The organism is Actinacidiphila oryziradicis, assembly GCF_005047355.1.
GTDB lineage: Bacteria > Actinomycetota > Actinomycetes > Streptomycetales > Streptomycetaceae > Actinacidiphila > Actinacidiphila oryziradicis.
In genome coordinates, this window is record NZ_SUMC01000008.1 from 110,678 (window position 1) to 168,348 (window position 57,671).

Annotated in this window: 54 protein-coding genes (2 of these 54 running past the window's edge); 25 read left to right on the forward strand and 29 right to left on the reverse strand. The window is 67.9% G+C overall.

Features of this window, described 5'->3' with window-relative positions; genetic code table 11:
* From cydB to hisC, 3 genes are all read right to left on the reverse strand, one after another.
* Positions 1-601, reverse strand: the 5' portion of a protein-coding gene (gene cydB, locus FCI23_RS11455) for a cytochrome d ubiquinol oxidase subunit II (protein WP_136723389.1). 404 nt of this gene lie to the left of the window's left edge; 601 of the gene's 1,005 nt are visible here — the first part of the coding sequence; the start codon lies at positions 599-601; its stop codon lies beyond the left edge, outside the window.
* Positions 602-621: 20 nt separating this feature from the next.
* On the reverse strand, positions 622-2,142 hold the full coding sequence (locus FCI23_RS11460; protein ID WP_136723390.1) for a cytochrome ubiquinol oxidase subunit I: 1,521 nt from the start codon (positions 2,140-2,142) through the stop codon (positions 622-624).
* Positions 2,143-2,306: 164 nt separating this feature from the next.
* On the reverse strand, positions 2,307-3,407 hold the full coding sequence (gene hisC / locus FCI23_RS11465) for a histidinol-phosphate transaminase (protein WP_136723391.1): 1,101 nt from the start codon (positions 3,405-3,407) through the stop codon (positions 2,307-2,309).
* Between the two features lie 292 nt (positions 3,408-3,699).
* On the opposite strand from hisC, the gene FCI23_RS11470 reads away from it, so the two are divergent.
* The 5 genes from FCI23_RS11470 (at position 3,700) to FCI23_RS11490 (ending at position 8,739) form a co-directional block, all read left to right on the forward strand.
* On the forward strand, positions 3,700-4,803 hold the full coding sequence (locus FCI23_RS11470) for a LacI family DNA-binding transcriptional regulator (protein ID WP_136723392.1): 1,104 nt from the start codon (positions 3,700-3,702) through the stop codon (positions 4,801-4,803).
* Positions 4,804-5,041: 238 nt separating this feature from the next.
* The gene (locus FCI23_RS11475) at positions 5,042-6,040 is read left to right on the forward strand and encodes a metallophosphoesterase (protein ID WP_211265286.1); all 999 of its coding nucleotides are present in this window, start codon (positions 5,042-5,044) and stop codon (positions 6,038-6,040) included.
* A gap of 95 nt (positions 6,041-6,135) precedes the next feature.
* Positions 6,136-7,032: a hypothetical protein gene (locus FCI23_RS11480; RefSeq protein ID WP_322973819.1), complete on the forward strand. Its 897-nt coding sequence runs from the start codon at positions 6,136-6,138 to the stop codon at positions 7,030-7,032.
* Between the two features lie 36 nt (positions 7,033-7,068).
* Positions 7,069-7,512: an RrF2 family transcriptional regulator gene (locus FCI23_RS11485; RefSeq protein WP_136723395.1), complete on the forward strand. Its 444-nt coding sequence runs from the start codon at positions 7,069-7,071 to the stop codon at positions 7,510-7,512.
* Positions 7,513-7,584: 72 nt separating this feature from the next.
* On the forward strand, positions 7,585-8,739 hold the full coding sequence (locus FCI23_RS11490) for a globin domain-containing protein (RefSeq protein WP_136723396.1): 1,155 nt from the start codon (positions 7,585-7,587) through the stop codon (positions 8,737-8,739).
* A 245-nt stretch (positions 8,740-8,984) separates the two neighbouring features.
* Here the strand turns inward: FCI23_RS11490 and thiC are convergent, their stop codons facing one another.
* Positions 8,985-10,748 (reverse strand): phosphomethylpyrimidine synthase ThiC, encoded by a 1,764-nt coding sequence (gene thiC, locus FCI23_RS11495; protein ID WP_136723397.1) that lies wholly within the window; start codon positions 10,746-10,748, stop codon positions 8,985-8,987.
* 173 nt (positions 10,749-10,921) lie between these two features.
* On the opposite strand from thiC, the gene FCI23_RS11500 reads away from it, so the two are divergent.
* Entirely contained in the window at positions 10,922-12,244 is a 1,323-nt protein-coding gene (locus FCI23_RS11500; RefSeq protein WP_246143642.1) for a YibE/F family protein, read from the forward strand.
* A gap of 31 nt (positions 12,245-12,275) precedes the next feature.
* Here FCI23_RS11500 and FCI23_RS11505 read toward each other — a convergent pair whose 3' ends face one another.
* Both FCI23_RS11505 and FCI23_RS11510 read right to left on the reverse strand, forming a co-directional pair.
* Complete coding sequence (locus tag FCI23_RS11505; protein ID WP_136723399.1) at positions 12,276-12,482, reverse strand: DUF5326 family protein; 207 nt, start codon at positions 12,480-12,482, stop codon at positions 12,276-12,278.
* 119 nt (positions 12,483-12,601) lie between these two features.
* Positions 12,602-12,919, reverse strand: coding sequence for a cupin domain-containing protein (locus tag FCI23_RS11510; RefSeq protein ID WP_136723400.1), 318 nt, complete (start codon positions 12,917-12,919; stop codon positions 12,602-12,604).
* A gap of 48 nt (positions 12,920-12,967) precedes the next feature.
* Between FCI23_RS11510 and FCI23_RS11515 the strand changes: the two genes are divergently transcribed.
* The 4 genes from FCI23_RS11515 (at position 12,968) to FCI23_RS11530 (ending at position 16,372) form a co-directional block, all read left to right on the forward strand.
* Entirely contained in the window at positions 12,968-13,345 is a 378-nt protein-coding gene (locus FCI23_RS11515; RefSeq protein ID WP_136723401.1) for a phage holin family protein, read from the forward strand.
* Between the two features lie 60 nt (positions 13,346-13,405).
* Entirely contained in the window at positions 13,406-14,557 is a 1,152-nt protein-coding gene (locus tag FCI23_RS11520; protein ID WP_136723402.1) for a cystathionine gamma-lyase, read from the forward strand.
* Between the two features lie 321 nt (positions 14,558-14,878).
* Positions 14,879-15,778 (forward strand): LysR family transcriptional regulator, encoded by a 900-nt coding sequence (locus FCI23_RS11525; RefSeq protein ID WP_136723403.1) that lies wholly within the window; start codon positions 14,879-14,881, stop codon positions 15,776-15,778.
* An 81-nt stretch (positions 15,779-15,859) separates the two neighbouring features.
* On the forward strand, positions 15,860-16,372 hold the full coding sequence (locus tag FCI23_RS11530; RefSeq protein WP_136723404.1) for an NUDIX hydrolase: 513 nt from the start codon (positions 15,860-15,862) through the stop codon (positions 16,370-16,372).
* Between the two features lie 30 nt (positions 16,373-16,402).
* On the opposite strand, the gene FCI23_RS11535 is transcribed toward FCI23_RS11530, so the two are convergent.
* The 5 genes from FCI23_RS11535 to dnaB form a co-directional block, all read right to left on the reverse strand.
* The gene (locus FCI23_RS11535) at positions 16,403-17,887 is read right to left on the reverse strand and encodes a globin domain-containing protein (protein WP_136723405.1); all 1,485 of its coding nucleotides are present in this window, start codon (positions 17,885-17,887) and stop codon (positions 16,403-16,405) included.
* Positions 17,888-18,154: 267 nt separating this feature from the next.
* A complete protein-coding gene (locus tag FCI23_RS11540; protein ID WP_136723406.1) occupies positions 18,155-18,790 on the reverse strand; it encodes an HAD family hydrolase in 636 nt (211 codons plus the stop codon).
* Between the two features lie 173 nt (positions 18,791-18,963).
* Entirely contained in the window at positions 18,964-19,125 is a 162-nt protein-coding gene (locus FCI23_RS56320; RefSeq protein ID WP_169316767.1) for a hypothetical protein, read from the reverse strand.
* A 304-nt stretch (positions 19,126-19,429) separates the two neighbouring features.
* Positions 19,430-20,479: a WD40 repeat domain-containing protein gene (locus FCI23_RS11545; RefSeq protein WP_265737737.1), complete on the reverse strand. Its 1,050-nt coding sequence runs from the start codon at positions 20,477-20,479 to the stop codon at positions 19,430-19,432.
* A 25-nt stretch (positions 20,480-20,504) separates the two neighbouring features.
* Positions 20,505-23,270 (reverse strand): replicative DNA helicase, encoded by a 2,766-nt coding sequence (gene dnaB, locus FCI23_RS11550; protein WP_136723408.1) that lies wholly within the window; start codon positions 23,268-23,270, stop codon positions 20,505-20,507.
* 433 nt (positions 23,271-23,703) lie between these two features.
* Here dnaB and FCI23_RS11555 point away from each other — a divergent pair, with 433 nt between their 5' ends.
* The gene (locus tag FCI23_RS11555; protein ID WP_246143643.1) at positions 23,704-25,035 is read left to right on the forward strand and encodes an MATE family efflux transporter; all 1,332 of its coding nucleotides are present in this window, start codon (positions 23,704-23,706) and stop codon (positions 25,033-25,035) included.
* A 47-nt stretch (positions 25,036-25,082) separates the two neighbouring features.
* Here the strand turns inward: FCI23_RS11555 and rplI are convergent, their stop codons facing one another.
* From rplI to rpsF, 4 genes are all read right to left on the reverse strand, one after another.
* On the reverse strand, positions 25,083-25,532 hold the full coding sequence (rplI, locus tag FCI23_RS11560) for a 50S ribosomal protein L9 (protein ID WP_136723410.1): 450 nt from the start codon (positions 25,530-25,532) through the stop codon (positions 25,083-25,085).
* 17 nt (positions 25,533-25,549) lie between these two features.
* Complete coding sequence (rpsR, locus tag FCI23_RS11565) at positions 25,550-25,786, reverse strand: 30S ribosomal protein S18 (RefSeq protein WP_136723411.1); 237 nt, start codon at positions 25,784-25,786, stop codon at positions 25,550-25,552.
* Positions 25,787-25,854: 68 nt separating this feature from the next.
* A complete protein-coding gene (locus FCI23_RS11570; RefSeq protein WP_136723412.1) occupies positions 25,855-26,475 on the reverse strand; it encodes a single-stranded DNA-binding protein in 621 nt (206 codons plus the stop codon).
* Positions 26,476-26,524: 49 nt separating this feature from the next.
* Positions 26,525-26,815 (reverse strand): 30S ribosomal protein S6, encoded by a 291-nt coding sequence (gene rpsF, locus FCI23_RS11575; protein WP_136723413.1) that lies wholly within the window; start codon positions 26,813-26,815, stop codon positions 26,525-26,527.
* 254 nt (positions 26,816-27,069) lie between these two features.
* Between rpsF and FCI23_RS11580 the strand changes: the two genes are divergently transcribed.
* From FCI23_RS11580 to FCI23_RS11590, 3 genes are all read left to right on the forward strand, one after another.
* A complete protein-coding gene (locus FCI23_RS11580; protein WP_136723414.1) occupies positions 27,070-27,390 on the forward strand; it encodes a hypothetical protein in 321 nt (106 codons plus the stop codon).
* 135 nt (positions 27,391-27,525) lie between these two features.
* Positions 27,526-28,665, forward strand: a complete 1,140-nt coding sequence (locus tag FCI23_RS11585) for a lipid II:glycine glycyltransferase FemX (protein ID WP_136723415.1) — start codon at positions 27,526-27,528, stop codon at positions 28,663-28,665.
* Positions 28,666-28,725: 60 nt separating this feature from the next.
* A complete protein-coding gene (locus FCI23_RS11590) occupies positions 28,726-29,757 on the forward strand; it encodes an alanine racemase (protein WP_136723416.1) in 1,032 nt (343 codons plus the stop codon).
* Between the two features lie 53 nt (positions 29,758-29,810).
* Here FCI23_RS11590 and FCI23_RS11595 read toward each other — a convergent pair whose 3' ends face one another.
* The 4 genes from FCI23_RS11595 to FCI23_RS11610 form a co-directional block, all read right to left on the reverse strand.
* Positions 29,811-30,146: a GPO family capsid scaffolding protein gene (locus FCI23_RS11595; RefSeq protein ID WP_136723417.1), complete on the reverse strand. Its 336-nt coding sequence runs from the start codon at positions 30,144-30,146 to the stop codon at positions 29,811-29,813.
* Positions 30,147-30,149: 3 nt separating this feature from the next.
* Positions 30,150-31,130, reverse strand: a complete 981-nt coding sequence (locus FCI23_RS11600; protein WP_136723418.1) for a BRO-N domain-containing protein — start codon at positions 31,128-31,130, stop codon at positions 30,150-30,152.
* Positions 31,131-31,281: 151 nt separating this feature from the next.
* Positions 31,282-32,808 carry a glycosyltransferase family 87 protein gene (locus tag FCI23_RS11605; protein ID WP_136723419.1) on the reverse strand — a complete coding sequence of 509 codons (1,527 nt, stop codon included), beginning with the start codon at positions 32,806-32,808 and terminating at the stop codon, positions 31,282-31,284.
* A 190-nt stretch (positions 32,809-32,998) separates the two neighbouring features.
* On the reverse strand, positions 32,999-35,656 hold the full coding sequence (locus FCI23_RS11610; protein WP_136723420.1) for a transglycosylase domain-containing protein: 2,658 nt from the start codon (positions 35,654-35,656) through the stop codon (positions 32,999-33,001).
* Positions 35,657-36,016: 360 nt separating this feature from the next.
* Here FCI23_RS11610 and FCI23_RS11615 point away from each other — a divergent pair, with 360 nt between their 5' ends.
* The 3 genes from FCI23_RS11615 (at position 36,017) to FCI23_RS11625 (ending at position 39,177) form a co-directional block, all read left to right on the forward strand.
* Positions 36,017-36,679, forward strand: a complete 663-nt coding sequence (locus tag FCI23_RS11615; RefSeq protein ID WP_136723421.1) for a PadR family transcriptional regulator — start codon at positions 36,017-36,019, stop codon at positions 36,677-36,679.
* 32 nt (positions 36,680-36,711) lie between these two features.
* Entirely contained in the window at positions 36,712-37,794 is a 1,083-nt protein-coding gene (locus FCI23_RS11620; protein WP_136723422.1) for an inositol-3-phosphate synthase, read from the forward strand.
* Between the two features lie 96 nt (positions 37,795-37,890).
* Positions 37,891-39,177: an MFS transporter gene (locus FCI23_RS11625; protein WP_136723423.1), complete on the forward strand. Its 1,287-nt coding sequence runs from the start codon at positions 37,891-37,893 to the stop codon at positions 39,175-39,177.
* A 126-nt stretch (positions 39,178-39,303) separates the two neighbouring features.
* Here FCI23_RS11625 and FCI23_RS11630 read toward each other — a convergent pair whose 3' ends face one another.
* The gene (locus FCI23_RS11630; protein WP_136723424.1) at positions 39,304-40,719 is read right to left on the reverse strand and encodes a CCA tRNA nucleotidyltransferase; all 1,416 of its coding nucleotides are present in this window, start codon (positions 40,717-40,719) and stop codon (positions 39,304-39,306) included.
* Positions 40,720-40,914: 195 nt separating this feature from the next.
* On the opposite strand from FCI23_RS11630, the gene FCI23_RS11635 reads away from it, so the two are divergent.
* The 7 genes from FCI23_RS11635 (at position 40,915) to trxA (ending at position 50,362) form a co-directional block, all read left to right on the forward strand.
* Positions 40,915-43,269 carry a DUF6049 family protein gene (locus FCI23_RS11635; protein WP_407645947.1) on the forward strand — a complete coding sequence of 785 codons (2,355 nt, stop codon included), beginning with the start codon at positions 40,915-40,917 and terminating at the stop codon, positions 43,267-43,269.
* A 36-nt stretch (positions 43,270-43,305) separates the two neighbouring features.
* Positions 43,306-45,396, forward strand: coding sequence for a murein biosynthesis integral membrane protein MurJ (gene murJ, locus FCI23_RS11640; protein WP_136723425.1), 2,091 nt, complete (start codon positions 43,306-43,308; stop codon positions 45,394-45,396).
* A 117-nt stretch (positions 45,397-45,513) separates the two neighbouring features.
* A complete protein-coding gene (locus FCI23_RS11645; RefSeq protein ID WP_136723426.1) occupies positions 45,514-47,256 on the forward strand; it encodes a protein kinase family protein in 1,743 nt (580 codons plus the stop codon).
* Between the two features lie 20 nt (positions 47,257-47,276).
* Positions 47,277-47,969 carry an RNA polymerase sigma factor SigM gene (sigM, locus tag FCI23_RS11650; protein WP_136723427.1) on the forward strand — a complete coding sequence of 231 codons (693 nt, stop codon included), beginning with the start codon at positions 47,277-47,279 and terminating at the stop codon, positions 47,967-47,969.
* On the forward strand, positions 47,966-48,847 hold the full coding sequence (locus FCI23_RS11655) for an anti-sigma factor (RefSeq protein WP_136723428.1): 882 nt from the start codon (positions 47,966-47,968) through the stop codon (positions 48,845-48,847). The genes sigM and FCI23_RS11655 overlap by 4 nt, the downstream gene beginning before the upstream one ends.
* A 129-nt stretch (positions 48,848-48,976) precedes the next feature.
* Positions 48,977-49,957, forward strand: coding sequence for a thioredoxin-disulfide reductase (gene trxB, locus FCI23_RS11660; protein WP_136723429.1), 981 nt, complete (start codon positions 48,977-48,979; stop codon positions 49,955-49,957).
* A gap of 75 nt (positions 49,958-50,032) precedes the next feature.
* Positions 50,033-50,362, forward strand: a complete 330-nt coding sequence (gene trxA / locus FCI23_RS11665; RefSeq protein ID WP_136723430.1) for a thioredoxin — start codon at positions 50,033-50,035, stop codon at positions 50,360-50,362.
* Positions 50,363-50,452: 90 nt separating this feature from the next.
* Here trxA and FCI23_RS11670 read toward each other — a convergent pair whose 3' ends face one another.
* From FCI23_RS11670 to rpmH, 9 genes are all read right to left on the reverse strand, one after another.
* Positions 50,453-51,070, reverse strand: a complete 618-nt coding sequence (locus FCI23_RS11670) for a GNAT family N-acetyltransferase (RefSeq protein WP_136723431.1) — start codon at positions 51,068-51,070, stop codon at positions 50,453-50,455.
* 272 nt (positions 51,071-51,342) lie between these two features.
* On the reverse strand, positions 51,343-52,476 hold the full coding sequence (locus FCI23_RS11675) for a ParB/RepB/Spo0J family partition protein (RefSeq protein WP_136723432.1): 1,134 nt from the start codon (positions 52,474-52,476) through the stop codon (positions 51,343-51,345).
* Positions 52,473-53,531 carry an AAA family ATPase gene (locus FCI23_RS11680; RefSeq protein WP_136723433.1) on the reverse strand — a complete coding sequence of 353 codons (1,059 nt, stop codon included), beginning with the start codon at positions 53,529-53,531 and terminating at the stop codon, positions 52,473-52,475. Before FCI23_RS11680 ends, FCI23_RS11675 begins: the two co-directional genes overlap by 4 nt.
* A gap of 259 nt (positions 53,532-53,790) precedes the next feature.
* The gene (rsmG, locus tag FCI23_RS11685; protein WP_136723434.1) at positions 53,791-54,507 is read right to left on the reverse strand and encodes a 16S rRNA (guanine(527)-N(7))-methyltransferase RsmG; all 717 of its coding nucleotides are present in this window, start codon (positions 54,505-54,507) and stop codon (positions 53,791-53,793) included.
* 134 nt (positions 54,508-54,641) lie between these two features.
* On the reverse strand, positions 54,642-55,136 hold the full coding sequence (locus FCI23_RS11690; RefSeq protein ID WP_136723435.1) for a Jag family protein: 495 nt from the start codon (positions 55,134-55,136) through the stop codon (positions 54,642-54,644).
* Positions 55,137-55,148: 12 nt separating this feature from the next.
* Positions 55,149-56,213 carry a membrane protein insertase YidC gene (yidC, locus tag FCI23_RS11695; protein ID WP_136723436.1) on the reverse strand — a complete coding sequence of 355 codons (1,065 nt, stop codon included), beginning with the start codon at positions 56,211-56,213 and terminating at the stop codon, positions 55,149-55,151.
* 2 nt (positions 56,214-56,215) lie between these two features.
* Positions 56,216-56,533 carry a membrane protein insertion efficiency factor YidD gene (gene yidD / locus FCI23_RS11700; RefSeq protein WP_136723437.1) on the reverse strand — a complete coding sequence of 106 codons (318 nt, stop codon included), beginning with the start codon at positions 56,531-56,533 and terminating at the stop codon, positions 56,216-56,218.
* Complete coding sequence (gene rnpA / locus FCI23_RS11705; RefSeq protein WP_136723438.1) at positions 56,530-56,973, reverse strand: ribonuclease P protein component; 444 nt, start codon at positions 56,971-56,973, stop codon at positions 56,530-56,532. The genes yidD and rnpA overlap by 4 nt, the downstream gene beginning before the upstream one ends.
* A 19-nt stretch (positions 56,974-56,992) precedes the next feature.
* A complete protein-coding gene (gene rpmH, locus FCI23_RS11710) occupies positions 56,993-57,130 on the reverse strand; it encodes a 50S ribosomal protein L34 (RefSeq protein WP_136723439.1) in 138 nt (45 codons plus the stop codon).
* Positions 57,131-57,534: 404 nt separating this feature from the next.
* Here rpmH and dnaA point away from each other — a divergent pair, with 404 nt between their 5' ends.
* Positions 57,535-57,671, forward strand: the 5' portion of a protein-coding gene (gene dnaA, locus FCI23_RS11715; RefSeq protein ID WP_407645948.1) for a chromosomal replication initiator protein DnaA. The gene runs 1,537 nt beyond the window's last position; only the first 137 of its 1,674 coding nucleotides appear in the window; the start codon lies at positions 57,535-57,537; the stop codon falls past the right edge of the window.

Consider the following 57,671-nt stretch of genomic DNA (forward strand, 5'->3'; position numbering starts at 1 on the left):
CGCCCAGCCGCAGGGTGAGCTTCCGGGCCCGCATCCGGATGTCGCCGACCGTCTTGAGCGCGGTGAAGACGGTGCCGTGCAGGGTGAAGAGGGCGAGGGTCGTGAGCCCGCCGAGGATGGCGTACGGGTTGATCAGGTCGCCCGTGCCACCGACGTAATCCAGATGCCGGTCGATCCTGACTCCGCGCACGATGTTGGCGAAGACGGCCCCCCACAGGAAGGCCAGCACGACCGAGGACCAGAACAGCACATTCTCCCAGACGTTCTGCCAGCGCTCCTCATCCCTCTTGTGCCGGTACTCGAAGCTGAGTACGCGGACGATCAGGCTGAGCAGGATGACGAGAAGCGGCAGGTAGAAGCCGGAGAAGAGGGTGGCGTACCAGTCGGGGAACGCGGCGAAGGTCGCGCCTGCGGCAGCGATCACCCACACCTCGTTGCCGTCCCAGACGGGTCCGATGGTGTTGATGAGGACCCGGCGTTCCTGACGGTCGCGGGCCAGCAGCTTGGTGAGGACGCCAACACCGAAGTCGAATCCCTCAAGGAAGAAGTAGCCGGTCCACAGGACGGCGATGACGACGAACCAGAGGTCGTAGAGGTGCATGAGCCGGGATCCCCGTCCTCTCAGTAGGCGAAGGCCAGCGGCTTGTCGGAATCGTCATCGGATCCGGAGCCGAGCTTGGTGGGCGGGTTGAGGTCGCTGTCCGTCAACTCGGCGGGGCCTGCCTTGGCGTACTTGACCATCAGCTTCACCTCGACGACGGCGAGGACGGCGTAGAGCGAGGTGAAGACGACGAGCGAGGTGATGACCTCGGCGAGCGAGACTCCGGGGGAGACCGCGGCGGAGGTCTTCAGTACTCCGTAGACGACCCATGGCTGGCGGCCGGTCTCGGTGAAGATCCATCCCCAGGAGGTGGCTATCAACGGGAAGCCCATGGTGAGCAGCCCGATCCGCCAGAACCACTTCGAGGGGGCCGGGGCGAGCTCCCGTTCCTTCGTCAGCATCAGTTTCAGCGGCTCGTCGTCGGTGGTGCGGTGCTGCTCGGCGAGCCAGAACTTCTTCCGGACCAGCCAGCGTCCGACGAAGCCGAAGGCTATCGAGACGCCGCCGAAACCGATCATCCACCGGTAGGACCAGTACGCGGTGGGGATGTTGGGCTCGTAGTCTCCGGGGCCGTATTTCTGCTGCTCGGCCTTGTTGACGTCCTTGATCCCGGGGATCTTGGCGCTGAAGTCGTTCTTGGCGAGGAAGGAGAGCAGCCCGGGAACTTCGATGGCGACCGTGTTGTGGCCCTTGGCGACGTTGCCGTAGGCGAAGATCGAGAAGGGCGCGGGGGCCTGGCTGTCCCAGAGCGCCTCGGCGGCCGACATCTTCATCGGCTGCTGCTCGTACATCACCTTGCCGAGGGAGTCGGCGCTGATGACGGTGAGCAGCCCGGCGACGACGGCGGTGGTCAGGCCCAGCCGGAGCGAGGTGCGCATGACCTTCAGATGGCGCTTGCGTATGAGGTGGTAGCAGGCGATGCCGACCATGAAGGCGGCTCCGACGAGGAACGCGGAGCTGATGACGTGGAAGAAGTTCACCACGGCCGTCTCCTGGAAGAGCACGGCGGCGATGTCGGTGAGCTGGGCGCGCTTGCTGCCGTCCGCCTTCTCCACGATCTTGTAGCCGACCGGCTGCTGCATCCAGGCGTTGGCGGCGAGGATGAAGTACGCGGACAGCACGGTGCCGAAGGCAACGATCCAGATGGTGGCGGCGTGCAGCTTCTTCGGGAGCCTGTCCTTGCCGAAGATCCACAGGCCGATGAAGGTCGACTCGAAGAAGAAGGCTATGAGCGCCTCGAAGGCGAGCGGGGCGCCGAAGACATCACCGACGAAGCGTGAGTAGGCCGACCAGTTCATGCCGAACTGGAATTCCTGGACCAGACCGGTGGCCACACCCATGGCGATGTTGATCAGGAAGAGCTTGCCCCAGAAGTTGGCGGCCTTGAGGTAGTGCTCCTTGCCGCTGCGTACCCAGGCTGTCTGCAGACCGGCGGTGAGGAAGGCTAGGGAGATCGTCAGGGGGACGAAGAGGAAGTGGTAGACGGTGGTGATGCCGAACTGCCATCGCGCGACGCTGACCGTGTCGAGGGCGAGCTGCACGTCACGTCTCCTTCCTGGCGGTGGTGGTGACACTTGGTGAGCTTGTGAAAGTGAACGCATTCACAAACCAAGTATCGCGCGCCTGCTTTCACCCCTTGACACCGGGGTCAAAAGCAGGCGCTTCCGGCTACCCGCCAGGATTTGAGCCCGCATCGGAGCCAGCGCTAGAGCTCCTTGCGGAACGCCTCCGCCATGCGAAGCAGCAGGTCATTGGCCTGGGTCTCACCGATCGTGATCCGTACCCCTTCGCCTGCGAACGGCCGGACCGTCACCCCTGCGGCCTCCGCCGCCGCCGCGAAATCCGCCGTCCGCTCCCCCAGCCGCAGCCATACGAAGTTCGCCTGGGTCGCCGGCACCGTCCAGCCCTGGGCGGTAAGCCCCTCGTAAACCCGGGCACGCTCCGCTACCAGCGCCTCCACCCGCTCCATCAGCGCGCCTTCGGCACGCAGCGACGCCACCGCCGCGTCCTGCGCGAGCTGGCTCACCCCGAACGGAACCGCCGTCTTGCGCAGCGCTTCCGCGACCGGCTCGTGGGCGACAGCGAAACCGATCCGCAGGCCCGCCAGGCCGTAGGCCTTGGAGAAAGTGCGCAGCACCGCGACATTGGGGCGGTCGCGGTAGATCTCGATACCGTCCGGGATCTCCTCCCCTTCACCTTCGGCGGCACGGATGAACTCCTTGTACGCCTCGTCCAGCACGACGAGCACGTCCTGCGGCACCCGGTCCAGGAACCGCTCCAGCGCGGCTCGGCTGACCGCCGTGCCGGTGGGGTTGTTGGGGTTGCAGACGAAGATGAGGCGGGTGCGGTCGGTGATCGCGTCCGCCATGGCGTCCAGATCGTGTGTCTCGTCCGCGGCCAGCGGCACCTGCACGGCGGTCGCGCCGCTGATCCGGGTGATGATCGGGTACGCCTCGAAGGACCGCCAGGCGTACATCACCTCGTCGCCGGGCCCCGAGGTGATCTGAACCAGCTGCTGTGCGACCCCGACCGATCCGGTGCCGGCCGCGATGTGCGATTCCGGCACCCCGAGGTGCTCGGCCAGCTCTACGGTCAACGCGGCGCAGGCCAGGTCCGGGTAGCGGTTGAAGCTGCGCGCGGTGGCGATGGCCACTTCCAGCACTCCGGGCAGCGGCGGGTACGGGTTCTCGTTGGAGGACAGCTTGTACGCGGGCGCTCCGTCATCCTCCACTGCCGGGGGCCGGCCCGGCTTGTAGGTGGGAATGCCTTCCAGTACTTCGCGCAGTTTGGGGCTCTTCGGGGTCATGACCACACCCTACGAGGGGGCGCGACGGCACAGGGAAGGGCCGTACAACGCCCTGCACGCCTGTGGCGTACGCCGTGGCGCGCATCCCTCTTACAGGTGAGTTGACGTATCTCCGTTATCCGTTCCAAGGGACAGAAGATCGCCTCCGAAGGCACCTACCCATCGGTGATTCCGGTGTGCCACCTGCGCTTTCAAGGTCGAGCTGGGCATTCTCTCTTGGAGAAACGTTTCTGTGGATGGGCTTCCCGGATGCCCCGCGAACGGACCATATGAGCCCTACTATCGGCTCGCCATGACAGCAGCAGGGAACCACCAGGCGAGCCGGTCGATCGGACGCCGGCTGGAGCGGGCGGGCATCCGGGATGTCGCCGCCGCGGCCGGGGTCTCGATCACCACTGTCTCCGACGCACTCAACGGCAAGGGCCGACTGCCCGATACCACCCGCCGCCATGTGCGCGAGGTCGCCGACCGGCTGGGCTACCGCCCTTCCGCCGCGGCCCGCACACTGCGCACGGGAAGATCGGGCCTGATCGGCCTGACCGTGACCACCTATGGCGAGGCACCTTTTACCTTCACCGAATTCGCGTACTTCGCGGAGATGGCCCGTGCCGCCACCTCGGCCGCACTGGCCCGGGGGTACGCCCTCGTCATCCTGCCCGCCTCCTCGCGGCACGACGTCTGGGGCAATGTCGCGCTCGACGGCACCGTCGTCATTGACCCCTCCGACCACGACCCCATGGTCACCGAGCTGGTGCGCCAGGGCATTCCCGTCGTCAGCGACGGCCGGCCCGCGGGCAGCCTGCCCGTACACGCCTGGGTGGACAACGACCACGAGGCCGCCGTCCTCGACATCCTCGACCACCTCGCCGCCGCCGGCGCCCGCCGCATCGGCCTCCTCACCGGCACCAGCACCGACACCTACACCCGGCTCTCCACCACCGCTTACCTGCAATGGTGCGAGCGGGTCGGCCAGGAGCCGGTCTTCGAGGCCTACCCCGCCCACGACCCGCGTGCCGGCGCCGTCGCCGCCGACCGACTCCTCGCCCGCCCCGACCGCCCGGACGCGGTCTACGGCCTCTTCGACCCCAACGGCACGGACCTGCTGGCCGCGGCCCGCCGCTACGGGCTGCGGGTCCCCGAGGACCTACTGCTCGTCTGCTGCAGTGAAAGCAGCGTCTACGCCGCCACCGAGCCGCCGATCACCACCCTGTCCCTCAAACCGGGCCGCATCGGCACCGCCGTCGTACAACTCCTCATCGACGCCATCGAAGGCGTCGGCGCCGGCCGCCCCGTCCACCAGGTCATGCCCACCGAGCTGATCATCCGCACCTCCTCCCAACGCCGCCCGCCCCGCACCACGGTCAGCCCCCCGCGCGGTCCCGCCGGACCCTCTTGAAACGTGATCCTGCCCACCCCGCCCCCGTACCCGCCCGGCTTGCCCCGGGCTTCCCGGTCAGCGGCCCGCCCGCCCGGAACGGGGTGGGCGGGCCGGAAAAGCCCCCCGAAAAACCCGCCGCATGGCGAATTCGGGGGTGTTTGTCGCATCCTGACGAAAATCCGGTACCCAGGTGTGTCACACGCCGACAGCGTCATTCCTATGATGGGCGGATGGCGGTGCGATCGTGGAGGGGTCGATGACTCAGGGGGCCGGTCAAGGACCCGTGCGTGAGATGACGGCAGGCTGGAGTCCAGCGGTGGCACCTGGCTACGACCCGACCATCCGCGACGCGCGGGTGGTGTCGCAGGAGTACCCGGAGGAATACGAGGAGTACACGCCGACGGAAGTCGATCTGCCGGTGATCGGCTCACCGGGACCGCTGTTTGTCGTGGGCGATGTCCACGGCTATCTGCAAGAACTGCTCGATGCGCTGCACGCGCAGGGCCTCATCGACGCCGAGGGGCACTGGGCAGCGGGTCCGGCGCGGCTGTGGTTCCTCGGTGACTTCACCGACCGGGGCCCGGACGGCATCGGGGTGATCGAGCTGGTGATGCAGCTGTCGGCGGAGGCCGCGGCGGCCGGCGGCTACGCGAAGGCGCTGATGGGCAACCACGAGCTGCTGCTGCTCGGCGCGCACCGGTTCGGGGACACTCCTGTGCACTCCCAGGCCGGTACGGCGTCGTTCCTGGCGGCGTGGCGGCTCAACGGCGGCCAGCCGACGGATATGGAGCGGCTCCAGGACCACCACATCGCCTGGATGTCCCGGCTGGACGCGGCAACCGTCGCGGACGGGCACCTGCTGCTGCACTCGGACACCACGGCGTATCTGGAGTACGGCACGACGATCGACGCGATGAACGACACGGTCACCGGGGTGCTCCAGCGCGGCAACGCGGAAGAGTGCTGGGAGCTGTTCCGGAAGTTCACCAAGCGGTTCGCCTTCCGCGGGGAGTCGGGCCCGCAGGCCGTACGAGAGCTGCTCGACACATATGGGGGCCGCCGCGTGGTGCACGGGCACAGCCCGATCCCGTATCTGCTGGACGAGGCGGGCGGCGAACAGAACGCGGACGGCGAGGAACGGCCTCCGGTTGTGGAGGGTCCGCATGTGTATGCGGACGATCTGGCGGTGGCAATGGACGGCGGGGTGACGATGGATGGACGATTGCTGGTCGCACAGTTGCCGCTTCTGCCCTAAGCTGCCGTATTCCGGAAACACTCTGTCACCCCCTCACCACTGCGCTCTACCATCGGTATATCCGTAGGCCCACTACGGGGCATCGGGGGATGCACATGAACAGTGCTCCACATCTGTTGAGCGGGGACCGCCCGGACTTCGAGCGGGTCCTCGACAAAGCCCTGCACTCCGAGGCAACTCGCAGTGCCCTCTCAGGCGGCGGCAATCCGCTCAACACAGAACAGCTGCGCACCATGGCACTCAGCGCGGCAGAGCTGATATCGGCGTGCGCCGCGCCGGAGTACCTGCAGTACCTGAACGTACGTGAGCAGATCCGCCGGGCCGCCGAGGACCGGTTGCGCGTCCGCCATGGCGGCATCGAGTATGTGGCCGCCGTGGGCCCGGTGGCGGACCCCCCGGGTTCGGGCCCCGGGTTATTCGCGATCATCGCCGTACTGACGCCGATACTGGCCGCCGCCGCCGCTGTGATCTTCCTGCTGCTCGGGTACGCGCTGAGCGTCGGGGGCTCACCGCCCGCCATCGCCAAGCCGCTGCAGACCGCGGGCTGGCTCTTCGCGGCGGTCGCGGCGGCCGGCGCTGTGTTCGGCATGGCCGGCCTGCTGCTCACCGCACTGCGCAATGGCGCCACAGCTCTGCACGACCGGCCGGAGGAGTCGCCACCGGAGGTGGCGACAGCCCGCGCGGCCTGGAAACAGGCGCTATTGGAGCGCGGGCTGCAACCGTTCATACAGGAGGCGCTCGCCAAGGCCGCCACCAATGCCACCACACCGCCCGGCCCGGCGCCGGCCCAGGCCGCCGGCTACAACGGGAACGCCGGCGGCCCCAGGATGCCCAGACTCGGCTACTCCAGCCCGGACTTCAGCAGCCCGGGCCCCGAGGAGTCCCCCGAGCCGGGCCACCGCTTCTCCAGCCCGGACTACAGCAGTCCCGACTTCTCCAGTCCGGACTACAGCAGCCCGGACTTCGGCGGCCCCGACAACAAGCCCGACTAATTGGATTCTTGAAGTCCAATTATGTATCGTCCTACCGTGCGCCTGACCAAGAGCACCGACATAGCGCTCCGCATCGCCATGCGACTGGCCGTGGTGGGCGCCGACGACGCGCCGACCACCAGGGAGGTGGCGGCGGCCGTCACCGTGCCCTACACCCACGCCGCCAAGGTCGTCAGCCGGCTCCAGCACCTCGGCGTCGTCGAGGCCCGCCGCGGCCGGGGCGGCGGCCTCACCCTCACCCAGGCGGGCCGCACCGGCTCCGTGGGGCGGCTGGTCCGCGAACTTGAGGGGACCGGCGACGTGGTCGGCTGCGAGGACGACCCGCCGTGCCCGCTCCGGGCGGCCTGCCGCCTGCGCGGCGCCCTGTGGAGGGCACAGGAGGCCTTCTACGCGTCCCTGGACCCCCTGACGGTCGAGGATCTGACGGCCACGCCGACCGGCCCCGTACTCCTGGGCCTCAGCGCCCGCCCCGCAGACTGAAACCCCGCCGCCCGCACGGCGGTTCCCGTCCGGTTATAAATACGATTCTAGGATGCCACTTAGGAGCCGGTGATGCTGTCCGAGAAGTCCGCCCGCACTGTCCGCGCGACCCTGCCCGCCGTCGGCGGCGCCATCGGCGAGATCACACCGCGCTTCTACGACAGGCTCTTCGCCGCCCACCCCGCGCTTCTGCGGGACCTGTTCAACCGCGGCAACCAGGCCAACGGCGCCCAGCGCCAGGCCCTGGGCGCCGCCATAGTCGCTTTCGCGACGGCTACGGTTTCAGACCCGGATGTACGCCCTGACGCCATGCTCACCCGCATCGCGCACAAGCACGCCTCACTCGGCATCACCCCCGGCCAGTACCGGATCGTGCACCAGCACCTCTTCGAGGCCATCGCCGAAGTCCTCGGTGACTCGCTCACCGCCGAGGCCGCCGCCGCCTGGGACGAGGTGTACTGGCTGCTGGCGAACGCCCTCATCGCCATCGAGAACCGGCTCTACGACAGCACCGGCGTCCTGCTCGGCGACACCTGGCGCGACTACCGCGTCACCGGACGGCACGCCGAGACGGCCGACGTCGCCACCTTCACCGTCGAGCCCGCCAACGGCGCTCCACTGCCGCCGGCCAGACCCGGCCAGTTCGTCTCCGTACAGGTACAACTCACCGACGGGGCCCGCCAGATCCGCCAGTACAGCCTCTGTGGCAGGGGTCAGTTCGCCGTGAAGCGGGCCGGCGAAGTCTCCGGCCATCTGCACGACCGCGTCCGCCCCGGCGACACCCTCCGCGTCAGCGCCCCGTTCGGCGATGTCACCCTCGACGACGGCTGCGGCCCGCTCCTGCTGGCCTCCGCCGGTATCGGCTGCACCCCCATGACCGGCATGCTCGCCCACCTCGCCGCCGTCAGCTCGCCGCGCCGCATCATCGCCGTCCACGCCGACCGCAGCCAGGCCACCCATGCCTTCCGCGCCAACCTGGAGCAGCTCACCCGCAAGCTTGACGATGCGTGCGCCCATGTCTTCTACGAGTGCCCGGACGGCGACTGGCCCCCCGACCGCATCGGCCTCGCCGACCTCAGCGGCATCGCCATTGCGGCGGACACGACCGCGTACCTCTGCGGCCCGCTGCCCTTCATGCGGGCGGTCCGCACCCAGCTCCTGGAGCGCGGTGTCGGGGCCGCCGACATCCACTACGAAGTCTTCGGCCCCGACCTCTGGCTGGCGTGACGCCCTTCCGCAGCCGCGGTGGCCCCCGCGGTCGATACGCGACCGGCGCCGCGCGACCGCCCGGCCGAAGCCGGTTCGCAGCCACCGGGCAGCGCCGTTACCGCTGCTCGCCGTCGTTGCGGCGAAATCTGTTTCCGCCGCAACGACGAGAGGCCGGGGGGCGCAGCCCGGCGGCGCTGAAACCGGCCGCGGCCCAGCGCGCGCCACACACCCGGCGCGGGCCGTGACCGCAGCCGCCCGCAGGGCTACTCCGCGATCGGCAGATAGACGCGGTTGCCGGCCGCCGCGAACTCCTCGGACTTCTCACGCATCCCGGCCTCGATCTCGTCCATCGTGCCGCCGTGCTGCTCCCGGATGCTGTGGCTGATCTTCATGCTGCAGAACTTCGGCCCGCACATGGAACAGAAGTGCGCCGTCTTCGCGGGCTCCGCCGGAAGCGTCTCGTCGTGGAAGGCACGGGCCGAGTCCGGGTCCAACGCCAGGTTGAACTGGTCCTCCCAGCGGAATTCGAAGCGGGCGTCGGAGAGCGCGTCGTCCCATTCCTGGGCGCCTGGATGCCCCTTGGCCAGATCCGCCGCGTGAGCGGCGATCTTGTAGGTGATGACGCCGGTCTTGACGTCGTCGCGGTCCGGCAGCCCCAGGTGCTCCTTCGGCGTCACGTAGCAGAGCATCGCCGTGCCCCACCAGGCGATCATCGCGGCGCCGATACCGGAGGTGATGTGGTCGTAGGCGGGCGCGATGTCCGTCGTGAGCGGGCCGAGCGTGTAGAAGGGCGCCTCTTCGCAGATCTCCTGCTGCAGGTCGATGTTCTCCTTGATCTTGTGCATCGGGACATGGCCCGGCCCCTCGATCATGGTCTGTACGTTGTGCCGCTTGGCGACGGTGTTGAGCTCGCCCAGGGTCCGCAGTTCGGCGAACTGCGCCTCGTCGTTGGCGTCCGCGATCGATCCGGGGCGCAGGCCGTCACCGAGCGAGTAGGTGACGTCATATGCGGCGAAAATCTCGCAGAGCTCCTCGAAGTTCTCGTAGAGGAACGACTCCTTGTGGTGGGCGAGGCACCAGGCGGCCATGATCGAGCCACCGCGCGAGACGATGCCGGTCTTGCGGCGGGCCGTCAGCGGGACATAGCGCAGCAGCACCCCGGCGTGCACCGTCATGTAGTCGACGCCCTGCTCGGCCTGCTCGATGACGGTGTCCTTGTAGACCTCCCAGGTCAGCTCCTCGGCCCTGCCGTCGACCTTCTCCAGTGCCTGATAGAGGGGGACGGTGCCGATCGGGACAGGGGAGTTGCGCACCACCCACTCGCGGGTGGTGTGGATGTTACGGCCGGTGGAGAGGTCCATCACGGTGTCGGCGCCCCAACGGGTCGCCCAGGTCATCTTGTCGACCTCCTCCTCAATGGAGGAGGTCACGGCGGAGTTCCCGATGTTGGCGTTGACTTTCACCAGGAACCGCTTGCCGATGATCATCGGCTCGCTCTCCGGATGGTTGACGTTCGCGGGGAGAACGGCCCGGCCGGCCGCGATCTCCTCGCGTACGGTCTCGGGGGAGACGTTCTCGCGGATCGCGACGTACTCCATCTCCGGGGTGATCTCACCTCGCCGGGCGTACCCGAGCTGCGTGACCGGCTGCCCGTCCCTGGAGCGGCGGGGCAGCCTCGGGCGGCCGGGGAAGACCGCGTCCAGATTGCGGAGCCCGCCACGCGGAGCGGTGTGCTTGAGGCCGTCATCCTCGGGGCGGACGGGGCGGCCCGGGTACTCCCCGGTGTCGCCGCGGCCGGTGATCCAGTTCTGGCGGAGCGGCAGGAGGCCGCGGCGGACGTCGGTGGTGATGTTCGGATCGGTGTACGGGCCGGACGTGTCGTACAGCGTCACGTCGCGGCCGTTGGTGAGGTGCACTCGCCGGACGGGGACACTGATGTCCGGCCGCGATCCGGTGATATAGCCCTTGTGCCACCCAACTTGGGTGTTTTCCGGCATTTCAGGCATGCGTGCATCCTGCATAGTCATGAGACCCACTCCCTACGCCGGCATTACCCGGTAACAGGTTCAGCGGTCGGCGCAGCGATTCGTCAGCGCCCTCTCAGCCCGGTGCTCCGAGCTCCCGCGGTTTGCAAAAGGTGTCCACAACGCTAGCGGGTCTTTGCCCCCACGCACCAGACGGCCTTTGCGATGATCGGGCCGTGGACACCCCTCACTCGGCACACTCGCACTCGCACTCGCACAGTCACGGCCCGGTTCCGCCGGTCTCCAAGCACCTGCGCAAAGTCATCGCCGCGGTGCTCGTGCCGTTCGCGACTGCCGTCCTGGCCGGGATAATCGTGCTGTGGCCGGGCGGCGTGCCACCGCACGCGCACACCGGGGTCGGCTTCGACCAGCAGACCCGGTCCGGCAAGGTCACCAAACTCGTCGATGTGAAGTGCTCGGACGTGAACGCCGGATCAGGCAGTAGCGGTACGGCATCCCCGTCACCCTCGGCGTCCCCCTCCGCAGCCTCACAAGCCTGCCAGAAGGCGACCATCGAGGTCACCTCCGGTCCGGACAAGGGCCGCACCTTCACCGAGATCGTCCAGCCGGACCAGACCCGCCGCTACACCCAGGGGCAGGGCGTGGTGCTGGCGTACGCGCCCCAAGCCCCCAAGAGCCTGCAGTATTCGGTGAGCGACGTGCAACGCGGCTTCCCGATGGCGCTGCTCGCCGGGCTCTTCGCGGTCGCGGTGATCGTCATCGGCCGGATGCGCGGCCTCATGGCGCTGGTCGCGCTCGTCATCAGCTTCGCCGTGCTGACGCTCTTCATCCTCCCGGCCATCCTGCGCGGCGACAATCCGCTGTTGGTGGCGGTGATCGGCGGCAGCGCCATCATGCTGATCGCGCTGTATCTCTCCCACGGCCTCAACGCCCGCACCTCGGTGGCGGTCATCGGCACCCTGTGCTCACTGTTCCTGATCGGTGTCCTGGGCTCGGGCTTCATCTCCTGGGCCCACCTGACCGGCAACACCGACGACCAGACCGGTCTCATCCACGCTCTCTACCCCGGCATCGATGTCCGCGGCCTGCTGCTGGCCGGGGTCATCATCGGCTCCCTGGGCGTCCTGGACGATGTGACGGTCACCCAGACCTCCGCCGTGTGGGAACTGCGGGACGCCGACCCGACGGCGAACTGGCGCAAGCTCTACCTGGCCGGCATGCGGATCGGCCGCGACCACATCGCCTCCGTCGTCAACACCCTCGTCATGGCCTACGCGGGTGCCGCGCTGCCGCTGCTGCTGCTCTTCTCCGTCGCACGCAGCGGCGTACTGCAGGTGGCGGGCAGCGAGCTGGTGGCGGAGGAGATCGTACGGACCCTGGTGGGCAGCATCGGCCTGGTCGCCTCCGTACCGCTGACCACGGCGCTGGCAGCGCTCGTTGTCACTGCCGACCGGCGCAATGGGGACACCGGGAGCGGTACGGGGAACATCCCAGGGAAAGCGGCGGGAAGTGGCGGCCGCCGGCGCAGGGCGAAATAAGGAACGCCAGCCCCCTGTTCTCCCGTGGCGGCTACCAGCTGTCGCGGGAGGACGATGTGAACTTCTTCACCACGAACACCAGGCCGCCGACCAGCGCCGCGAACAGCAGCACCTTGAACAGCAGCCCGAACAAGAAGCCGATCACACTGACGACCAGGCCGCCGAACACAACGATCGCGATGACCGGCACCGCGACCCATTTGACCCACCAGGGCAGGCCCTTGAAGAGTTCGTTCACCGTCTGTTCCTCCGTTTCGAGTATCCGCCACCAGGCTAGGGCCCCGCGGGCCTCAGGAGGAGAGGTCACAACCCCCGTCCGCCCCTGACCGTTCCCCTACGGGCCCGGAGAGCCGGGCATCATCCCTCGGGCGGCGAGAAGACCACCAGGACCCGGATGTCCTCCGTGATGTGGTGAAACCGGTGCGGCACCCCGGCCGGCACATATACGACGCTGCCGCGCCCGACATACGTCGTCTCTTCCCCGACCGTGATCGCCGCCCGGCCGCTCACCACCAGATAGATCTCGTCCTGGGTGTGCGGCTTCTGCGGGTCGAGTTCGCCCGCGGCCAGCGCGTAGAGCCCGGCCGACATATTGCGTTCACGTAGAAAGCGCAGGTACGCCCCGTCGTTGGCGGCCCGCTCGGCCTCCAGGTCGTCCAATCGGAACACCTTCATTACACACGCTCCCTTGCCTCTTCAACCGCTTCTGCAACGATCACAACCATGAAGAACTTTGTCATCAAGACACTCGCCAACGCCGTTGCCCTCGGCATCGCCATCTGGCTCGTACAGAACATCACGCTCACCGGCAACAACACCGCTCACAAGGCGCTGACTCTGATCCTGGTCGCCCTCGTCTTCGGCGTCGTCAACTGGGTCGTGAAGCCGATCGCGAAGCTCCTTTCCTTCCCTGTGCTCATCCTGACCCTCGGCCTTTTCTCCCTGGTCGTGAACGCCCTGATGCTGCTTCTCACCTCCTGGCTGGCCGGCAAGCTCAGTCTCGACTTCCACGTCGAAGGCTTCTGGGCCGCCCTCCTCGGCGGCCTCATCATCAGCATCGTCTCCCTGGCCCTCCACATGGTCCTCCCCGACGAGGACTGACAACCCCCATCGGGTTGGATGGGTACGCGCACAACCGACACGCACCCAGGAGGCCGCAGGATGACACCGCCCCGCGCACACGAAGACTGCGCGCCCGGCGAGGGCGAGAGCACCCGTAGCGTGCACGCGGGCCGTCCCCCTGCGGAGCCGTACGAGCCCTCGCTGCCGGGCCCGGTGTTCGCGGCGCACTACCACCTCCCCGGCGAGGCGACGGGCCCGTACACCTACGGGCGGGACGAGAACCCGACCTGGACGCGGCTGGAGCGGGCGATCTCGGAGCTGGAAGTCCCGGAGGGCCCCGCGGAGACGATCGTCTTCTCCTCCGGCATGGGCGCGATCGCGTCCGTCCTGCTGTCGCAGGTCCGCTCCGGAGACACCGTCGTACTGCCCTCCGACAGCTACCAGGCGACGCGCAGCCTCCAGCAGCGCCTTGAGTCCTACGGCGTCGCCGTACGCCTCGCTCCCACCGCTGGCGACGCGCAGTTGGAGGCGCTGCTGGGCGCGAAGCTCCTGTGGATCGAGACCCCGTCCAATCCGGCACTGGATGTGTGCGACATCCGGCGGCTGGCGGAAGCCGCGCACCGGGCGGGCGTGCTGGTGGCGGTCGACAACACCCTGGCGACGCCGCTGGGTCAGCGTCCGCTAGGCCTGGGGGCGGACTTCTCCGTGGCGAGCGGCACAAAGGCGCTGAGCGGCCACGGCGACCTGCTGCTGGGCTATGTCACCACCCGCGCTCCGGAACTCGCCGCACAGGTGCGGCGGTGGCGCAAGACGGTCGGAGCGATCCCCGGCCCGATGGAGACGTGGCTGGCACACCGCTCCCTGTCGACCCTCGCCCTGCGGGTGGACCGCCAGGCGGCGAACGCGCTGGCCCTCGCGGAGGCGCTCCGCGACCGGCCCGAGGTGACGGGGCTGCGCCACCCGGGCCTGCCGGGGGACCCGGCGTACCAGGTGGCGGCGGGGCAGATGCGCCGGTTCGGCAGTGTGGTGTCCTTCACCCTGCCGGACCGCGATTACGCGGAGCGGTTCCTGGCGGGATTGCGGATGACCACGGAGGCGACAAGCTTCGGAAGTGTGACCAGCACAGCGGAGCGCCGGGCGCGGTGGGGCGGCGACGCGGTGCCGGAAGGTTTTATCCGTTTCTCGGTCGGGGTGGAGGACGCGGCGGACATCGTGGGGGATGTGCTGCGCGCGCTGGATGGCGTCAAATAGCACCAAACAGTCAAAAGGTGCCAAAAAAGGGCCAACCGACGGGGGTATGCACGGATTTGCCCATGCGGAATGGGTGGCCCGAGCCTCCCCCCTCGTGGCTCGGACCACCCTGGCTTGACGTGCGGAGATCCGCTCGAACAAGGCTAGTTGACTCTGCGTCAGTGTCCAATCACAGTAACGACGCAGACCTATCGATATATTTATAGTTGCGGCCCCTGCCCAGTCATGACAGTCACCAGGACAGCCCGCTACAGCCACAACTACAACCACACGAACCACACCAGCCACGCAAGACACAGAAGCCCCTCAAGGAGCGGCCCCATGGATCTGGCTCTGCTGCGCACGTTCATCACGGTGCACCGGGCCGGCTCCTTCACCCGGGCCGCCCAGCTGCTCGGGCTCTCCCAACCCGCCGTCACCGGACAGATACGCAGCCTGGAACGCCAGGTCGGCCGCCCCCTCTTCCTCCGGCTCCCGCGCGGCGTCGCCCCCACCAGCGTCGGTGACGAACTCGCCCACAAGGTCGCTCCGCACCTCGACGCACTCCTCGAAATCGCCGAGAACGACCTCGCCGACGAGTCCGGCAGCCGCACCCTTCACCTCATCGGCCCGCCGAGCTTCACCGCCTTGCGCGCCCTCCCCGCGCTCGCCGCGCTGGCCGCCGAAGGGCTCTCCCTACGCGTCGCGCTCAGCCGCGCGGACGAGGACGGGCTGGCCGGCCTCGCCGCCGGCCACCACGACCTGTGCATCGGCACCCTGCGCTCCCGCGACCGGCTGCTGGCCGCGACCCCACTGTGGGACGAGGAGCAGGTACTCATCGCCTCCCCCGGCTGGCAGGAGCGGACCGGCGGCCCGCAGGCGGTGCGCGCCGGCGGCCCCGATGTCCTGCGCAACGTACCCGTCATCAGCTTCGACGAGGAGCTGCCCCTCCTCAGCCACTACTGGTTGGCCGTGTTCGACACCAGGTCCACCCACGTGCCCGCGATTGTCGTGCCCGACCTGCGGGCAGTCCTGCTGGCCGTGATCGCCGGCGCCGGCATGGCCGTACTGCCGCGCTATATGTGCTGCGACGCGCTCAGCTCGGGCGCGGCGGTAGCGCTCATCGACCCGCCGGTGCCCCCGCTGCGTACGTACTTCCTGTCCGTACGAGCCGGAACCCTCGCCCTGCCGCACATTGCGAGGGCGCACGACCGGCTACTGCGCGCCGCATCCGCCTGGTAGCACGCCCCGCCGGGAACCGGGCGCTCCGATTCACCGCGCCCGGGGTGTTTGCCGCCTCCCCTGTCGCGGCAGATCTCCTGCATGTCCCCGGACTCCGAAGCCCGACCCACCCGCCCGGTGGTCAAACGCACCGCCCGCGCCATCCTGCTCGACGGCGGCCCCGACAGCTGGTCGCTGCTCCTGATCAAGCGCACCAAGCCCGGCCTCAGCCCCTACTGGGTCACCCCCGGCGGCGGCGTCGAGCCCTCCGACGCCTCGGTCGTCGACGCCCTCCACCGCGAGGTCGACGAAGAGCTCGGCGCCAAGGTCACCGATGTGGTGCCCGCCTTCGTCGACACCATCGAGCACATCGCGGACGACGGCTCGCACGGCGTAAAGGTGCAGTACTTCTTCGTCTGCCGGCTCGCGTCCATGGACCCCCGCCTACGGCACGGCCCCGAAATCGATGAGCCGAGCGGTGAGTACGAGATCGTCCGGGTGCCCTTCAGCCGGGTCGGCCTGGCCTCCGTGGAGATCGTGCCGCTCACCCTGCGCCACTATCTGGACGCGAACATCGAAGGCGTGCTGGGCCTGCTCTCGCCGGACCTCGGCTAGCCGGTGCCCGGCCCGGCGGCCGGCGCCGGTTCAGTCACCCGAGGCGACAAGCTCCTCGACCAGGTCGTGGCGGATCCGCTGCGACGGCACCCCGATGCCGACCAGTGACTCCACACCGCTGCGGATCATCCCCGGCGGCCCGCTGACATACGCGTCGTACTCGGGCCACGGGCCGCACTTCCGGACGAGGTCCGTCAGCGGCTCGTCCACCACAGCGCGGACCGAAAGCCAGGAGTGCTCCTTCTGAAGCCGCAGCATCGTGTCCAGGTCGTACAGGTCGCGGTCACTGCGCGCGCCGTAGAAAACCTCGACCGCCCGCTTGCGGCCGTGCTGAGCGACATCCTCGACCAGTGCCTTGATCGGCGCTATGCCGGTGCCACCGCCCAGGCACAGCAGCCCGTTGTCAGTGCTGTGGTCCACAGTCATGGAACCGGCCGGAGGACCGAGCCGGATCACATCGCCCGGCCGCGCCCGGCGCACCAGCGCGGTGCTGACCCAGCCGGCCGGTACCGCCTTGACGTGGAAGGAGAGCAGCCCGTCGGAACGGGGGGAGGAAGCGAACGAGTAGTGCCGCCACACCCGGGGCCACCAGGGGGTCTCCATCGCCGTGTACTGGCCCGCGAGAAAGGGGTACGGCTGGTCGGGACGGACCGTGACCACCGCTATGTCCGGGGTCCGCAGCTCGTGCGAGACGACCTCAGCCCGCCACCACGGCGGCGCGTGCCTCTCGTCCGCCGCCGCCGCGTCGATCATGATCTGCGAGATCGCCGTGTACGCGCGCACCCACGCCGCCTCGGTCTCCGCGTCCCAGACCGCCGCCGCGTACCTCGTCAGCGCGCCGATAAGGCATTCCCCGACCGCCGGATAGTGCTCGGGCCGTGTGCCGTACTTGCGGTGTCCCCGGCCCAGATTGGCCAGGTACTCCGAGAGCACCTTGGGATTGTCGATGTGCTCGGCCGCGGTCAGCAGCGCCTTCACCAGGCGGTCCCGCTGGGCGTCCATCGCCGCCGGGAACAGCTCACGCAGCTCCGGGTGCTGGATGAACAGCAACGCGTAGAAGTACGACGTCGTCTTGTCCGCGACCGGCGCCACCTCGGCCATCGTCCGCCGGATCAGTATCGCGTCCGGCGAGGGCCCGGCCCCGGCCTCCGGCGGCCGCGGCTGCGGCACTTCGGGCGGCAGCGCAGCAGCCGGGCGGCCGGCGGCCGGCGGAGCCGGCTGAGCAGCCGGGGCCGACGGAGGCGCCGGCTGGGCCGTAGGAGGCCCCGGACGAGCCGACGGAGGCACCGGACGGGCGGAACCCCTGCCGACGGGGCGTATGGGGCTCACGGGGCGGCTAGGCACTCCTCCCGCGGCGCCCCCCTCCCGCTCCGAGGGAGGGGACTGGCGCGGCCGGGGTGTGAACCAGCCGCCGCCACCCGCCGGTTCAGAGGCGTTCGCGGAGACATTCATCGGGGCGTTCGCGGACTCGTTGTGCGATTCGGAATCGGCCGGATTGGTGGTCAGAGCGTCCATGGTCAGCTTCGCCTCGAGCTTCTCCCGGTCGGATTCCGTACGTCGGCCACAGGTCCTGCGGGGAAACCGTGCCACACGAGAGCCGCGCAACGGACAAATAGCCGGAATCGCGGGAAACGGGGCCACCGATCACGTTATGCTCCGTCTGCTCACGGTGTGTATGCCGATCTCTCCGCAGTCGAACGCAGTCGACCCTACCTGGAGCGCGGCATTCCACAACCCCTCACAATTTGCGTGATTTCCACCACAAGTGATGTTGCGTAATATCTACCTACTTGACACCAATTCGTACGCCTCCCGGAGATCCCGCCCGGTGTACGCGTGCGTGGCCAGCCCGCTCACATGGTGATCGCCATTGACCGCCACCGACACCGGCACTGTCCCGAACAGCACCGTGTCCGACATCGAGTCGCCGTACGCCACGCAGTCGGCCCAGCCCACCCCGTACCGCGCGCAAAGCTCACCCGCGATCGTCACCTTCGACTCCGGCAGCAGAATCTTCGCCGGGTCCAGCACCGCCTCCGCCGGGAACGGCACTTCCGGGAACACCGAGGCCCGCGCCTCGTGCACGCCCCACTCCAACAGCCGCCGCACAAAGAAATCCGGGGACAGCGAGATCACCGCGCAGTATTCACCGCGCGCCGTGATCTCCGCCCACACCTCCCGGATGCCCCGAAGCCATGGCGCGCCATCGAACGCCGCCGCCAACCGATCCTGCGTGAGCGAGGACCACATTCCGTACGCCCGCTCCGCATACCGCACCGGGTTGATCTCCCCCGCCCCGAACGCCATGTCCAACGCCCGGAACTCCTCGACCAGCCCCAGTCCCTTCGCCAGCTCCACATTCGCCGACGAGCCGTACATCAACGTCCCGTCCATATCAAAGATATGCAACCGCCCCACGCCGTCTCCCCTGCCGCCACCAGACCATGACCCCCGCACCAGCACCCTGCCACATACCCCGTCCACCCGCCCCCCACCACCCCCGGTCACCGCGTGGGCACGCCCTGACCGGTCCCGGCGTGCGGACCGGGACCGGTCAGGGCGTCAGCAGGGCCAGGGAGGCGCGTGGACGGTCAGGAGAGGTACGACTCGATCACCGAGACGGCCCGCAGCGTCCCGCCGGCCGCGCGCAGTTCCTCCCGCAACTCCCGCGACCGGCGGGCCACTCCCGGGTCGCCGATGAGGCTCAGCACGGCTTCGCGCAGGACAGCCGCGGTCGCCTCCTGCTTGGCCACATGCCGGCCCCACTACAGCGAAGCTGATGACCAGAGTCCTACTTCAGCAGCTTTGCTCGCCTACTGCTCATCTACATGGCCGTTCGCTGAACCAAATCGGATCCCTACACCTGGTGTAGGGATCCGGAAAGGTCGAGCAGCACGACCTGCGGTGTCGCGGTACTTCGGCATTCGCGGTAGGGCTGCGGCTCTCGTACTTGAGCACTGCGCGAGACCGCAGCGCCGGTGGTCGATGCGGCTTCCGCCATCGCCGTCGACGCCTGTCGGTTCTAGCCTTGCCCCGTCCCACGAGGCCCGGCGCCACTCAGCGGGGTGGATCGGCGAGGCGACGGACAGCCACCGCTTCGCCTGCCTGGGTCGCGAGCCACACCGATCCGTCGAAACAGCTCAGGGCGGCGGGGCCGGTTCCCGGCAGGGGAGCACCCAGTATTTTGCCGCTGACGGCGTCCCATACGCGGACTGGGCCATCGTACGGAGCAATGAACAGCACGCCGCCGCCTGCTGCGGTGGCGCAGGCCAGGAAGGTCTCCGGGCCCGGTCGCAAGAGCGGGCCGATCGGTTCGCCCGTGACCGCGTCCCAGCGAGACAGGGTGCCGTGCATGTCGAGGGAGGCGAGCATGACGCGCCCATCGCTCAGGGCGAGGGAGACCAACTGCATGTTGTACTGACCGGGCCCGTGGATGGGGTTTCCGTACGGTTGGCCGGATGCGGCGTTCCAGCGGAGGATGCGGCCTGCCTCGTCCTCCGAGGCGATCAGCGGAGTGCCGTCGGGCAGCGTGATGGCTGTGATGGCCTTGACGCAGATGGTGTGGCCGGCCAGCGGCGGTCCCAAGGGCTCACCCGTCGCGGCGTCCCAGCGGTACACCGAGAAGCCGCAGTGGCCAGCCCCGGCGATGAACGCGCGGCCGTCCGGTAGGAGCCCCGTGGCCACGTCCCAGATGGTGTCATTGGCCGCCATCGCGTACCCATCCAGCTCCGCGCCGGTCAGCGCGTCGAGCCGCAGTACACCGTCTTCCGTGGCCACCGCCACCACCGGGTTGCGGCCCGGCGGTGAGGCGACCGCTAGCGCGTTGGGGAACCACACATCGTCCGAACGCCACAGCATCCTGCCGGTGGCTATGTCCCAGCGGCGGATCTCCTGGCCTTCGCAGGAGGAGAGCAGGACCACGTGCCCTGACCGGGCACGTGCCAACTTCGGCCAGAGGATGTGTCCTGGCTCGGAAGCGAAAGTCGTCACTCGTGCCGTGCGTGTCCCCTGCGGCATCACACCTCCGCGCGTCGCTGGTCCGGCTGACCAATGCTGAACTACTGGATGTTGCTGATGCAGTGCTGAAATACCCGTCCAGTTGATCAACTACATCAGTTTCCTACAGCCTGGATCAGGTCTGCGCCATGTCCACGAAGCGGGAGTAATGGCCCTGGAAGGCCACCGTGATGGTCGCGGTAGGGCCGTTACGATGCTTGGCGACGATCAGGTCGGCCTCGCCCGCACGCGGGGACTCCTTCTCGTACGCGTCCTCACGGTGCAACAAAATGACCATGTCGGCGTCCTGCTCGATGGATCCACTTTCACGGAGGTCGGAAACCATCGGCTTCTTGTCGGTCCGCTGCTCTGGGCCACGGTTCAGCTGAGACAGCGCGATGACCGGCACCTCCAGCTCCTTGGCCAGCAGCTTGAGGTTTCGCGACATGTCGGAGACTTCCTGCTGGCGGCTCTCGGCGCGCCGTGAGCCGCCGGCCTGCATCAGCTGCAGATAGTCGATGACGACAAGCCGCAGGTCGTTTCTCTGCTTCAGGCGGCGGCACTTGGCGCGGATCTCCATCATCGACAGGTTCGGCGAGTCGTCGATGTAGAGCGGCGCCGCCGACACATCCGGCATGCGGCGGGCGAGGCGGGTCCAGTCGTCGTCCGTCATGCTGCCGGACCGCATATGGTGCAGGGCCACCCGTGCCTCGGCCGAGAGCAGACGCATCGCGATCTCGTTGCGCCCCATTTCCAGGGAGAAGATGACGCTGGGCATCCCGTGGTTGATGGAGCAGGCCCGTGCGAAGTCCAGTGCCAGGGTGGAGTTGTGCACGACGATGTCGTCGGCGACAAAGTTGTGGGTGCCGTCGACGGTGAGGTCGTAGACCTCGTCCTCGCCGTCCGGCTCGATGGACTCGATCCGGTCCCACTGGACATCGGAGCTCGCGAGGTCGGCCAGGGTCTGCGAGTCGAGCGCCTTGGCCAGCTCCATCAGCCGGTGCCGACTGATCTGCCGGCCCACACGCCAGTTGTGGGTGCTCTGACGGCCCGTGCGCCTGTTCACCTCGGGCCAGCTGAGACTGCCCTTCTCGGCCTTGATCAGCTCCCAGACATCGCCGGGGATCAGATCGGTGCCGGGCCGTCCGTCACGGTCACCGCAGGCGCCCACGACCTCGGCGAGCTGCTTCTCCTGGGAGAAGATTCCCACCCGGGCAGCGAAAGTGCGGATCTGGTCCAGGTCCTCGATAAGCACCTCGTACGCGACCGTGCGGCGCACCACCTTGGCAACGATGCCGAGGCGCAGCAGCAGATGCCCGACATCGCGGGCCAACCGCTCGCTCACCGAGCGGTAGCCGATCCGGGGCTGATTGCCCGGCTCGGGCACCGAGGCCCAGCCATCGGTGGCGTAGAGGCGTGACAGGAAGAGCGCGATCTGCCGCTCGGGCAGCCGGAAGAACACCTCGGGGACGAATTTGTCGTGGCTGCCGAGCTCCATGAGGCCCCACTCCGAGAGACGCGTCGTGAGCGGATTCGGGCCGAGTGCGGCTGAGACGAAGGTCAGCACCGGGGGGTGCTGCTGTTCACCGCCGCGGGGACATAGCGCGGGCTCCGCGTATGGACCCGGCATGCCGTGGCGGACGCGGAGCATCAGCTGCGCTGCCCACTCCGTGGCGTCTTGGCGGATACGGTCAGCGCGGGCGGTGAGTCGGGGCGTCTGGCCCTTGAGCGAGCCGTCGCCCATGAGATAGCCGGTCAGCGCCACAAGCGCGTCAGGCAGCTCTGCGGACGCCTTCGCGGGCAAGGTGCGGGGAACGGCGATCCGGTCGCCCGGTCTGAGCTCTTGCAGCGGCACCCAGCCGCGAAGGGTGCGGAAGGGATGGTTGGCAGTGGCGCCGATACTCCGGCCGAGCTGCGTCGTAAGCCTGAAGACCGGCTTGCGGCCGTTTCTGTGGAAGGCCGAAGGTCTTACCACACGCATCCGCCAGCTCTCGTCCATGGTGTGGACGGCCAGATCCTCGCCAGCCTCACCTCGGCGGACGAATTCGGCCACGGTGACGCGAGCTCCCGAGTTCGCCTCAATCAATCTCGTCATGCCGGTAACGCACTTGCCCATCGCGGGCCTTGCCGCGATGACGATCATCTGGCCGGGGTGCAGCCCGTTGGTCAGGGAGTCCAGGTCCGTGAAGCCCGTGGGCACGCCGGACATCTGGCCGCTGCGTGATCCGATGGCCTCGATCTCGTCGAGGGCGCCTTCCATGATCTCGCCGAGGGGGAGGTAGTCCTCGGAGGTGCGCTGCTCGGTGACGGCGTAGATCTCGGCCTGGGCGGAGTTGACGATCTCGTCGACGTCGCCGTCGGCGGCGTATCCCATCTGGGTGATACGGGTGCCGGCCTCGACGAGCCGGCGGAGTACGGCACGCTCGTGGACGATCTCGGCGTAGTACTCGGCGTTGGCGGCGGTGGGGACGGCGTTGACAAGGGTGTGGAGGTAGGGGGCGCCGCCGACGCGGGCCAGCTCGCCGCGCTTGGTGAGCTCCGCGGCGATGGTGATGGGGTCGGCGGGCTCGCCGCGGGCGTAGAGGTCGAGGATGGCGGCGTAGATGGTCTCGTGGGCGGGACGGTAGAAGTCGGCGCCCTTGAGGACCTCGACCACGTCGGCGATGGCGTCCTTGGAGAGCAGCATGCCGCCGAGCACGGACTGCTCGGCGTCCAGGTCCTGGGGGGGCACCCGCTCGAAGCCCCCGCCGCCACCGCCGCCACCCTCCCGGTCGCGATCCCGGTCCCGGTCGCGACCATGGCCGCCGTCCTGCTTGCGGAAACGTGAGACGGAACCACCGCCGTCCGGCGGAAACGGCGGCTCGTCTCCCCACTGATCGTCCGCGGGTTCGGGTTGGCTCACCCCCGTCACCTCCTCCCGTCCGGCGGACCGCAGCGTGCTTCATCTTTCTTACGCCACAGCTCTGACATTCAACGCGCCCGACTCCGCTTCCGGCACGTCGGGGGAGGGTCCACCGTAGGGGTCACCGGGGCCGTCGGCCAAGACGGTTATCCACAGGCGCTGTGGATAACTGTGGATAACGGCTGCCATCCTGTGGAGAAGCCCGCCGAACCTGTGCACAGGGCGGGGGACAGTGCTGTGGACAAGCACACAATCACTCAATGATCAGCGCTCTGGCCTGCACTTTCTTCGCCTGGGCACTGTGGGAAAGAAAAACTTCTGCACCTCGCCCGAGATCGCGACAAGCGGCACGGACGAGATCACTCTGTGCAGTTGTCTGTAATAGTCATTAGCCACTTGCGCTCATTACATGTGGATGATTACTCTAGGTGGCGTGAACCTGGTCAAGGAAACCCGGCGTCGCCATGACCGGGAGATCATCGCCCTCGCTCTGCCCGCCTTCGGCGCCCTCGTCGCCGAACCTCTCTTCGTCATGGTCGACAGTGCCGTCGTAGGCCACCTCGGCACCCCGCAGCTCGCCGGACTCGGCGTCGCCGCCGCCCTGCTCACCACCTTCGTCAACATCTTCGTCTTCCTCGCCTACGCGACCACCGCCGCCGTCGCCCGCCGCGTCGGCGCGGGCGACCTCCCCGCCGCGATCCGCCAGGGCATCGACGGCGTCTGGCTCGCGCTCTTCATAGGCACCGCCGTAGTAGCGGTCACCATCCCCGCCGCGCCCGCGCTGGCCGACATCTTCGGCACCTCCGGCACCGCAGCCCCGTACGCGGTCACCTATCTGCGGATCAGCTCCCTCGGCATCCCCGCCATGCTCGTCGTACTCGCCGCGACCGGCGTCCTGCGTGGGCTGCAGGACACCAGGACCCCGCTCTACGTAGCCGTCGCGGGATTCACCGCGAACACAGCACTCAACGTGACACTCGTCTACGGCGCCGGCATGGGCATCGCCGGCTCCGCCTGGGGCACCGTCATCGCCCAGAACGCCATGGCCGCCGCCTACCTCGCCGTCGTCGTCCGGGGCGCCCGCCGGCACGGCGCGTCGCTGCGCCCCGACGCTGCCGGGATCCGTGCGTGCGCCCAGGCCGGGGTGCCGCTGTTGATCCGTACGCTGAGCCTGCGCGCAGTCCTGCTGATCGCCACTGCGGTCGCCGCCCGGCTGGGTGACGCGGACATCGCCGCCCACCAGATCACGCTGACGATCTGGAGCCTGCTCGCCTTCGCGCTGGACGCGATCGCCATCGCCGGCCAAGCCGTCATCGGCCGCTATCTGGGTGCGGACAACCCGGAGGGCGCCAGGGCCGCCTGCCGCCGCATGGTGCAGTGGGGGCTCGCCTCGGGTGTCGTGCTCGGCCTGCTGGTGGTCGCGGCCGGTCCGCTGATCGCCCCGCTCTTCACCGCCGACCCGGCCGTGAAGCACGCGCTCATACCGGTCCTGTTGGTGGTGGCGGCCACCCAGCCGGTCTCCGGCGTGGTCTTCATCCTCGACGGTGTTCTGATGGGCGCCGGCGATGGCCCGTATCTCGCCCGCTCCATGCTGGTCACGCTGGCGGTATTCGCCCCCGCGGCGCTGGCCGTCCCCCTCCTGGGCGGTGGGCTGACCGCCCTGTGGTGGGCCATGGCCTTGATGATGCTGACCAGGATGGCGGCGCTGCAGATACGTTCCCGCACTGGAAAGTGGCTGGTCACAGGAGCGGTTCGCACCAGCTGAAAAGGGCCCGGAACCTTTTGGTCCCGGGCCCTTCATCATGCCTTGCGTCAGGCAGCGACAACCTCGATGTCGAGGCTGGCAGCGACCTCGGGGTGCAGCCGCACCGACACCTTGTGCGAGCCCAGCGTCTTGATCGGCGAACCGACCTCGACACGGCGCTTGTCGACGTCCGGACCGCCGGCGGCCTTGATAGCCGAGGCGATGTCGGCCGGAGTCACCGAACCGAACAGCCGACCGGCTTCACCCGCGCGGGTGGCCAGCTTGACCTTGACGCCCTCAAGCTGGCCCTTGACGCTGTTGGCCTGCTCGATGGTGTGAATCTCGCGGATCCGGCGCCCACGGCGGATCTGCTCGACGTCCTTCTCGCCACCCTTGGTCCAGGCGATCGCGAAACCGCGCGGGATCAGGTAGTTGCGGGCATAACCCGGCTTGACGTCGACGACGTCGCCGGCGGCACCGAGGCCACTGACCTCGTTGGTGAGGATGATCTTGGACATGCTTCAGTCACCCTCTCTCAGCGTGCAGACGAGGTGTAGGGCAGCAGCGCCATCTCACGGCTGTTCTTCACGGCCGTGGCGACGTCACGCTGGTGCTGGGTGCAGTTGCCGGTCACGCGGCGGGCACGGATCTTGCCGCGGTCGGAAATGAACTTCCGCAGCATGTTCGTGTCCTTGTAGTCCACGTACACGGTCTTGTCCTTGCAGAACGCGCAGACCTTCTTCTTCGGCTTGCGCGGAGGCGGCTTCGCCATTGTCTCTCTCCTGTGTGATCAAGAAGTTGTGTTGAGCAGTCGCCCTTGGCCAGCCCTTTGGCTATCGCCTAGAAGGGCGGCTCGTCCGAGTAGCCACCGCCGCTGGAACCGCCGGAGCTCCCACCCCAGCTGCCGCCACCGCCGGCCTGCTGGCCGCCGGCAGCCGGAGCACTGGTCGCCCAGGGGTCGTCGGCGGGAGCCCCGCCGCCCTGCTGCGGGCCGCCGGAGCTTCCGCCCCAGCTGCCGCCGCCACCCTGGCCACCGCTCTGGGCGCCACCGCCGCCGTAGCCGCCGCGCTGCCCGCCGCCGCCCTGGCCACCGCCACCGGTGGTCTTGGTGACCTTCGCGGTGGCACGGCTGAGCGCCGGACCGACCTCTTCGACGTCCAGCTCGTAGACCGTCCGCTTGACGCCCTCACGGTCTTCGTAGGACCGCTGCTTGAGCCGGCCCTGCACGATGACGCGCATGCCGCGTTGGAGCGACTCGGCCACGTTCTCCGCGGCCTGACGCCAGACCGAGCACGTGAGGAAGAGGCCGTCGCCGTCCTTCCACTCGTTGGTCTGCTTGTCGAAGATGCGGGGAGTGGACGCGACACGGAACTTCGCGACCGCCGCACCGGACGGCGTGAAACGCAGCTCGGGGTCGTCGACAAGATTGCCGACGACAGTGATGACGGTCTCGCCTGCCATGGTGGATGACCTCTCAGCGGTTTAGCTGCTTGGCTGCTCGGAACCCGACTCAGTGCGTGTCGGGGCGGAGGACCTTGGTCCGGAGGACCGACTCGTTCAGGTTGAGCTGACGGTCCAGCTCCTTGACAACCTCAGGCGTAGCGTTGAGGTCGACGACCGAGTAAATGCCCTCGGGCTTCTTCTTGATCTCGTAAGCGAGACGACGACGGCCCCAGGTGTCGACCTTCTCCACCTTGCCACCGCCATCGCGGACGACAGAGAGGAAGTTCTCGATCAGCGGGGAGACAGCGCGCTCCTCGAGATCGGGGTCGAGAATAAGCATGAGCTCGTAGTGACGCATGTTGGAACCCACCTCCTTTGGACTCAGCGGCCACGGCATTTCCGTGGCAGGAGGGTTTACTTTGCGTCGCAACGGTACCGCGAGCCACTGACAGCCGACCTTGGGCGACCCGGACCTGCGCAGACACCGGTGCAGACGGTACAGACTACCCGGCACCCGCCTTGCGGTTGAAATCCGCAGGCCACGCCCTCAATCTGTACACATCGGCTGTGTTCGGCGCAGCGATGCGCCACCGCTCCATCACGGAGGTGCCCGTGGCACAGACAGTCCGGCAGCGGCAGTCCCGTCTCATCCCCATCCTCGACAGCGACGGCAGGGCTCATCCCCTGCAGAACACCCTGGCGGCGGTCACCGCGGTGCTCGGCGCGCTGGCGATCATCACAACGATCTGGCCGGGGCTGCACCTGATCAGCTCATGGGCGGGCCTGGTCGGAATCTTCACCGGTGGGTGGGGACACTTCATCTCCGCCACGACCGCCGAGCGGTTCGTCCTCATCATCGGGCTGGGCGCCTCGGCGGTCGGCTTCTTCCTCGGCATGGCCCATGGCGGCCTCTTCGGCGGCGTACTGGGGTAGCCCGGGGGTGACACTGGAGAACCGCGGGGCCACCGGTTATCCACAGGCTTGGGCAGCCTTCGGCCATGGCATTCCCCGTTCACAGTAGGCTTCGGCCCAGGACAGCCGTAGTCGCAGCGATGGGGAGCGCCCCGCATGAGCTTGACCCTGAGGACCATCAGTCGGGAACAGCACCTGGCGTACATCCAGAGCCTGCCCTCGGCGAGCCACATGCAGGTTCCTGCCTGGGCGGACGTCAAGAACGAATGGCGCTCCGAAAGCCTCGGCTGGTTCGACGACAGGAACAGCGGACTGGACAAGCACGGCGGCCTGGTCGGCGTCGGCCTGGTGCTGTACCGGCAGATCCCCAAGGTCAAACGGTACCTCGCGTACCTCCCCGAGGGCCCGGTGATCAACTGGTACGCGCCCAACCTCGACGAGTGGCTGACGCCCCTGTTGTCGCACCTCAAGCAGCAGGGCGCCTTCACCGTGAAAATGGGCCCCCCGGTCGTGATCCGCCGCTGGGACTCCGTCGCGATCAAGTCCGGTATCGCCGATCCCGACGTCAAGCGGCTGCGCGATGTCGAGGCCACCGTCATCGAACCGCGCGCCTTCGAGGTCGCCGACCGGCTGCGCCGTATGGGCTGGCAGCAGGGTGAGGACGGCGGCGCCGGATTCGGCGACGTACAGCCGCGCTACGTCTTCCAGGTGCCGCTGGAGAACCGCTCCCTGGAGGACGTCCAGAAGGGCTTCAACCAGCTCTGGCGACGCAACATCAAGAAGGCCGAGAAGCTCGGCGTCGAGGTCGTGCAGGGCGGCTACGACGACCTTCCGGTCTGGCAGGAGCTCTACGAAGTCACCGCAGTCCGTGACCACTTCCGGCCGCGGCCCCTCTCGTACTTCCAGCGTATGTGGACGGCGCTGAACTCCGAGGACCCCAACCGCATGCGGCTCTACCTCGCCACACACGAGGGTGAGGCGGTCGCCGCCGCCACGATGCTCATCGTCGGCGGCCACGTCTGGTACTCGTACGGCGCATCCGCGAACCACAAGCGCGAGGTACGGCCCTCCAACGCCATGCAGTGGCGGATGCTGCGCGACGCTTACGCCCTCGGTGCGAGCGTCTACGACCTGCGCGGCATCAGTGATTCGCTCGATGAGAGCGATCATTTGTTCGGCCTCATTCAGTTCAAGGTAGGCACAGGCGGGCAGGCTGCCGAATACTTGGGCGAGTGGGATTTCCCGCTCAACAAGCTTCTGCACAAGGCTCTTGACATCTACATGTCGCGGCGCTGAAGTTCCCGCTGCTGATCGCTGCCGGCGGCTGACTGCTGACGAAAGGTTCTCGTACCGACCATGGCCCTCACCCTGTACGTCGACACCGCTCGCTGGCGTGCACACCAGCAGTCCGTGGCGGGGCAGTTCCCAGGCATAGTCCCGGTCTGCAAGGGCAACGGCTACGGCTTCGGCCATGAGCGCCTCGCCGACGAGGCCACCCGGCTCGGAGCCGACACGCTCGCCGTCGGCACGACGTACGAAGCCGCCAAGATCAAGGACTGGTTCGGCGGGGACCTGCTCGTCCTCACCCCCTACCGGCTGGGTGAGGAACCGGTTCCACTGCCGGATCGCGCGATCCGGTCGGTGTCGTCGGTGGAAGGCGTACGCGGGCTTGTCGGCGCTCGGGTCGTCATTGAGGTCATGAGCAGCATGAAGCGCCACGGCGTGAGCGAGGACGACCTCGTCAAGCTGCACTCGGCCATCGATGACGTACGGCTCCAGGGCTTCGCCATCCACCTTCCCCTGGACCGCACCGACGGATCCGACGCCGTCGAGGAGGTCTTCGGCTGGATGGAACGACTGCGCGCGGCCCGGCTGCCCCTCGGCACGATGTTCGTCAGCCACCTCAAGGCCACCGAGCTCGCCCAGCTCCAGCAGCAGTTCCCCCAGACCCGCTTCCGTGCCCGCATCGGCACCCGCCTCTGGCTCGGCGACCACGAGGCCACCGAGTACCGCGGTGCGGTACTGGACGTCACCCGGATCGCCAAGAACGAGCGCTACGGCTACCGCCAGCAGAAAGCCGCCGACGACGGCCACCTGGTCGTCGTCGCCGGAGGCACCTCCCACGGCGTGGGCCTGGAGGCCCCCAAGGCCATGCACGGCCTCATGCCCCGCGCGAAGGGCGTAGCGCGGGCGGGGCTCGCCACGGTGAACCGGAATCTCTCGCCTTTCGTGTGGGCCGGCAAGCAGAGATGGTTCGCCGAGCCCCCGCACATGCAGGTCTCCATCCTTTACCTGCCGAACGACGTCGCCCCGCCCGCCGTGGGCGACGAGCTGGTGGCGCACCTGCGGCACACCACGACGACCTTCGACCGCTCCGTCGACCGCTGAGCCGGAGGGGACGGCCGCAACTATGGATTGCGGCCGCCCCCTCCACTGTGGGGTTACGGTCGTTGCCTTTGTCTCGCCTCTGATCCGTACAGCTCGGCCGTCAGTTGGTTGACCTGCTGGCTCAGCTTCTCCAGTCCACGGGCATTCTCATCGGCCGTCTCCATAACGGCCTTGAGCATGGGCCCGACCAGCTCTTCCACGGCTGTGGCCGCCGCCGTCCTGGCGATTTCTGCGATTCTGGCGTCATGGCTCGCGTCCCTCTGGCGTGGCCGGGAGCGGTTCACCTCCTCGGCGTCGAGCAGATACGCACGCACTCGGCGGGCAACTTCGCTGCCGAGCAGAGCATCCAGCTCCAGCAGGGCATCCGGGTTCATAACGTGTGTTCTCAACGCTTACTCCAGGATCAGGGCGTGCACCGGGTTGCCGTTCTGGGTGAATCCCAGCTGGCTGATACAACCGGCCTGCCGGAGAACCCGGAGGCAGCTGCTCGCCTCCTGCGCCGTCATCCCCACCTTGACGGCGAGATAGTCGATCGACATCTTGTAGTCGCCGTTCTGCAGCATCTCCGGCAGCAGATACAGCGCTACTGGCCACACGTCGCTCCCCTCCGGGATGCGTCGCCTCCACTGGGCCAAAATCGCATTCATGTCGGGCGGCCTCGTGGGCGGTGTCTCCGACTCACGGCCGGATTCCGACAACGGCATCCCCTGAGCCCGGACAAGCGCCTCCAGTGCGTCGGCGATCCGCGCCATGCTCTGCGCAAGGCCGACTTGCGTCTGCACAAGGTTCACGTGGGTTTGCATGAGGCGCTCCTGCGCCTGCGCCGACACCTTCTGTCCAGCAGCGAACTCCTCGTCCAGCCTCAGGTTGCGCTCCTCGAGGCGGGTGATCAGGTCGATCACCTGGTCGGGCATTGCGTAGGCCGTAGCCCCATTGCTTGTCGCTGTCGCGATCTCCGACACGGGGAGGCTGTACGAGCCCTCTCGTTGGACGGTCTCGATGACCTCGGCAACCCACTGTTTGAAGGGCTGGCACTCTGGCTTCGTGCAGCCGTTGACGAGCATGATCAGGCCTTGCAGATTCACCATGTTCAAGTCTCGGCGCCACCCCCTACCTGCAGGAATGCTGAGACCGTAACGTGAGGTTACGGTCTCGAGCCGAGAGATTCCGCCCTCGTGAACGTGATCTGCCACGGCCTTGCGCGGGTTCGTGTGGCCCAGCTCAGCACACACGTCCGTTGCCGGGAACCAGTGCTCTCCATCTGGCATGGTCAGCCGCCGAACGCGGGCTCCTGTCGCCGCGTAGACGAAATCGCTGACCTCGATTGCATCCTGCCGAACCGCCGTGATCGTCGGCATGTTGTGTTCGCTCATACGAACCACCACCACGACGGAACGTAGAGCGGCGTAATACGAACATTCCAGCCCGTCAGACTATTTTCATCCCATAGCGGTTAAATATGCGGTTTCACTGGCGCTCGGGCTTTATCTGACATATGCACTCCGAATATTCCGTCCCGACCGCTCAGGCCGGTTCGCGTTCCTCCCCTGCCGCCGGCCCAGTGCCCCACTGCGCCCGCGTAGCGTCGCCGTACCGCGCAGGCGCGGCATGTGACCCGTGCCCGCGCCCCAGGACGAATACGTCCTCCGCCCCGTCCAGCACCCCGCCCGAGGGGTCGTCGGAGCCGTCCCAGCGGACGGGGTCGCGGTCCGGGAAGAGCGCGTCCCGTACGACGACGGCACACAGGTAGGCCGTACCGAGCAGGTGGACCCCGATGGCCATGTGGTAGCCGTCCAGCGGGAGCCCCTTGTCGTTGCCGCCCGTCGTGAGGGCCAGGTACATCCATATCCCGAGGAAGTACATGACCTCGGCGGCCTGCCAGATGAGGAAGTCCCGCCATTTCGGCCGGGCCAGGGCCGCCAGGGGGATGAGCCACAGCACGTACTGCGGGGAGTAGACCTTGTTCGTCAGGATGAAGGCCGCGATCACCAGGAACGCGAGCTGAGCGAATCGCGGCCGCCGTGGCGCGTACAGCGCGAGCGCCGCGATGCCGGCGCAGAGCAGAAGCATGACCGCGGTCGCATAGGAGTTCGCGCCGGCGAGGGTCGTGCCGGTGCGCTGGGAGATGATGAGCCAGATCGAGCCGTAGTCGACGCCCCGCTCCTGGCTGAAGCTGTAGAACTTGATCCAGCCGGGCCAGGCCAGCAGCATCACCGGCAGGTTCACCACCAGCCAGGCGGCCGCCGCCCCGAAGAGGGCGCTGCGCCAAGCTCGGAGGCGCCCGGCGCGCAGGCAGAGCAGCAGGAGCGGTCCGAGAAGCAGTACGGGGTAGAGCTTGGCGGCGGTGGCCAGCCCGATGAGGATGCCCGCCGCGAGCGGACGGCTCCGGGACCAGAGCATCATGCCGAGCGCGGTGAGGGCGACCGCGAAGAGGTCCCAGTTGATGGTCGAGGTCAGCGCGAAGGCGGGCGAGAGGGCGACGAGGAGCGCGTCCCAGGGGCGGCGGCGGTTGGTGCGGGCGACCGCGACGGCGATGACGGCGGTGCAGACGAGGAGCAGGCCGGCGTTGACCAGCCAGTAGTTCTGCTCCTGGTTCTGGATGGAGCCGCTGTGCGGGGTGAACCAGGAGGCGACCTGCATGAAGAGGCCGGTGAGGACCGGGTACTCCAGGTAGCTCATGCCGCCGGACACCGAGTCCGGGATGCGGTCGAAGTAGGGGTGAAGGCTGGTGGAGAAGCCGCGCCCGTAGTAGAGGTGCGGGATGTCGGAATAGCAGGCCTTCGCATACTGCGTATTCGCGCCGAAGAACCAGCCGCTCTTGTAGCACGGCACCTTCTGCACCATGCCCAGCGCGAACATCCCGATCGCGACGCTGACGATCACCCGCAGCGGGTTCCACCACGAGTGCCCGCCGGCCAGGCTCGCCCTGCGGCCCAGCGGGCCGCCGATCAGCTCGCTACCGGCCTCAGCGACCGGATCCTCGGCCGTCGGCGCCACTGGGGCTCCGACCGCCTGTGCCTCACGGTGGTCGTCTTCGCGCACGCTCGTCATGGGCGACATCCTGCCGTACGTAGCTGAGTGAGGGGCTGCCGTGGGCCGAACTCCGTGGATCGGCGACACGCTCCGCCCTTGAAGCTCGGCGCCCGGCCCACCCCGATCGTATTTTCCGGACCCGTTGAACGGGAACGGCCGCGGAGGGCTGGTGCCCTCCGCGGCCGCGGTGAGATGCGGTGTGCGGTAGCTAGCCGCCGGTCCCGCCGTTACCGAAACCTCTGGTTTTGGTGGCGGTGGGGCTTGCGGTGCTTGTTGTCGGGGTGGGCGCGGTGGTGGTGCCGCCGCCGGAGCAGGTGAAGTCCAACGGGGCGCAGGTCTGGGACTGCGTCGGTGTCGGGGAAGCAGACACGGTCGGCGGCGTCGTGGACGGTGTCCCGGACGGAGATGCCGATGCCGACGCGGTCGCGCTCGCGGTCGCACTCGCGCTGGGGGTCGGGCTGGCTGCGCCGCCGCCGTAGACCACGGTGCCGAGCTTGCCGGGGGCGGGGAAGCTCTCCGCCGGCGTGCTCTTCAGGGCCTCGGCCATGTAGTCGTGCCAGATCTCGGCCGGGAACGAGGCGCCGTGGATCTTCTCCTGGTTGCCGGTACCGAACATGGACTGGAACGCGTTGGTGATGACCTGGCCGTTCTTGTCCTTGTGGACCTGGTCGTCCTTGCGCCACATGCCGATGGCGGTGGACAGCTGCGGGGTGTAGCCGACGAACCAGGCCGACCGGTTTCCGTCGGTGGTGCCCGTCTTACCGGCCACCTGGCGGCCCGGGAGCTTGGCGGTGGTACCGGTGCCCTTGTCGACCACGTTCTTCAGCACGTCGGTGACATTGCTCGCCACGGCGGAGGAGAAGGCCGTCTTGGGCTTGGCCGTGTGCGTGTAGACCGTCACACCGCTGTGCTCAACCTTGGTGACCGAGTACGGGTCGTTCTGCTGGCCACCATTGTCGAAGGTGCCGTATGCGGCGGCCATGCGGATCGCGCTCGGGTCGGAGGTGCCGATGGAGAACGACGGGACGCTGGAGCTGGCAAGGCTGGTCTTGAGCAGACCTGCATTGAGCGCGGCCTCCTCCACCTTGCCCGTGCCGACGTCCATGCCGAGCTGGACGTAGGGGGCGTTCAGCGAATCCTGCATTGCCGTGCGGAGGGTGACGTAGGTGCCGGGGGGCGTCTCACCGCCGTCGTTCGTCTGGAGCCACTCCTTGCCGTCCTTGTCCGTCCAGACGGTGCCGTCGTAGTTCTTGATCTTCAGCTTGTTCTTGGCGTTGTAGATGCTGTTCTGGGAGACGATCGTCCGCTGCGACCCCGGCTGGCCGTAGTCCGGCTGATTCGGCCCACCGCTGGGGTCCATCTTGCCGTAGGTCATCGCGGCGGCCAGGACGAAGGGCTTGAAGGTCGAGCCGACCTGCACACCGGTCTGGTCGGCGTTGCTGATGAAGTGCTTCGTCCAGTCGGTGCCGCCGTAGATCGCGACGATCGAGCCGTCCTTGGGGCTCACCGAGGCACCGCCGAACTGGACGTACTTGTCCGTTTTCGGGCGCAGCTTCGGGTTGATGTTGGCCTTCTGGACCTTTTTGACGGTCGCCTCGAGCTCGTTCACCTTCGTCTTGTCGAAGGTGGTGTAGATCTGGTAACCGCCCTTCGCCAGGTCGTCGGCGGTGATGCCCTTGGTGTTGTTGTTGACGAAGTACGCCTTGGCGAGGTCGACCAGGTAGCCGGTCTGGCCGGCCAGCTCGACGTTCTTCTTGGGCGCCAGCGGCATCGGGTACTTGGTGTACTTGGCCCGTTCGGTCGCTGTCATATTGCCGTCGATGACCTCACGGTCGAGGACGTACTTCCAACGGGCCTCGGACCGTGCGGTGTTGGCCGCAGCGGTGGCGGCCGGGTCGATGTCGGTGTTCCCGGCCGGGTCGTAGTACGTCGCGCCCTTGAGGAGTGCCGCGAGGACGGCGCACTGGCTCGGGTTGAGCTTGTTGGCGTCGATGCCGTAGTACTGCTGGGCCGCCGCCTGGATGCCCGACGCGCCGCGTCCGAAGTAGGAGGTGTTCAGGTAGTTGGCAAGAATCTCGTTCTTGTCAAGCTTCGTTCCGACCTTTATGGAGATGAAGAGCTCTTTGAACTTACGGGTGATCGTCTGGTCCTGGGAGAGCATGGCGTTCTTCACGTACTGCTGGGTGATGGTCGAACCACCCTGTGTTGCCCCGCCCTTGGCCATGTTGAACAGGGCACGGGCGATACCCATCGGGTCGACGCCGGAGTCCGTCCTGAAGGTCTTGTTCTCGGCGGAGATGACCGCGTTCTGCATCGCGACCGGGATTTTGTCGATCGTGATGATCTGGCGGTTCACCTCGCCGCCGGTGGCGACCATGCGGGAGCCGTCCGCCCAGTAGTAGACGTTGTTCTGCGCCTGCGAGGCTTCGTTCGGGTTCGGCACGGCCACCATGGCGTAGCCGACGCCGGCGACAGTGACCAAGCTGCCGAAGAACCCGATGCAGAGCCCCGTGACGAGCTTCCACGAGGGCATCCAGCGGCGCCAGCCGTCCTTGCCCCAGCGGGGGTAGTCGATGAAGCGCTTCTTGGGCGGCTGCCCGCCGCCACGGCCGCCGCCACGCCCGCCGGAGCTGTTCGCACGCCGGCTGCCGCCCTGGGCGGCGCGTCTGGCTGCGGCGCGGCCCCCGTGCGTCGGCGGGGCGGCCGCCTCAGGAGCGTCGGAGCCATGGGAATGGGGCACCCTGGGCGCTGCCCGCCGGGCGTCGCGCGGCGGGGGCTGCTGGGGTTGCTGGGGCGCGCCGCGCCGGGCGGCTGCGCGGCCGCCGCCGCCCGGCGACTGCGGCGGCTTGCGACGGTGCTCGCTCATGAACAGCTAACTCCTAGGACAGACGGCATCGCCTGTAGACGGCAATGGACTACTGGTCCCCCCGAGTTGCGGCCGTTTCCCCTTTGGCCGGACCGCACCACGGACAAGGACGCTCACTCGCGCCCATCGGTTCCCAGTGCTCTGCATGGCGAACAGAGTACGCAGGGTCAAATCACGCGGTCCGCAGAGGTTCGCCATATATCGGGCGGTTGACGACTCATAGGTTTCGCAATGTGACGTCGGTCACGGCAGGCCGCCTTGCCGGAGTGAGTGGGGCGTTCTATCGTCGTGATGTATCGGGCCGATACATCAGGTCGACATATGAGGCGGAGAGGACCGGAATGGAGGAGGATCACGGGCATGAGCAAGCGCTCCGGCATCCTCGAATTCGCGGTCCTCGGGCTGCTGCGCGAGTCCCCGATGCACGGTTACGAGCTGCGCAAGCGGCTCAACACGTCACTCGGCATCTTCCGCGCGTTCAGCTACGGCAGCCTCTACCCCTGCCTCAAGACACTGGTGGTCCAGGGCTATCTGGTCGAGGAGACCGGTCCGGAGCCCGATCCGCTCACCGTGCCGCTGGCCGGCCGGCGGGCGAAGATCGTCTACCGGCTGACAGCCGCGGGCAAGGAGCACTTCGAGGAGCTGCTCGCCCACTCCGGCCCGGACGCGTGGGAGGACGAGCACTTCGCGGCTCGCTTCGCCTTCTTCGGCCAGACATCCCGGGATGTACGGATGCGGGTGCTGGAAGGGCGACGTAGCCGCCTTGAGGAGCGCCTGGAGCGGATGCGGGCCTCTCTGGCCCGTACCCGGGAAAGACTCGACGACTACACGCTGGAACTCCAGCGGCATGGCATGGAGTCGGTGGAACGCGAGGTCCGGTGGCTGAACGAGCTGATCGAGACCGAGCGGGCCGGGCGGCCGGGCGGTACCAAGCCCCAGCCGGCGCCCGGCGGATCCGATGAGCGGGACAACCAACAGCAAAGCGGCGGTGAACCCGGACCTCGGGTGACCCGTGACGATTAACGATTAAGACGAGTACACAGGGAGCAACCGGAATGGGTTCGGTTCGCGTAGCCATCGTTGGCGTAGGCAACTGCGCAGCGTCGCTGGTGCAGGGTGTCGAGTACTACAAGGACGCCGATCCGAACGGCCGCGTGCCCGGCCTCATGCACGTGCAGTTCGGCGACTACCACGTGCGGGACGTCGAGTTCGTGGCCGCTTTCGATGTGGACGCGAAGAAGGTCGGCCTCGACCTCGCGGACGCCATCGGTGCCAGCGAGAACAACACCATCAAGATCTGCGATGTGCCGCAGTCCGGTGTGACCGTGCAGCGCGGCCACACCCTGGACGGCCTGGGCAAGTACTACCGCCTGACCATTGAGGAGTCGGCCGAGGAGCCGGTGGACATCGTCCAGATCCTCAAGGACCGCCAGGTCGACGTGCTGGTCTGCTATCTGCCGGTCGGCTCCGAGGACGCCGCGAAGTTCTACGCGCAGGCCGCGATCGACGCGAAGGTCGCCTTCGTCAACGCGCTGCCGGTCTTCATCGCCGGCACCAAGGAGTGGGCGGACAAGTTCACCGCGGCGGGTGTGCCGATCGTCGGGGACGACATCAAGTCGCAGGTCGGCGCGACGATCACGCACCGCGTGCTGACCAAGCTCTTCGAGGACCGCGGTGTGCTCGTCGAGCGCACCATGCAGCTGAACGTCGGCGGCAACATGGACTTCAAGAACATGCTCGAACGTGACCGTCTGGAGTCCAAGAAGATCTCCAAGACGCAGGCCGTCACCTCCCAGATCCCGGACCGCGACCTGGGCGCCAAGAACGTCCACATCGGCCCGTCGGACTACGTGCAGTGGCTGGATGACCGCAAGTGGGCCTACGTCCGCCTGGAGGGCCGCGCATTCGGTGACGTCCCGCTGAACCTGGAGTACAAGCTCGAGGTCTGGGACTCCCCGAACTCCGCGGGTGTCATCATCGACGCAGTGCGCGCCGCGAAGATCGCCAAGGACCGCGGTATCGGCGGCCCGATCCTGTCGGCGTCCTCGTACTTCATGAAGTCCCCGCCGGTGCAGTACTTCGACGACGAGGCGCGAGACAACGTGGAGAAGTTCATCCGCGGCGAGGTCGAGCGCTGAGCCGGACACGTTGAGGGCTGAGCCGGACGCGGTGTCACCACAGAGGTCCCCGGGCAATGTGCCCGGGGACCTCCGTGGTGTGTGAAGGTAGACGGCATGCCCGTTGTCCGCGATCTCCGCGTGCTGCTGCGGTTGCGCGATTTCCGCCGGCTGCTCGCGGTGCGGTTGCTGTCCCAGCTCTCCGACGGCGTCTTCCAGGTGGCGCTGGCCACGTATGTCGTCTTCTCACCGGAGAAGGAGACCTCACCGGCCGCGATCGCCTCCGCAATGGCGGTGCTGCTGCTGCCGTATTCGCTGCTCGGTCCCTTTACAGGGGTGTTGCTGGACGGGTGGCGGCGGCGCCAGGTGCTGCTGTACTGCAATCTGCTGCGGGCGGTGCTGTCCGTGGGCACGGCGCTGCTGATGCTGGCGCGGGTGCCCGACTGGCTCTTCTACCTCTCCGCGCTGTCGGTGACGGCGGTGAACCGCTTCGTCCTTGCGGGGCTGTCGGCCGCACTGCCCCGCGTGGTGGACGGCGAGCGGCTGGTCATGGCCAACTCGCTGTCACCGACGGCGGGCACGCTCGCGGCGACCGCAGGCGGCGGCCTGGCGTTCCTGGTCCATCTGGCCATGCCGGAGGGGCGCGGGTCCGACGCGGTTGTCGTTGTGGTCGGCGCCGTCGGCTACCTCTGCGCGGGGCTGTCGGCGCTGCCGATGCCACGCGACCTGCTGGGCCCTGCCCCGTCGTTCATCCAGCCGCGCTTCGGCGCGGCACTGGGCAGCACCATCCACGGCCTGGCCTCCGGGATCCGGCATCTGCACGAAAGGCCGCTCGCCTCAAGGGCGTTGGCAGCGATGACGGCCATGCGCTTCTGCTACGGGGCGCTTACCGTCACCGTACTGATGCTCTGCCGGTACGCCTGGTCGGGCGGGCTCGGACTGCTGGGAATCGCTGTCGCGGTATCGGGGGCGGGGTTCTTCCTGGCGGCGGTCATCACCCCATGGGCCACCAGCCGCTTCGGCACCCAGGGGTGGATCACGGTGTGCGCCGCGTTCGCGGCGGTGCTGGTGCCCGGCCTGAGCCTGTCCTTCGAACCGGCACCGGTGATGGCCGCCGCCTTTGTCCTCGGTGTCGCCACACAGGGGGCGAAGATCGCCACCGACACCGTGGTCCAGTCGTCCGTCGACGACGCCTACCGCGGCCGCGTCTTCTCTCTCTACGACGTCCTCTTCAATGTCGCCTTCGTCGGCGCGGCCGCCGTCGCGGCACTGATACTGCCCGCCGACGGCCGTTCGGTGCCGCTGATGCTCGGCGTGAGTGTTCTCTACGCGTTGGTGGCCATGGGTCTCGCCTCGGTCACACGTGCCCCTGACGGCTGGTTCCACACCACGGGGCGCCGCTGACGCGACCCCCGCAGGACCTGAAGCAGAACCGGCCGGTGCCGTGTTTCACGTGAAACACAGCACCGGCCCACACCTCCCGGGGGGATGTTTCACGTGAAACATCCCCCCGGGAGGCAACGCAGAGCCCTATGACTGCTGCGCCCACCACTCCTTGAGCGCCGAGACCGCCTCGTCCTCCTCCAGCGGCCCGTTCTCCAACCGCAGCTCCAGGAGGTACTGGTACGCCTTACCGATCAGCGGCCCCGGCCCGACACCCAGGATCTGCATGATCTGATTGCCGTCCAGGTCCGGACGGATCCCGTCGAGCTCCTCCTTCTCCTTCAGCTCGGCGATTCGCGCCTCCAGCCCGTCGTACGTACGTGACAGAGCCGACGCCTTGCGCTTGTTCCGCGTCGTGCAGTCGGAGCGGGTGAGCTTGTGCAGCCGCTCCAGGAGCGGACCCGCATCGCGCACGTACCGGCGCACCGCCGAGTCGGTCCACTCACCATTGCCGTATCCGTGGAAGCGCAGATGCAGCTCGACGAGACGGGCGACATCCCGGATGAGGTCGTTGGGGTATTTGAGCTTGGTCATCCTGGACTTGGTCATCTTCGCGCCGACCACTTCGTGGTGGTGGAAGGAGACCCGCCCGTCGGGCTCGAAACGCCGCGTGCGGGGCTTGCCGATGTCGTGCAGCAGAGCCGCCAGCCGCAACACCAGGTCCGGGCCCTCCGTCTCCAGCTCGATGGCCTGCTCCAGCACGGTCAGGGTGTGCTCATAGACGTCCTTGTGCCGGTGGTGCTCGTCCCGCTCCAGCCGCAGCGCGGAGAGCTCGAGCAGCACCCGGTCCGCGAGCCCGGTGTCGACCAGCAGTCTCAGGCCCTTGCGCGGGTGGTCGGAGAGGATCAGCTTGTTCAGTTCGTCGCGCACCCGCTCTGCCGAGACGATCTCGATCCGGTCCGCCATCGCCGTCATCGCGGCGACGACCTCCGGCGCCACCTCGAAGTCCAGCTGCGCCGCGAAGCGCGCCGCCCGCATCATCCGCAGCGGGTCGTCGGAGAACGACTCCTGCGGAGTGCCCGGGGTGCGCAGCACACGCCGTGCGAGATCGTCGAGGCCGCCGTACGGATCGACGAACTCGACGGCGGGCAGTGCCACGGCCATCGCGTTGACGGTGAAATCGCGGCGTACGAGGTCTTCCTCGATGGTGTCGCCGTAGGCGACCTCCGGTTTACGGGAGGTCCTGTCGTACGCCTCCGAGCGGTACGTGGTGACCTCGACCTGGTAGCCGTCCTTGCGGCCGCCGACCGTGCCGAAGGCGATGCCGACCTCCCAGACCGCGTCCGCCCACGGCCGCAGGATCTTCAGCACCTGCTCGGGACGGGCGTCCGTCGTGAAGTCGAGGTCATTGCCGAGCCGTCCGAGCAATGTGTCGCGGACCGAGCCTCCGACGAGGGCAAGCCGGAATCCGGCGTCCTGGAAGCGGCGGCCTAGGTCTTCGGCCACCGGCGAGACCGGGTGGACGGCCGGCAGGGGCAAGGGGGCGTGGTTGGCATTCGGCACAACAGAAAAGGGTACGTGGCCGGGCGGCCCCCGGCTCACAGGTTTCCGGTGAAGCCACGGCGCACCGGCGGCCGTACTCCGTCGATCTTGGAGTGCGGTCCGCAGCACTTCGGCTCAGCGAGCATCGTTACCATGCCAGGACACACGTCAGGACGAGTGACGGCGGAACGACTGACAACGAGGGACGGCCAGCGCGTGGGCGAGGCGGCACAGCACCCGGGCACATCTCCGGCTCGGGGGGTCCCGGGGGATGCCCTCCGGAAGAACGCAGCACGACGGCTGCGACGAGCAGCCGCATTTCTCGCCGGAGGAGCGCTCCTCGGCGGCCTCCTCCAGGTCCATACGGCCCCCGCAGCGTACGCGGCCACCAACAACGGTTCACGGACCGCCGAGGTGGCGGTGGACTCCCTGACCCCGGCCGTCCCCACCAAGGGCGGCACGATCACCGTGAGCGGTACCGTCACCAACGACGGATCCCAGACCATCACCGGAGCCCACATCGGCCTGCGAATGGCCCCCGGCGGCCCGCTGAGCAGCCGCAGCGCGATGAGCGCGGCCGCCTCCCGTACTGGTTTCAGCACCACCGCCGACGGCTACGAGCTCACCGGACACCAAGCCGCCGTCAAGGACATCCCGGCAGGCATCAGCCTCCCGTTCAGCCTCAAGGTCCCGGTGAGCGACCTAGGTCTCGGCAACGACGGCGTCTACCAGCTCGGCGTCTCACTCACCGGCCTGATCCGCAGCACCGGCTACGAGCAGATCCTCGGCATCCAGCGGACCTTCCTGCCCTGGTACCAAGCAGGCGGCACCAAGAAGACCCAGCTGACATTCCTGTGGCCGCTCATCGACCGGCCCCATCTCGCCGTCCGCAGCGGCACCGACGACCAGCAGAGCCCGATCTTCCTCGACGACAGCCTCGCCCAGGAGCTCGCCCCCGGCGGCCGGCTGCGGCAGCTGCTGGACCTCGGCAAGGATCTCCCCGTCACCTGGGTGATCGATCCCGACCTGCTCGCGACCGTCGACGCGATGACGAAGAAGTACCAGGTCGCCGGAGACGGCGGAGACCTCGTCCACACCACTTCGGGCACCGGAACCGCCGACGCCAACCAGTGGCTGAGCGACCTCAAGGGCGCCCTCACGGGGCAGAAGGTCATGGCCCTGCCCTTTGCCGACCCGGACATCGCCTCGATCGCGCACAGCGGCAAGGAGGTGCCCGGTACCCTCGCGCACCTCAAGAGCGCCACCGACCTGGCGACCACCACCGTCGAGAGCATCCTCGGCACCACCCCGGAAACCGATGCCGCCTGGCCCGTCGAAGGCGCTGTTGACCCGTCCGTCGTCGCCGTCGCCACCTCCGCCGGCGCAGACAAGGTCATCGCCCGCAGCGACAGCCTGAGCGAGAGCGGATCACTGGACTACACGCCCAGCGCCGCCCGGCCCATCGGCGGCGGCACCACAGCGGTGGTGGCCGACTCGGCGCTCTCCAAGACGTTCCGGGGGGACATGCTCAGTGCCAGGAAGGAAACCCTCGCGGTCCAGAAGTTCATCTCCCAGACCCTGCTGATCACCGAGCAGGCGCCGAAGAAACAGCGCAGCATCGTCGTCGCCCCGCAGCGCATGCCCACCGGCTCCCAGGCCCAGGCCATGGCCGAGGCCATCAGTACCGTGACGCAGAGCGGCTGGGCCCAGGCAGCCACCTTCACCGCCGCCGCCAAGGCCACCCCGGACCCGGGAGCCAACCGCAAGGTCCCGGGCAGCGGCTCCTACCCGAAGAGCCTGCGTAAGCAGGAGCTGGACACCGACGCCTTCCGGCAGATCCAGGCCACGCAGAGCGCCCTCAACGGATTCCGGGTGATCCTCAGCCACCCGGACCGGGTGGACACCCCCTTCACCAACGCGTTGCTGCGCTCGATGTCCACCCAGTGGCGTGGCAGCAAAGCCGGCGCCAAGACATTCCGTGACGCCACCGGCGACTATCTCAACGAGCTCAAGGGGCTCGTCCATATCCTCAGCAAGTCCGGGACGCTCACCCTCTCCGGCCGCAGCGCAACCATCCCCGTCACTGTGAAGAACGAGCTCGGCCAGGCCGTCAGCGGCCTGGAGCTGCGGCTCACCTCCAGCCAGAGCAACAGCCTGACCGTCGGCAACCCGCAGCAGGTCACCGTCGGCGGCGGCCACACCAAGTCGCTGAAGTTCGGCGCCACCGCCCGCCGGAACGGCCTCACCAGCATCACCGCGCAGCTCTACACCACGGACGGCGCCCGCTACGGGAATGCCATGACATTCAAGGTGTACGTCACCTCCATCACGTCAACTGTGATGCTGGTGATCGCCGTTGGCCTGCTGCTGCTCGTGCTGGCCGGCGTACGGATGTACCACCAGCGCAAGCGGAAGGCGGCGGCAACGGCCGAGGAGACGAATGGTGACGGCGGCGACGGCAACGGCGACAATGGCAACGGTCCGGACCCCGAGCAGCCGGGTGACCCGGCCCCTGACACCTCCCCGGAAAGCCTCGAGCCATCCGCGACGGGTGAGAAGGTGGACTCTTAACAAAGATAGTCTGCGGCCAATCAATAAGGTGGGGCAGTGACCAACGCGCCGTACGACGGTGAACGCAATTGGGCAGCGGAGGACCAGTTTCCGCCACAGCCCGAGCAGCGCCCCGCCGCGCCCGACCCGTATCTGCAGGACACCTACGCCCACGATCCGCACCGCCAGCAGGATCCGACGGAGCAGGACCCGGTCGGTGAGGCCCTCTACGACCGCGCCGCGCACCCCCCGCCCGCGCCATACGCCCAGCCCTACACACAGCCTTACGCCCAGCCCTACCAGGGCTACCCGCAGTACGGGCAGCAGCAGCAGTACGTCGGTCTGGACGAGCTCGTCAGCCACGCCTCGGCACAGGAGCAGCCCGGCCAGGACCCGTACGAGCATCTCTTCCGCGACCAGCAGCCACAGCAGCCGGCCGCCTACGCTCCTGCCGACCCCGGGCCCGAGCCGGAAGAGCCTGTGCCGGCCGCGGCCGTCCCCTCAGCCCGCTCAGGCGGCCGCGCGACCAGCCTGCTGAAGTCCAGCGCGGTGATGGCAGCCGGCACGATCGTCTCCCGGGCGACCGGCTTCGGCCGCAATCTCTTCGTCGCGGCGGCGATCGGCATCGGCACCCTCAACGACAGCTACCAGGTCGCCAACGTCCTGCCAACGATGATCTACATCCTGGTCGGCGGCGGCGCCCTGAACGCTGTCTTCATCCCACAGCTCGTTCGCGCGATGAAGAACGACGAGGACGGCGGCGAGGCCTACGCCAACCGGCTGCTCACCCTCGTCGTCGTGCTCCTGGCAGGCGTCACCACCGTCACGGTGCTGGCCGCGCCACTGCTCATCAGGATGATGTCCGGGGAGACCGACCCGGTGTCACAGGACGTCGCGGTCACCTTCGCCCGCTACTGCCTGCCCACCATGTTCTTCATGGGCGTCCATGTCGTGCTCGGCCAGATCCTCAACGCCCGCGGCAGGTTCGGCGCGATGATGTGGACCCCGGTCCTCAACAACATCGTCATCATGGCCACCTTCGGCGCCTTCATCTGGGTCTACGGCACCGCCCACGCCTCCGGCATCAGCACCTCGACGGTCACCCCCGAGGGTCTGCGGCTGCTCGGCATCGGCACCCTGCTCGGCCTGACCGTGCAGGCGCTCGCGATGATCCCGTACCTGCGCGAGACGGGCTTCCGGCTGCGACCACGCTTCGACTGGCGCGGCCACGGCCTCGGCCACGCGGCCAAGCTCGCCAAGTGGACGTTCTTCTTCGTCCTCGCCAACCAGCTGGGCATGATCGTCGTCACCAACCTCGCCACCTGGGCCGGCAGCATCGCGTACAAGCAGGGCCACCAGGGCACCGGCATCACCGCCTACAACTACGCCCTGCAGCTCTGGCAGATGCCCCAGGCCATCATCACCGTCTCCGTGATGACCGCGGTCCTCCCCCGGATCTCCCGCGCCGCCGCCGACGGCGACTCGGCAGCTGTCCGCGACGACCTCTCCTACGGCCTGCGCACCTCCGCCGTGGCGATCGTGCCCGCCGCCTTCGCGTTCCTCGCGCTCGGCATCCCGCTGTCCACCCTGATGTACGCCAGCTCGGGTGAAGCCGGTGCCCGGAACATCGGCTTCACCCTGATGGCTTTCGCCCTCGGGCTCATCCCGTACTCGGTGTGCTACGTCGTGCTGCGCGGGTTCTACGCCTACGAAGACACCCGCACCCCCTTCTACAACACCGTGATCGTCGCCCTCGTCAACGCGGCGGCATCGGCCGCCTGCTTCGTTGCGCTTCCGGCCCGATGGGCTGTCACGGGTATGGCCGCGTCCTACGGTTTGGCGTACGTCGTCGGTGTCGGGGTAGCCGTCAAGCGACTCCGTAAGCGGCTGGGCGGCGACCTCGATGGCAAGCGGATTGTACGGACGTACACCCGCCTCATTGGGGCGAGCATCCCAGCCGCCCTTGTCGGCGGTACGGTCGCTTACGGCGTAACCCACTCCCTGGGGTACGGAGCGTCCGGCTCGCTGCTCGCGGTGATGGCCGGCGGACTGGCCCTCCTGGGTGTGTTTTTCGTGGCCGCGAAGCGAATGCGAATCGAGGAAATGACGGCAATGGTGGGAATGGTTCGCGGACGACTAGGTCGTTGACCGGACGCTTGCAACCATCCCGGACCGCCGCGTGTCGTGCATAGCGGCGGACTGTTGGCACAATTGTCCTTGGCTGTGTTGTCAGACCTTGCAACGGATGGGGAGGCAGGAACGACCGTGGCGGAACGGAGCACGGCTGCCGTCGGAGTGGCCAATGAGAGTGGCGAACCGCCGCTCACCGCCAAGGCGGACAGTGCCACGGCCGACGATGCGATGACGGAACTGATCGAAACGCAGGACCCGGAGCAGACCCTCGCCGAGGAGACCACATCGCGCAAGGACGCGGAGCCGGAAAACCCCGAGCCGCCCGAGCTCCACAGCGGCCATATGCTCGCCAGGCGCTACCGCCTGGAGGAGTGCCTCACCCGCCTCGACGGTTTCAGCAGCTGGAGAGCGGTCGATGAGAAGCTCCGCCGCGCCGTCGGTATCCACATCCTCCCGGCCGACCACCCCCGCGCCCGGCCTGTGCTCGCCGCCGCCCGCTCGGCAGCGCTGCTGGGCGACCCGCGCTTCGTCCAGGTCCTCGACGCCGTCGAGGAGAACGACCTCGTCTACGTCATCCACGAATGGCTGCCGGACGCCACCGATCTGACAGCCATCCTCGCCGGGGGGCCGCTGGACGCCCACGACGCCTACCAGATGGTCAGCCAGGTCTCCCAAGGCATGGCAGCCGCCCACCGCGAAGGCCTCTCACACCTGCGGCTCAACCCCGACTGCGTGCTGCGCACCGAGGCCGGCCAGTACCGTATCCGCGGCCTCGCGGTCGCCGCCGCCCTGCGCGGCGTCCAGTCCGAGAGCCCACAGCGCGACGACACCGAAGCGATCGGCGCCCTCCTCTACGCGTCGCTCACCAAGCGCTGGCCCTACCCCGAGGACGAGTTCGGCCTCACCGGCCTCCCCAAGGACATCGGCCTCGTCGCCCCGGGCCAGGTGCGTGCCGGGGTCCACCGCGGCCTCTCCGAGCTCGCCATGCGCGCCCTCGTCAACGACGGCGCCACCGCCTCCCGTGAACTCCAGCCCTGCACCACCCCGGAGGAGCTCGCCAAGGCGGTCGCGGCGATCCCCAAGATCCGCCCTCCCGAGCCCACTCTCCCCCCCTTCCACCGCACCACCTACCAACAGGGCGCCTACCGCCAGCCCGCCGCACACTTCCAGTCCACCTCCGTCCTCGGCTCCACCCCGCCCCCGGCCCTCCCTGGCCGCACCGGCAAGGCACTCAAGTGGGCCGTCTCCGCCCTCCTGATCGCCGCCCTGGGGCTGGGCAGCTGGCAGCTGGCGAACACCCTGATGCACGGTGACAACACGCCCAAGTCCACCGGCACCGGCACCGGCACGTCCCAGAAGGCCGGGAACGGCAATACGGGCGGCTCCGGCAAGGCCACACTGAAGACACTGCCGATCAACGACGGTGCCGAGTACGCCCCCTACGGCGGTGCCCAGCACCCGGACGAGGTCAAGCTGACCTACGACAAGGACTCGTCCACATACTGGCGCAGCAAGAGCTTCACCGGCGGCCCGGTACTGGCTCCCTACAAACAAGGTGTCGGCATCGTCTATGATCTCGGCTCCAAGCAGAAGGTCAGCTCCGCCTCAATAGGGCTTCTGTACAGCGGCAACCACACCACGGTCGAGTTGTACGCAGCCGACTCCCTGACTTCCGACGTGAAGCCGACTGATCTGAAGAAGCTGGCCACTGTCACCACCAATGGCACGAGTGCGAAGCTCACCGTCCAGAACACAGTCGAGACGCGCTACGTCGTCGTGTGGCTCACCGCCATGCCCCAGTCACCGGCGGACAACTACAGCGGCGCCGGCTACAAGCAGGCCATCACCGACGTGATCTTCAAGGGCGCGTCGTAGGCCCCGCCGAGAGGGGGACCGTGGCAAACGCAAGCGTGGGTGGGGAGGTCAGCGACAGCGACCTCCTCGCCCGCCATGTCGCGGGGGACCCGGACGCCTTCGCTGAAATCGTCCGGCGCCACCGCGACAGGCTGTGGGCGGTGGCCCTGCGTACCCTCGGGGACCGGGAAGAGGCCGCGGACGCCGTCCAGGACGCCCTGGTCTCCGCGTTCCGGTCCGCGCACACCTTCCGGGGCCAGTCGGCCGTCACCACCTGGCTGCACCGCATAACCGTGAACGCATGCCTGGACCGGGCCCGCAAGGCCGCTTCCCGGCGGACAGCCTCCGTCGTGGACGAAAAGCACTTCGAAGAGCTGCTCGAACCCCATGAGTCCGCCGCCGCGCCCGCCGAGCGCGGGGAACTCCATCGCGAACTCCTCCGGGCGCTCGCCACCCTCCCCCCCGAGCAGCGCGCCGCCCTCGTTCTGGTGGACATGCAGGGCTACCCCGTCGCAGAAGTCGCCGCTGTCCTGGGTGTGCCGACCGGCACGGTGAAGAGCAGATGCGCGCGGGGGAGAGCCCGTCTGCTCCCACTCCTCACTCATCTGCGCTCAGACACCATGGGCAGCGGGGATCCCACACGGGGAAGGAACCGGTCGGAGGAGACATCCGTCCCAGAGACGGAAGCGGGGAACAGCCAGGACGCTATGAAGGGCGGAGGTGGACAACAGTGACTCCCACTACAGGGACGGACGAGCACCCCGAAGTCGCCGAGATCTCGGCCCTCACCGAAGGAATCCTGCCACCCGACCGCTCCGCCGATGTGCGCGGTCATCTCGACGGCTGCGGCCCGTGTGCCGATGTGCGCACCTCCCTGGACGAAATCCGGGGCCTGCTCGGTACCCTCCCCGGCCCGCCGCGGATGCCCGCTGACATCGCGGGCCGGATCGACGCTGCCATCGCAGCCGAGGCGTTGCTGGACTCGACATCGTCCGACCCGGCTCGACCCGCTTCGGCCCCGCCCGCTGTTTCACGTGAAACAGCGGCTGAGGCGGCCCCGGGGAGCGTTTCACGTGAAACAGCCCCCTCGCCGGGCCGCCCCGGTGGCCACGCGCCCGCCACCACCGGTCCCGGTCGCGCCCGCCCACGACGCCGCTGGGGCAAACGGCTGCTCGTCACCGCCTCAGTGGCTGCGGCGCTCGGCCTGGGTGGTGTGCTCGTCAGCTCCCTGAGCACAGGCAATAACGCCACCAGCGGCGCCTCCAAGAGCATTGCGGGCGCCGGGACCAAGGCCGCCACGGACGACCTGGAAGCACGTGTGCACAGCCTTCTCGCGGGGGCGACCCTCACTCCTGAGCTGAGCCCCGATCTGGGTGCCAAGGAAACCGGCAGGACATCCGGCTCCGTCCCGTCCTGCGTCCTGCTGGCCACCAAGCGAGCTGACGCCCCGCTCGCCACCGGGCGCGACACCTACAAGGGCAAGAGTTCCTACCTCGTCGTCCTCTCCCACCCCGGCGATGCCACCCAGGTTGACGCATTCGTCGTGGACGCTTCCTGCACCAACTCTCCGGGCACAGTTCTGCAGCACGTCACCTACCCCCGCCAGCCGTAGCAGCGGCGGGGAATGCCGGGCCCGTAGGATCCGTTAGCGGGATACCGGTCTTTCCGGGGAGACAGCCCCCGGACCCCCGGCGTCCCTCGAGGGCCCAAGCAGAACACGGCAGAGACGAGGAAGACACCCGTGAGCGACGTACGCAACGTCATCATCATCGGATCGGGGCCAGCGGGCTACACAGCCGCGCTCTATACCGCGCGTGCTTCGCTGAAGCCGCTGGCCTTCGAAGGCGCGGTCACCGCCGGCGGCGCGCTGATGAACACCACCGACGTGGAAAACTTCCCGGGCTTCCGTGAGGGCATCATGGGTCCCGACCTGATGGACAACATGCGCGCCCAGGCCGAGCGCTTCGGCGCCGAGCTGATCCCGGACGATGTCATCGAGGTCGACCTCACGGGCGACATCAAGAAGGTCACCGACTCCGCGGGCACCGTACACAAGGCCAAGGCCGTCATCGTCGCCACCGGCTCCCAGCACCGCAAGCTCGGGTTGCCGCGCGAGGACGAGCTCTCCGGCCGGGGCGTCTCCTGGTGTGCGACCTGCGACGGCTTCTTCTTCAAAAACCACGACATCGCCGTCATCGGCGGCGGCGACACGGCCCTGGAGGAGGCGACCTTCCTCTCCCGCTTCGCCAAGTCCGTGACCGTCGTCCACCGCCGTGACAGCCTGCGCGCCTCCAAGGCGATGCAGGAGCGGGCGTTCGCCGACCCGAAGATCAAGTTCGTGTGGAACAGCGAGGTCGCCGAGATCCACGGCGACAACAAGCTCTCCAGCCTGACGCTGCGTTCCACCAAAACCGGCGAGACCTCCGAACTCCCGGTGACCGGCCTGTTCATCGCGATCGGCCACGACCCGCGCACCGAGCTGTTCAAGGACGAGCTGGACCTGGACGACGAGGGCTACCTCAGGGTCGACGCTCCCAGCACCCGCACCAACGTCACCGGCGTCTTCGCCGCCGGCGACGTGGTCGACCACACCTACCGCCAGGCGATCACCGCCGCCGGCACCGGCTGCTCCGCCGCCCTGGACGCCGAACGCTACCTCTCGGCCCTGGGCGACGCCGAGAAGGCAGTCACCCAGCCGGAGCAGGCAGCCATCGCCGTTTGACGGCTGCCTGTCCGCACACCATCCGCACACCAGCAGTCAGAACCCGTTTCCGTACGCAATCATGAGGAGAAAACCGTGGCCGGCAACACCAAGCCCGTGACCGATGAGACCTTCACCGCCGAGGTCCTCAACAGCGACAAGCCCGTGCTGGTCGACTTCTGGGCCGAGTGGTGCGGCCCCTGCCGCCAGATCGCCCCGTCACTGGAGGCGATCGCGGCCGAGCACGCCGACCAGATCACCATCGTCAAGCTGAACATCGACGAGAACCCGGTCACCGCCGCCAAGTACGGCGTGATGTCCATCCCCACCCTCAACGTCTACAAGGGCGGCGAGGTCGTGAAGACCATCGTCGGTGCCAAGCCCAAGGCCGCCATCGAGCGTGACCTCGCCGACTTCATCGGCTGAGCACAGCACCGGCTGAGCGGACTGGACACAGACGCAGAGCGGGCCCGTTCCTCCTCGGAGCGGGTCCGCTCTCTGCTCACGACCAGGTCGCTACAGCGGCCGCAGCGCCGGTTCCTTCTGAACAGCCCCGAGCAATCGGTCGATCGCCATCTCGACGTCCTCCTTCCAGGAGATCGTCGTACGCAACTCCAGCCTCAGCCGGGGGAAGCGCGGATGCTGACGTACCGTCTTGAAGCCCACCGCGAGCAGGTGATCCGCAGGCAGGATGCAGCCGGGCTCCTCCCACTTGGCGTCGCCGAAGGCCTCTATCGCCCTGACGCCACGCCGCACCAGGTCCTTCGCGACGGTCTGCACCAGCACCCGGCCGATACCCTGCCCCTGGTATCCCGGCATGATGCGGGCCGTCATCAGCTGAACGGCGTCCGGGGACACCGGGCTGGTGGGGAAGGCGATGGAGCGCGGTACGTAGGCTGGAGGGGCGTAGAGCACAAACCCGGCAGGTACGTCGTCCACGTACACGACGCGCCCGCAGGAGCCCCATTCCAGGAGTACCGCAGAGATCCAGGCCTCTTTCTCCAGCTCCGGCTTTCCAGCCTGGGTGGCCGCCTCTCCGCTTACCGGGTCGAGCTCCCAGAAAACGCACGACCGGCAGCGTTTGGGGAGGTCAGGAAGGTTGTCCAGCGTGAGCGGAACGAGCCGACGCCCCATGTGGTCAGACCCTCGTTTCTGTCGTGCACCCAACTGCCGACGAAGCCACCCACCGCCCCCAGGCCCAGCCCGGTGACCAGTAGAGCGGCCGTCTGCCACTCATGTTCCACTCCGCTGCCGCTCTTCACCGACCGCATGGGCTTCCCTCCCCGGCGGTGTTCCATACCCGTCTCGATCGTAACCTCGACACGGTGACTCCGACACCGCTGGCACGCAAAGAGCGGGCCGTGTCTCCGAGGGAAACGGCCCGCTCTTCACTCCGGGAGGCAAGGTCACTCCTCGGCGACGTCCTGTTCCGCGTCCTCATCGGGATCTTCCGTCAGCCTGCTCTCCAGCACCTTGCCCTCACCCGGTGCGAGCGTGCCAAGAATGCGTTCCAGATCCTCTATAGAGGCGAATTCCACAACGATCTTTCCGCGTTTCTGGCCCAGGTCGACCTTCACCCTGGTGTCGAAGCGGTCGGAGAGCCGCAGGGCAAGATCAGTGAGTGCCGGCGACACCCGCCTGCCCGCCCTCGGCGCGGCGGTCTTCTTGGCCGCCTTAGGCTCGGCGTTGATCAGGTGCACGATCTCTTCGACCGCGCGTACCGAAAGCCCCTCGGCAACGATCCGGCTCGCCAGCCGGTCCTGGTCCTCCACATCCTCCAGGGCGAGCAGCGAGCGGGCATGGCCGGCCGAGAGCACACCGGCCGCCACACGCCGCTGTACGGGCGCGGAGAGCTTGAGCAGTCGCAGGGTGTTGGAGACCTGGGAACGGGAGCGGCCGATGCGGTCGGCCAGCTGCTCATGGGTGCAGGAGAAATCCTGCAACAGCTGGTCGTAGGCGGCCGCCTCCTCCAGCGGGTTCAGCTGGGCACGGTGCAGGTTCTCCAGGAGGGCGTCCAGGAGAAGCTTCTCGTCCTCGGTGGCCCGGACGATCGCGGGGATCTTTTCCAGACCGGCCTCACGGCAGGCCCGCCACCGACGCTCGCCCATGATGAGCTCGTACCGCTCGGGCCCGGTCTGGCGGACCACGACCGGCTGGAGTAGACCCACCTCTTTGATGGAGCCGACGAGTTCGGCGAGTGCGTCCTCGTCGAAGACCTCACGCGGCTGGCGCGGGTTCGGGGTGATGGTCTCCAACGGCAGCTCGGCGAAGTACGCCCCTGCGACCTCCGCCGGGGCCGGGGGCTCCGCCGCGGCCGGCTCGGTTTCACGTGGTTCCCCGGAATCCATACGCGAGATCTCCACCACCGAGGTGATGTCGGATCCGCCATGCCCGTTGCGCTCAGGGGCCAGCACCGGGACCGTCGACGGTGAAGCGAGCACCGTCGCCATCGCTGTCGCCGCCGCCTTGTCCGCTCCCGACGGTGCCGCAGGGATCAGGGCGCCGAGACCTCGGCCGAGTCCTCTGCGTCGTTCACTCACTGGATCCCCTCCGACTTGCTGTGCTCATTGAACTCTTTGAACTCTCGGCTACCAGGGATACCGCGCAGCGCCATCTCGCGCGCGGCCTCCAGATAGGACAGCGCTCCGCTGGAGCCCGGATCGTACGTCAGCACGGTCTGGCCGTAGCTGGGGGCCTCCGAAATACGGACTGAGCGCGGGATGCTGGTGCCCAGCACTTCCTTGCCGAAATGGGTGCGCACCTCATCGGCGACCTGGGAAGCGAGCCGGGTACGGCCGTCGTACATGGTCAGCAGAATGGTGGACACATGGAGCTTGGGATTGAGGTGCCCGCGAACCAGGTCCACGTTTCTCAGCAGCTGCCCCAGCCCCTCCAGCGCGTAGTACTCGCACTGGATCGGGATCAGCACCTCGGCGCCGGCGACCAGGGCGTTGACCGTCAGCAGACCAAGAGAGGGCGGGCAGTCGATAAGGATGTAGTCGAGCGGCTGCTCGTAGGACTGGATGGCCCGTTCCAGTCTGCTCTCCCGGGCCACCAGGGACACCAGCTCGATCTCGGCGCCCGCCAGATCGATCGTGGCCGGGGCACAGAAGAGCCCCTCGACATCCGGGACCGGCTGGACAACCTCGGAGAGCGGCCGGCTCTCCACCAAGACGTCGTAGATCGACGGAACTTCGGAATGGTGGTCGATGCCCAGCGCCGTCGAGGCGTTGCCCTGGGGGTCGAGGTCGACCACCAGCACGCGCGCACCATGGAGGGCCAGGGAGGCCGCCATGTTGACCGTTGTGGTGGTCTTGCCGACGCCGCCCTTCTGGTTGGCAACGACGATGACTCTGGTCTCGGCAGGCCGGGGGAGACCCTCTCCGGCACGACCGAGTGCCTCTACCGCTTGTTGGGCGGCACGGCCGATGGGGGTGTCGTCCATCGGAGGCAGCGTTTCACGTGAAACATCCTCCCCATACGACTCGGTTCGGGGACCGGGGACCGGATCGGCCATCGGTCCCGCAATGTTGGCGTCGGACCGCAAGGATTCACTCTCCTCGACTACGGACTCGCAATACACAGAGCCTGCCATGCTTTCGGGGTTGCGAACCAGTGAGGCCCGTCCTCCTGTGGATGAAACCACCTCTTGAGATGGCTGAGCGACCTTAAAAGGGCGTGACTCGGCCGCCGCGCGGGCACGTCCGAGAATTCCTGGGAGCAGAGAGCGACGTTTCACGTGAAACACGATGCGCAGCGACGCGTCCGTTTCCTACGCGACACTCCGAATTATGTCGTTTTGGCCGTTTGTATTGAGCAGAGTCCAAATTGAATGGAGTACCGCCGGGAGAAGATCACCGGTAACGGCGCCGACTCGCCCGTGCCGCCTTCGCCCTCCTGGTCGCCGCCCGTACTCCGCCGGGGCTCTCCCCCACCAGCACCCGCACCACCGTCGCCAGCGGGTCCACAACACCCTCGCCCACATGCACCACGGTGGTCTCCACGACCCCCAGCCGGGCGAGCGCGGCCCGCGCCGCAAGCACCTCCTCCTCGGCGGTGTCCCCCTTGAGTACGGACATCTCACCGTGCGGCCGCAGCAGCGGCACACCCCAGCCCGCCAGCCGGTCCAGCGGCGCAACGGCTCGTGCGGTCACCACGTCCACCGGCTGCATAGTCCCGACCATCTCCTCGGCCCGCCCGCGCAGCACAGTCACATTCGACAGGCCCAGGAGCTTGACGACCTCCTCCAGGAAGGTGGTCCGCCTCAGTAGCGGCTCCAGCAGGGTGATTCGCAGATCCGGCCGGGTCAGCGCCAGCGGAATCCCGGGCAGCCCGGCCCCCGAGCCCACGTCGCACACCGTCACATCCTGCGGGATCACCTCGGACAGCACCGCGCAGTTGAGCAGGTGCCGCTCCCACAGCCGCGGCACCTCACGGGGACCGATCAGCCCACGACGCACTCCGGCGTCGGCCAGCAGCTCCCCGTAGCGCACCGCATCCGCGTAGCGGTCACCGAACACCTCCAGGGCCTGCCCGGGTGCCGGGGGAAGTTCCGCCGCTGCCTCGGTCACGGGGACCGCCCCTTCCGTTGTTCCATGCTGAGCTTGTTCCATGCTGAGCCGATTACCAAGCTGACAAGATTCGACCCCGCCTGCGAGCAGACGGGGCCGACTGAGCAGTATCGAGGGCCGGGCTCCGGACCGGATCAGACCGGGAGAACGACCACCCTGCGCTGAGGCTCCTCGCCCTCGGACTCGCTGCGCAGGCCGGCCGCCGCGACCGCGTCGTGCACGACCTTGCGCTCGAAAGGCGTCATCGGGTCCAGCTTCACCGGCTGACCGGTGCCCTTGGCCTCCTCGGCCGCCTTGGTGCCCAGCTCCGTCAGCTCGGTGCGCTTGCGGGCCCGGAAGCCGGCGATGTCCAGCATCAGCCGACTGCGATCGCCTGTCTCCCGGTGGACCGCGAGCCGGGTGAGCTCCTGCAACGCCTCCAGCACTTCGCCGTCCCGCCCGACCAGCTTGTTGAGATCGCGGCTTGTGCCCTCACCGACAATCGATACCGACGCCCGCTCGCCCTCGACGTCCATGTCGATGTCACCATCGAGGTCGGCGATGTCCAGCAGACCCTCAAGGTAGTCGGCCGCGATCTCGCCCTCCTGCTCCAGGCGGGTCAGCGCGTCGGTGGTGTTGCCGTCCGTCACGGATGGACTCCTCTACTTCTTCTTCGACAGGTTCGGCTTGTCAGCGGAACCAGCGGGACCGCTCGATTTCGACTTCGGCGCCGGGCCGCCCGCCGTCTTCGCAGGACCGCCGGCCGTCTTCGCGGCACCGGCGGGCTGGGCACCACCCGTCTGGCGCTGGGACTTGCTCTGCCGCTTGGGCTGTGTCCGTTTCACCGGCGCGGCCTCGGCCGCCCCGCTGCCGGACTTGGCGACCGCGGCCGGGGCGTCCTGCAGCTTGCCCTTGGCACGCAGCCGCTCCTGGCGCTCCGTGAAGGCGAGGCTGCCCGGGGTCGGGTTCCGGCGGATCACGAACATCTGCTGGCCCATGGTCCACAGGTTGGTGGTCAGCCAGTAGATGAGGACACCGACCGGGAAGTTGATACCGAAGACAGCGAACATGATCGGGAAGACGTACATCAGCATCTTCTGCTGCTGCATGAACGGCGTCTTCACGCTCATATCGACGTTCTTCGTCATGAGCTGGCGCTGGGTGTAGAACTGCGACGCCGACATCAGCACGATCATGATGACAGTGACGACCCGCACATCGGTGAGCGTCGCGCCGAGCTTGTGGAGCGTGCTGGCGCTGTCGGCGAACTTCGCCGCCAGCGGAGCACCGAAGATGTGAGCACGCTGGGCGCTGGTCACCAGGTCCTTGTGGATGACGCCGACCTGCTGGCCCTTGGCGATGTAGCTCAGCACATGGAAAAGGGCGAAGAAGAACGGCGACTGCGCCAGGATCGGAAGGCACGAGGAGAGCGGGTTGGTGCCCGTCTCCTTGTACAGCTTCATCATCTCTTCGGACTGACGCTGCTTGTCGCTCTTGTAGCGCTCCTGGATCGCCTTCATCTTCGGCTGGAGCGCCTGCATGTTCCGGGTCGACTTGATCTGCTTCACGAAGAGCGGGATCAGGCAGATCCGGATCAGGACCACCAGCGAGACGATGGACAGACCCCACGCCCAGCCGCTGTCCTTGTCGAAGACCAGGCTGTACAGCGAGTGGAACTGGACAATGATCCACGAAACGACATCGTAGAGGGGGTTGAAAATCCCCACGGTCAGGCTCCTTGGGCGTTAGGGGTTTCGACGGGCTCGGGGGTACCGGACCCGCCTCCGCCGCCCCGCAATACGCGGCGCAGCCGATCGTGCCACGGCGGTCGCTTGCGCGGCGGGACATGGTCCACGCCCCCCAGCGACCAGGGGTTGCACCGCAGGATCCGCCACGCGGTCAGAGCGGTGCCCTTGATCGCGCCGTGCCGATCGATCGCCGTATACCCGTAGTGGGAGCACGAGGGGTAGTACTTGCAGACAGGACCGAGCAGCGGGCTGATGGTCCACTGATAGATCTTGATCAGCGCCAGCAGTGGGTACTTCATCGGGCCACCTTCCCCTTGGCTTCGCCAGTGGGGTTCCGCCTGCCAGTTGTAGCGGGCGTCTCCACACCCAGCAGCCGCTGAAGGGCAGCATCCAGGTCTCGGGACAGCTGTGCGTGGTCAGCGCTGCCCGCACCGGGCAGCGCTCGTACGACTACCAGGCTACCGGGGGGCAGCAAGGGCAGTCGCTCACGGACCAGGTGCCGCAGCCGTCGCTTGACCAGATTCCGTACGACGGCGCCGCCGACGGCCTTGCTCACGACGAAACCCGCACGCGCCGGGGGAGTACTCCCCCCCGATCCGTGCGGGTGCGTATCGTCATGGCCACTGCCGCTGTCTGTGCGCAGGTGGACGACCAGAAGGGGCCGCCCGGCCCGGCGTCCGCGGCGTACCGCGTTCGCGAAGTCCTGGCGCCGCCTCAGCCGATTCTCGGTGGGCAGCACAGCATGTGACCTATTGCGATCAGGCGGACAGCTTGGCGCGGCCCTTGCTGCGACGGGTCGCGAGGATGGCACGGCCGGCACGCGTACGCATGCGCAGCCGGAAGCCGTGGGTCTTGGCGCGACGACGGTTGTTCGGCTGGAAGGTGCGCTTGCTCACTCGGGGGCTCCAGGGGAATTCGTGGGGTTGGCGGGGCGTCGCGTGGCGGTCACCGTACGCCCACGAGAAGCTCGTGGATCCTGGCCCATCGGTAGGCAGGCGGCAGCAGCCATCGACAACTCGACCTCGTTACGGTACGCGCGGCCGAGCCATGCGGTCAAACCGGCGGTCGACGCAACCGCGAGCGGCCATCCGGACGTGCTTTTGCACACCCTGTGGACAACGACTTGAACCACGCCCGTCGCGCTGACTACCTTGGCTGAACTCAGACATCCCCCACCCAACCCATCCCTGCGTACTTCCCGCCCGTCCCAAGAAGCACACATTCGTGGGATCCATCGGCAACCGACGAGCGACCCGAGAGAGCGTGCACTGTGGCTGACGTAACTGCCGATCTTGCCTCAGTGTGGCCAAGGGTCCTGCAGAAACTCCTGATCGACGGGGACGATCTCAAGCCCAAGGACGCGGAGTGGCTCAAACGCACCCAGCCGCTCGCCCTGGTGGCCGGCACGGCGGTCCTCTCCGCCCCCAACGAGTTCGC

What these genes read in the sequence shown, in the direction of transcription:
- FCI23_RS11620 (WP_136723422.1), top strand. Translation starts at nt 36,712, where the DNA reads ATGGGTTCGGTTCGCGTAGCCATCGTTGGCGTAGGCAACTGCGCAGCG.
- hisC (WP_136723391.1), bottom strand. Translation starts at nt 3,407, where the DNA reads ATGACCCCGAAGAGCCCCAAACTGCGCGAAGTACTGGAAGGCATTCCC.
- FCI23_RS11490 (WP_136723396.1), top strand. Translation starts at nt 7,585, where the DNA reads ATGCTGTCCGAGAAGTCCGCCCGCACTGTCCGCGCGACCCTGCCCGCC.
- rpsF (WP_136723413.1), bottom strand. Translation starts at nt 26,815, where the DNA reads ATGCGTCACTACGAGCTCATGCTTATTCTCGACCCCGATCTCGAGGAG.
- FCI23_RS11535 (WP_136723405.1), bottom strand. Translation starts at nt 17,887, where the DNA reads ATGGACGCTCTGACCACCAATCCGGCCGATTCCGAATCGCACAACGAG.
- FCI23_RS11480 (WP_322973819.1), top strand. Translation starts at nt 6,136, where the DNA reads ATGAACAGTGCTCCACATCTGTTGAGCGGGGACCGCCCGGACTTCGAG.
- FCI23_RS11600 (WP_136723418.1), bottom strand. Translation starts at nt 31,130, where the DNA reads ATGAGCGAACACAACATGCCGACGATCACGGCGGTTCGGCAGGATGCA.
- FCI23_RS11610 (WP_136723420.1), bottom strand. Translation starts at nt 35,656, where the DNA reads ATGAGCGAGCACCGTCGCAAGCCGCCGCAGTCGCCGGGCGGCGGCGGC.
- rplI (WP_136723410.1), bottom strand. Translation starts at nt 25,532, where the DNA reads ATGTCCAAGATCATCCTCACCAACGAGGTCAGTGGCCTCGGTGCCGCC.
- FCI23_RS11625 (WP_136723423.1), top strand. Translation starts at nt 37,891, where the DNA reads ATGCCCGTTGTCCGCGATCTCCGCGTGCTGCTGCGGTTGCGCGATTTC.
- FCI23_RS11520 (WP_136723402.1), top strand. Translation starts at nt 13,406, where the DNA reads ATGACACCGCCCCGCGCACACGAAGACTGCGCGCCCGGCGAGGGCGAG.
- FCI23_RS11590 (WP_136723416.1), top strand. Translation starts at nt 28,726, where the DNA reads ATGGCCCTCACCCTGTACGTCGACACCGCTCGCTGGCGTGCACACCAG.
- FCI23_RS11570 (WP_136723412.1), bottom strand. Translation starts at nt 26,475, where the DNA reads ATGGCAGGCGAGACCGTCATCACTGTCGTCGGCAATCTTGTCGACGAC.
- FCI23_RS11515 (WP_136723401.1), top strand. Translation starts at nt 12,968, where the DNA reads ATGAAGAACTTTGTCATCAAGACACTCGCCAACGCCGTTGCCCTCGGC.
- FCI23_RS11530 (WP_136723404.1), top strand. Translation starts at nt 15,860, where the DNA reads ATGTCCCCGGACTCCGAAGCCCGACCCACCCGCCCGGTGGTCAAACGC.
- rpsR (WP_136723411.1), bottom strand. Translation starts at nt 25,786, where the DNA reads ATGGCGAAGCCGCCTCCGCGCAAGCCGAAGAAGAAGGTCTGCGCGTTC.
- FCI23_RS11615 (WP_136723421.1), top strand. Translation starts at nt 36,017, where the DNA reads ATGAGCAAGCGCTCCGGCATCCTCGAATTCGCGGTCCTCGGGCTGCTG.
- FCI23_RS11510 (WP_136723400.1), bottom strand. Translation starts at nt 12,919, where the DNA reads ATGAAGGTGTTCCGATTGGACGACCTGGAGGCCGAGCGGGCCGCCAAC.
- FCI23_RS11475 (WP_211265286.1), top strand. Translation starts at nt 5,042, where the DNA reads ATGACTCAGGGGGCCGGTCAAGGACCCGTGCGTGAGATGACGGCAGGC.
- FCI23_RS11605 (WP_136723419.1), bottom strand. Translation starts at nt 32,808, where the DNA reads ATGACGAGCGTGCGCGAAGACGACCACCGTGAGGCACAGGCGGTCGGA.
- FCI23_RS11470 (WP_136723392.1), top strand. Translation starts at nt 3,700, where the DNA reads ATGACAGCAGCAGGGAACCACCAGGCGAGCCGGTCGATCGGACGCCGG.
- FCI23_RS11670 (WP_136723431.1), bottom strand. Translation starts at nt 51,070, where the DNA reads ATGGGGCGTCGGCTCGTTCCGCTCACGCTGGACAACCTTCCTGACCTC.
- yidD (WP_136723437.1), bottom strand. Translation starts at nt 56,533, where the DNA reads ATGAAGTACCCACTGCTGGCGCTGATCAAGATCTATCAGTGGACCATC.
- FCI23_RS11525 (WP_136723403.1), top strand. Translation starts at nt 14,879, where the DNA reads ATGGATCTGGCTCTGCTGCGCACGTTCATCACGGTGCACCGGGCCGGC.
- FCI23_RS11680 (WP_136723433.1), bottom strand. Translation starts at nt 53,531, where the DNA reads ATGGCAGGCTCTGTGTATTGCGAGTCCGTAGTCGAGGAGAGTGAATCC.
- thiC (WP_136723397.1), bottom strand. Translation starts at nt 10,748, where the DNA reads ATGACTATGCAGGATGCACGCATGCCTGAAATGCCGGAAAACACCCAA.
- FCI23_RS11585 (WP_136723415.1), top strand. Translation starts at nt 27,526, where the DNA reads ATGAGCTTGACCCTGAGGACCATCAGTCGGGAACAGCACCTGGCGTAC.